Origin of the sequence: Kitasatospora sp. NPDC058406 (genome assembly GCF_042722765.1) — a bacterium.
In the GTDB taxonomy this organism is placed as follows: domain Bacteria; phylum Actinomycetota; class Actinomycetes; order Streptomycetales; family Streptomycetaceae; genus Kitasatospora.
This window is the reverse complement of sequence record NZ_JBHXKE010000005.1, coordinates 1-56,475: the sequence shown is the minus strand read 5'-3', so window position 1 is coordinate 56,475 and position 56,475 is coordinate 1. Positions and strand designations below refer to the sequence as shown.

The 56,475-nt window shown below is 74.0% G+C and carries 51 protein-coding genes (1 of these 51 only partly in view); 33 read left to right on the top strand and 18 right to left on the bottom strand.

What is annotated here, in order from left to right; all coding sequences use genetic code 11:
• From ccrA to ACFWOG_RS02240, 3 genes are all read right to left on the bottom strand, one after another.
• Positions 1–1,110 carry the 5' portion of a crotonyl-CoA carboxylase/reductase gene (gene ccrA, locus ACFWOG_RS02250; protein WP_380353869.1) on the bottom strand. Its footprint begins 228 nt before the window's first position, so only the first 1,110 of its 1,338 coding nucleotides appear in the window; its start codon is at positions 1,108–1,110; its stop codon lies off the left edge, out of view.
• A gap of 376 nt (positions 1,111–1,486) precedes the next feature.
• On the bottom strand, positions 1,487–2,395 hold the full coding sequence (locus ACFWOG_RS02245) for a TetR family transcriptional regulator (RefSeq protein WP_329949573.1): 909 nt from the start codon (positions 2,393–2,395) through the stop codon (positions 1,487–1,489).
• Positions 2,396–2,580: 185 nt separating this feature from the next.
• The gene (locus tag ACFWOG_RS02240) at positions 2,581–4,356 is read right to left on the bottom strand and encodes a 3-hydroxyacyl-CoA dehydrogenase family protein (RefSeq protein ID WP_380353866.1); all 1,776 of its coding nucleotides are present in this window, start codon (positions 4,354–4,356) and stop codon (positions 2,581–2,583) included.
• Positions 4,357–4,863: 507 nt separating this feature from the next.
• Between ACFWOG_RS02240 and ACFWOG_RS02235 the strand changes: the two genes are divergently transcribed.
• The 3 genes from ACFWOG_RS02235 to ACFWOG_RS02225 all read left to right on the top strand — a co-directional run bounded on the left by ACFWOG_RS02235 (position 4,864) and on the right by ACFWOG_RS02225 (position 9,341).
• Entirely contained in the window at positions 4,864–6,327 is a 1,464-nt protein-coding gene (locus tag ACFWOG_RS02235; RefSeq protein ID WP_380353863.1) for a glutamine synthetase, read from the top strand.
• 2 nt (positions 6,328–6,329) lie between these two features.
• Positions 6,330–7,448 (top strand): amidohydrolase family protein, encoded by a 1,119-nt coding sequence (locus ACFWOG_RS02230; RefSeq protein ID WP_380353860.1) that lies wholly within the window; start codon positions 6,330–6,332, stop codon positions 7,446–7,448.
• Positions 7,449–7,853: 405 nt separating this feature from the next.
• Positions 7,854–9,341, top strand: a complete 1,488-nt coding sequence (locus ACFWOG_RS02225) for a S8 family serine peptidase (RefSeq protein WP_329883409.1) — start codon at positions 7,854–7,856, stop codon at positions 9,339–9,341.
• 147 nt (positions 9,342–9,488) lie between these two features.
• Here ACFWOG_RS02225 and ACFWOG_RS02220 read toward each other — a convergent pair whose 3' ends face one another.
• Positions 9,489–10,382: a HipA family kinase gene (locus ACFWOG_RS02220; RefSeq protein WP_380353856.1), complete on the bottom strand. Its 894-nt coding sequence runs from the start codon at positions 10,380–10,382 to the stop codon at positions 9,489–9,491.
• Positions 10,383–10,564: 182 nt separating this feature from the next.
• On the opposite strand from ACFWOG_RS02220, the gene ACFWOG_RS02215 reads away from it, so the two are divergent.
• From ACFWOG_RS02215 to ACFWOG_RS02175, 9 genes are all read left to right on the top strand, one after another.
• Positions 10,565–11,005: an SRPBCC family protein gene (locus ACFWOG_RS02215; protein WP_329883411.1), complete on the top strand. Its 441-nt coding sequence runs from the start codon at positions 10,565–10,567 to the stop codon at positions 11,003–11,005.
• Between the two features lie 236 nt (positions 11,006–11,241).
• Complete coding sequence (locus tag ACFWOG_RS02210) at positions 11,242–12,396, top strand: glycosyltransferase (protein WP_380353853.1); 1,155 nt, start codon at positions 11,242–11,244, stop codon at positions 12,394–12,396.
• 333 nt (positions 12,397–12,729) lie between these two features.
• Positions 12,730–14,253, top strand: coding sequence for a sugar transferase (locus ACFWOG_RS02205; protein WP_329949578.1), 1,524 nt, complete (start codon positions 12,730–12,732; stop codon positions 14,251–14,253).
• A gap of 63 nt (positions 14,254–14,316) precedes the next feature.
• On the top strand, positions 14,317–15,642 hold the full coding sequence (locus tag ACFWOG_RS02200) for an O-antigen ligase family protein (protein WP_380353851.1): 1,326 nt from the start codon (positions 14,317–14,319) through the stop codon (positions 15,640–15,642).
• On the top strand, positions 15,639–17,372 hold the full coding sequence (gene murJ, locus ACFWOG_RS02195; RefSeq protein WP_329883415.1) for a lipid II flippase MurJ: 1,734 nt from the start codon (positions 15,639–15,641) through the stop codon (positions 17,370–17,372). The genes ACFWOG_RS02200 and murJ overlap by 4 nt, the downstream gene beginning before the upstream one ends.
• Positions 17,362–18,552, top strand: a complete 1,191-nt coding sequence (locus tag ACFWOG_RS02190) for a polysaccharide deacetylase family protein (RefSeq protein WP_380353848.1) — start codon at positions 17,362–17,364, stop codon at positions 18,550–18,552. Before murJ ends, ACFWOG_RS02190 begins: the two co-directional genes overlap by 11 nt.
• Positions 18,549–19,664 (top strand): glycosyltransferase, encoded by a 1,116-nt coding sequence (locus ACFWOG_RS02185; RefSeq protein ID WP_329883417.1) that lies wholly within the window; start codon positions 18,549–18,551, stop codon positions 19,662–19,664. Before ACFWOG_RS02190 ends, ACFWOG_RS02185 begins: the two co-directional genes overlap by 4 nt.
• A 61-nt stretch (positions 19,665–19,725) precedes the next feature.
• Complete coding sequence (locus ACFWOG_RS02180) at positions 19,726–20,544, top strand: hypothetical protein (protein WP_380353845.1); 819 nt, start codon at positions 19,726–19,728, stop codon at positions 20,542–20,544.
• Positions 20,541–21,707: a GNAT family N-acetyltransferase gene (locus ACFWOG_RS02175; protein WP_380353842.1), complete on the top strand. Its 1,167-nt coding sequence runs from the start codon at positions 20,541–20,543 to the stop codon at positions 21,705–21,707. Before ACFWOG_RS02180 ends, ACFWOG_RS02175 begins: the two co-directional genes overlap by 4 nt.
• Positions 21,708–21,740: 33 nt before the next feature.
• On the opposite strand, the gene ACFWOG_RS02170 is transcribed toward ACFWOG_RS02175, so the two are convergent.
• Positions 21,741–23,027, bottom strand: a complete 1,287-nt coding sequence (locus tag ACFWOG_RS02170) for a glycoside hydrolase family 26 protein (protein WP_380353839.1) — start codon at positions 23,025–23,027, stop codon at positions 21,741–21,743.
• A gap of 360 nt (positions 23,028–23,387) precedes the next feature.
• Here ACFWOG_RS02170 and ACFWOG_RS02165 point away from each other — a divergent pair, with 360 nt between their 5' ends.
• The 9 genes from ACFWOG_RS02165 to ACFWOG_RS02125 all read left to right on the top strand — a co-directional run bounded on the left by ACFWOG_RS02165 (position 23,388) and on the right by ACFWOG_RS02125 (position 30,426).
• Positions 23,388–24,317: a hypothetical protein gene (locus tag ACFWOG_RS02165; protein WP_329883421.1), complete on the top strand. Its 930-nt coding sequence runs from the start codon at positions 23,388–23,390 to the stop codon at positions 24,315–24,317.
• Between the two features lie 211 nt (positions 24,318–24,528).
• Complete coding sequence (gene abc-f, locus ACFWOG_RS02160; RefSeq protein WP_380353836.1) at positions 24,529–26,127, top strand: ribosomal protection-like ABC-F family protein; 1,599 nt, start codon at positions 24,529–24,531, stop codon at positions 26,125–26,127.
• 391 nt (positions 26,128–26,518) lie between these two features.
• The gene (locus ACFWOG_RS02155) at positions 26,519–26,752 is read left to right on the top strand and encodes a helix-turn-helix domain-containing protein (protein ID WP_030059940.1); all 234 of its coding nucleotides are present in this window, start codon (positions 26,519–26,521) and stop codon (positions 26,750–26,752) included.
• A gap of 222 nt (positions 26,753–26,974) precedes the next feature.
• Positions 26,975–27,781 carry an enoyl-CoA hydratase/isomerase family protein gene (locus ACFWOG_RS02150; protein ID WP_329949585.1) on the top strand — a complete coding sequence of 269 codons (807 nt, stop codon included), beginning with the start codon at positions 26,975–26,977 and terminating at the stop codon, positions 27,779–27,781.
• A gap of 100 nt (positions 27,782–27,881) precedes the next feature.
• Positions 27,882–28,391, top strand: a complete 510-nt coding sequence (locus tag ACFWOG_RS02145; RefSeq protein ID WP_329949586.1) for an Asp23/Gls24 family envelope stress response protein — start codon at positions 27,882–27,884, stop codon at positions 28,389–28,391.
• Positions 28,392–28,446: 55 nt separating this feature from the next.
• Positions 28,447–28,638, top strand: a complete 192-nt coding sequence (locus ACFWOG_RS02140; RefSeq protein ID WP_329883425.1) for a hypothetical protein — start codon at positions 28,447–28,449, stop codon at positions 28,636–28,638.
• Entirely contained in the window at positions 28,638–28,997 is a 360-nt protein-coding gene (locus tag ACFWOG_RS02135) for a hypothetical protein (RefSeq protein WP_329883426.1), read from the top strand. The genes ACFWOG_RS02140 and ACFWOG_RS02135 overlap by 1 nt, the downstream gene beginning before the upstream one ends.
• Before the next feature lie 254 nt (positions 28,998–29,251).
• Complete coding sequence (locus tag ACFWOG_RS02130) at positions 29,252–29,785, top strand: DUF6286 domain-containing protein (protein WP_329949587.1); 534 nt, start codon at positions 29,252–29,254, stop codon at positions 29,783–29,785.
• Positions 29,782–30,426: an alkaline shock response membrane anchor protein AmaP gene (locus ACFWOG_RS02125; RefSeq protein WP_355401666.1), complete on the top strand. Its 645-nt coding sequence runs from the start codon at positions 29,782–29,784 to the stop codon at positions 30,424–30,426. Before ACFWOG_RS02130 ends, ACFWOG_RS02125 begins: the two co-directional genes overlap by 4 nt.
• 66 nt (positions 30,427–30,492) lie before the next feature.
• Here ACFWOG_RS02125 and ACFWOG_RS02120 read toward each other — a convergent pair whose 3' ends face one another.
• Positions 30,493–31,266, bottom strand: coding sequence for an SDR family oxidoreductase (locus ACFWOG_RS02120; protein WP_329949588.1), 774 nt, complete (start codon positions 31,264–31,266; stop codon positions 30,493–30,495).
• A 165-nt stretch (positions 31,267–31,431) separates the two neighbouring features.
• Between ACFWOG_RS02120 and ACFWOG_RS02115 the strand changes: the two genes are divergently transcribed.
• A complete protein-coding gene (locus ACFWOG_RS02115) occupies positions 31,432–31,869 on the top strand; it encodes a MerR family transcriptional regulator (RefSeq protein WP_329883430.1) in 438 nt (145 codons plus the stop codon).
• Between the two features lie 3 nt (positions 31,870–31,872).
• Entirely contained in the window at positions 31,873–32,205 is a 333-nt protein-coding gene (trxA, locus tag ACFWOG_RS02110; protein WP_329949590.1) for a thioredoxin, read from the top strand.
• Positions 32,206–32,220: 15 nt separating this feature from the next.
• Here trxA and ACFWOG_RS02105 read toward each other — a convergent pair whose 3' ends face one another.
• Together ACFWOG_RS02105 and ACFWOG_RS02100 are read right to left on the bottom strand one after the other, a co-directional pair.
• Positions 32,221–33,018, bottom strand: coding sequence for an SURF1 family protein (locus ACFWOG_RS02105; protein ID WP_329883432.1), 798 nt, complete (start codon positions 33,016–33,018; stop codon positions 32,221–32,223).
• A 31-nt stretch (positions 33,019–33,049) separates the two neighbouring features.
• Positions 33,050–34,048 carry a DEDDh family exonuclease gene (locus ACFWOG_RS02100; protein ID WP_329949591.1) on the bottom strand — a complete coding sequence of 333 codons (999 nt, stop codon included), beginning with the start codon at positions 34,046–34,048 and terminating at the stop codon, positions 33,050–33,052.
• 182 nt (positions 34,049–34,230) lie between these two features.
• On the opposite strand from ACFWOG_RS02100, the gene ACFWOG_RS02095 reads away from it, so the two are divergent.
• From ACFWOG_RS02095 to moaA, 4 genes are all read left to right on the top strand, one after another.
• Positions 34,231–35,274: a zinc-dependent alcohol dehydrogenase family protein gene (locus ACFWOG_RS02095; RefSeq protein ID WP_329883434.1), complete on the top strand. Its 1,044-nt coding sequence runs from the start codon at positions 34,231–34,233 to the stop codon at positions 35,272–35,274.
• Between the two features lie 249 nt (positions 35,275–35,523).
• The gene (locus ACFWOG_RS02090) at positions 35,524–35,880 is read left to right on the top strand and encodes a DUF485 domain-containing protein (RefSeq protein WP_329883435.1); all 357 of its coding nucleotides are present in this window, start codon (positions 35,524–35,526) and stop codon (positions 35,878–35,880) included.
• Positions 35,877–37,535: a cation acetate symporter gene (locus ACFWOG_RS02085; RefSeq protein WP_355401678.1), complete on the top strand. Its 1,659-nt coding sequence runs from the start codon at positions 35,877–35,879 to the stop codon at positions 37,533–37,535. Before ACFWOG_RS02090 ends, ACFWOG_RS02085 begins: the two co-directional genes overlap by 4 nt.
• Before the next feature lie 92 nt (positions 37,536–37,627).
• Positions 37,628–38,617 (top strand): GTP 3',8-cyclase MoaA, encoded by a 990-nt coding sequence (gene moaA / locus ACFWOG_RS02080; RefSeq protein ID WP_380353828.1) that lies wholly within the window; start codon positions 37,628–37,630, stop codon positions 38,615–38,617.
• A 42-nt stretch (positions 38,618–38,659) separates the two neighbouring features.
• Here moaA and ACFWOG_RS02075 read toward each other — a convergent pair whose 3' ends face one another.
• The 6 genes from ACFWOG_RS02075 to ACFWOG_RS02050 all read right to left on the bottom strand — a co-directional run bounded on the left by ACFWOG_RS02075 (position 38,660) and on the right by ACFWOG_RS02050 (position 44,521).
• Positions 38,660–38,920 (bottom strand): hypothetical protein, encoded by a 261-nt coding sequence (locus ACFWOG_RS02075; protein WP_380353825.1) that lies wholly within the window; start codon positions 38,918–38,920, stop codon positions 38,660–38,662.
• A gap of 297 nt (positions 38,921–39,217) precedes the next feature.
• On the bottom strand, positions 39,218–39,601 hold the full coding sequence (locus ACFWOG_RS02070) for a DUF3099 domain-containing protein (RefSeq protein WP_329883439.1): 384 nt from the start codon (positions 39,599–39,601) through the stop codon (positions 39,218–39,220).
• A gap of 105 nt (positions 39,602–39,706) precedes the next feature.
• Positions 39,707–40,252, bottom strand: a complete 546-nt coding sequence (locus tag ACFWOG_RS02065) for an RNA 2'-phosphotransferase (protein WP_329883440.1) — start codon at positions 40,250–40,252, stop codon at positions 39,707–39,709.
• Between the two features lie 31 nt (positions 40,253–40,283).
• Entirely contained in the window at positions 40,284–41,687 is a 1,404-nt protein-coding gene (locus tag ACFWOG_RS02060) for a metallopeptidase TldD-related protein (protein WP_329883441.1), read from the bottom strand.
• Entirely contained in the window at positions 41,687–43,234 is a 1,548-nt protein-coding gene (locus tag ACFWOG_RS02055; protein WP_329949603.1) for a TldD/PmbA family protein, read from the bottom strand. Before ACFWOG_RS02055 ends, ACFWOG_RS02060 begins: the two co-directional genes overlap by 1 nt.
• A gap of 141 nt (positions 43,235–43,375) precedes the next feature.
• Positions 43,376–44,521, bottom strand: coding sequence for an MBL fold metallo-hydrolase (locus tag ACFWOG_RS02050; protein ID WP_329949594.1), 1,146 nt, complete (start codon positions 44,519–44,521; stop codon positions 43,376–43,378).
• A 333-nt stretch (positions 44,522–44,854) separates the two neighbouring features.
• Here ACFWOG_RS02050 and fabG point away from each other — a divergent pair, with 333 nt between their 5' ends.
• Together fabG and fabI are read left to right on the top strand one after the other, a co-directional pair.
• A complete protein-coding gene (gene fabG / locus ACFWOG_RS02045) occupies positions 44,855–45,574 on the top strand; it encodes a 3-oxoacyl-[acyl-carrier-protein] reductase (RefSeq protein WP_329883443.1) in 720 nt (239 codons plus the stop codon).
• 1 nt (position 45,575) lies between these two features.
• Positions 45,576–46,343, top strand: coding sequence for an enoyl-ACP reductase FabI (gene fabI, locus ACFWOG_RS02040; protein ID WP_329883444.1), 768 nt, complete (start codon positions 45,576–45,578; stop codon positions 46,341–46,343).
• A 175-nt stretch (positions 46,344–46,518) separates the two neighbouring features.
• Here fabI and ACFWOG_RS02035 read toward each other — a convergent pair whose 3' ends face one another.
• The 3 genes from ACFWOG_RS02035 to ACFWOG_RS02025 all read right to left on the bottom strand — a co-directional run bounded on the left by ACFWOG_RS02035 (position 46,519) and on the right by ACFWOG_RS02025 (position 49,857).
• A complete protein-coding gene (locus ACFWOG_RS02035) occupies positions 46,519–48,684 on the bottom strand; it encodes a hypothetical protein (protein ID WP_380353819.1) in 2,166 nt (721 codons plus the stop codon).
• The gene (locus ACFWOG_RS02030; protein ID WP_329883446.1) at positions 48,681–49,028 is read right to left on the bottom strand and encodes a hypothetical protein; all 348 of its coding nucleotides are present in this window, start codon (positions 49,026–49,028) and stop codon (positions 48,681–48,683) included. The genes ACFWOG_RS02035 and ACFWOG_RS02030 overlap by 4 nt, the downstream gene beginning before the upstream one ends.
• A gap of 154 nt (positions 49,029–49,182) precedes the next feature.
• Positions 49,183–49,857 (bottom strand): FadR/GntR family transcriptional regulator, encoded by a 675-nt coding sequence (locus ACFWOG_RS02025; protein WP_329883447.1) that lies wholly within the window; start codon positions 49,855–49,857, stop codon positions 49,183–49,185.
• A gap of 86 nt (positions 49,858–49,943) precedes the next feature.
• Here ACFWOG_RS02025 and ACFWOG_RS02020 point away from each other — a divergent pair, with 86 nt between their 5' ends.
• From ACFWOG_RS02020 to ACFWOG_RS02010, 3 genes are all read left to right on the top strand, one after another.
• Positions 49,944–51,260: a CynX/NimT family MFS transporter gene (locus ACFWOG_RS02020; protein ID WP_380353816.1), complete on the top strand. Its 1,317-nt coding sequence runs from the start codon at positions 49,944–49,946 to the stop codon at positions 51,258–51,260.
• Between the two features lie 118 nt (positions 51,261–51,378).
• Positions 51,379–51,501 (top strand): SGM_5486 family transporter-associated protein, encoded by a 123-nt coding sequence (locus tag ACFWOG_RS02015; protein ID WP_329883449.1) that lies wholly within the window; start codon positions 51,379–51,381, stop codon positions 51,499–51,501.
• A 111-nt stretch (positions 51,502–51,612) separates the two neighbouring features.
• Positions 51,613–52,140: a histidine phosphatase family protein gene (locus ACFWOG_RS02010; protein ID WP_329883450.1), complete on the top strand. Its 528-nt coding sequence runs from the start codon at positions 51,613–51,615 to the stop codon at positions 52,138–52,140.
• A gap of 150 nt (positions 52,141–52,290) precedes the next feature.
• On the opposite strand, the gene serB is transcribed toward ACFWOG_RS02010, so the two are convergent.
• Positions 52,291–53,547, bottom strand: a complete 1,257-nt coding sequence (gene serB, locus ACFWOG_RS02005) for a phosphoserine phosphatase SerB (RefSeq protein ID WP_329883451.1) — start codon at positions 53,545–53,547, stop codon at positions 52,291–52,293.
• Between the two features lie 315 nt (positions 53,548–53,862).
• On the opposite strand from serB, the gene ACFWOG_RS02000 reads away from it, so the two are divergent.
• On the top strand, positions 53,863–56,466 hold the full coding sequence (locus tag ACFWOG_RS02000; protein WP_329949597.1) for an FHA domain-containing protein: 2,604 nt from the start codon (positions 53,863–53,865) through the stop codon (positions 56,464–56,466).
• The last annotated feature ends 9 nt before the right edge of the window (positions 56,467–56,475 follow it).

Sequence of the window (56,475 nt, the reverse complement as noted above, 5' to 3'; positions counted from 1 at the left end):
CCGGTAGTTGGCGAAGTGCGAGCCGACGATCCGCTTGAGCGACATCCACAGGTAGCGGTTGTCGTACTGGTGCATGAAGCCGGAGGTGGAGGCGCAGGTGACGATGGTGCCGCCCTTGCGGGTGACGTACACCGAGGCGCCGAAGGTCTCGCGGCCCGGGTGCTCGAAGACGATGTCGACGTCCTCGCCGCCGGTAAGCTCGCGGATCCGCCCGCCCAGGCGCTTCCACTCGCGCGGGTCCTGGGTCTGCTCGTCCTTCCAGAACCGGTAGCCCTCGGCGGAGCGGTCGATGATCGCCTCGGCGCCCATCGCCCGGCAGATCTCGGCCTTCTGGTCGCTGGAGACCACGCAGATCGGGGTGGCGCCGCCGGCCAGGGCGTACTGGGTGGCGTACGAGCCGAGGCCGCCGCTGGCGCCCCAGATCAGCACGTTGTCGCCCTGCTTCATGCCCGCGCCGTTCCGCGAGACCAGCTGGCGGTAGGCGGTGGAGTTGACCAGGCCGGGGGAGGCGGCCTCCTCCCAGGTCAGGTGGGCCGGCTTGGGCATCAGCTGGTTGGTCTTCACCAGCGCCAGCTGGGCCAGGCCGCCGAAGTTGGTCTCGAAGCCCCAGATCCGCTGCTCCGGGTCCATCATCGTGTCGTTGTGGCCGTCGGAGGACTCCAGCTCGACCGAGAGGCAGTGCGCGACGACCTCGTCGCCGGGCTTCCAGGCGTTGACCCCGGCGCCGGTGCGCAGCACCACCCCGGCGAGGTCCGAACCGAGCACGTGGTACGGCAGGTCGTGGCGCTTGGTGAGCGGCGAGAGCCGGCCGTAGCGCTCCAGGAAGCCGAAGGTGGAGACCGGCTCGAAGATCGAGCTCCACACCGTGTTGTAGTTCACGGCGCTCGCCATGACGGCGACCAGGGCCTCGCCCGGGCCCAGCTCGGGCAGCGCGACGTCGTCGAGGTGGAGTGACGTGCGAGGGTCCTTGTCGCGGCTGTCGAGGCCCGCGAACATCTGCTCCTCGTCCTTGTGGAGCGTCACCGCTCGGTAGGACTCCGGCAGCGCCAGGGCGGCGAAGTCCGCCGGGGTGCTGTCGGGGCTGAGGATCGCGTCGAGGATTTCCTTCATGGCTGCCTCCGAAGGCGTACCTGTGTGAGGGCACAGGGCGTCTGGGGGAGCCGGGCGCGGACACCGGCTTCGCTGGGTTGGGTGGTGGGTGGAACGTGGCTGGCGGGCCGGCCTGCGGGCCTGGCCTTCAGGGCGTCGTTCCCGGGGTGTGGGAACGCCGGTACGACGGCGCGCCGAGGTGGGGAGCCGCGGCGCCGCGACTGGTTGGTAACAAGGTAGTGGCACCCTGTGCCACGCGTAAAGACACCGGGTGTCACGAATTTCCGGCGCGCCGCACCGGCGTTCACGTGTCACTCGGCGGGCATGGGGGAGGGCCCGTACCGACGTGTCGGTACGGGCCCTCAATTACCTCGTTGACCTGCGAAAACTATCGGCCTCAGGCCCGCCGGGCGCCTTCCAGGGCGGCTCTGATCGAGTCCACCACCACTTCCAGCGGGGCGTCGGTGCGGGCCACTGTGATGAGGACCTCACCGCCGGGGCTGGCACTCAGTGCGCTGGCGACAGCCGCCTCCGACCCCACCCCGCTGGCACCGGGTGCCACCAGGGCCCCGCGCCGGCGCGCGCCCGGCGCGTTGGACGCCCAGAAGGTCCGCCGGGTCACCTCGAACGAGTGGTCCAGCTGCGCCTCCACGTCGCCCCGGCCGCCGGCCCTCAGCCAGCGCCGCAACACGTGGTTGTGGGCCGCGACGACGGCCGCCGCCGACACCTCGGCCAGCATCGAGTCGTCCTCGCCGCCGCGCTGCCAGCCCGCCGGGATCTCCTCGCCGGGGTCGAACCGACCCAGCAGGTACCGGGTGAACAGCCGCTCGTACCGCGCCACCACCGCGATCTCCCGCTCGCGCAGCGCGGGCACCTGACGGATCAACTGGTACCGGGCCACCGAGACCGCGGGGGTGGAGGCGTACATCCGCAGCACCTCCTTGATGCCCCGGCAGACCACGTCCAGCGGGTGCTCCTCGGGCTCGGCGCTGGCCAGCAGGTCGGCCACCCGGACCAGGGTGTCGTCGTGGTCCGGGAAGATCGCCTCCTCCTTGGACCGGAAGTAGCGGAAGAAGGTCCGCCGGGCCACCCCGGCCGCCGCCGCGATCTGGTCGACGGTGGTCTCCTCGTAGCCCTGCGAGGCGAACAGCTCCATGGCGGCGGTGGCCAGGTCCTGGCGCATCTGCTGCCGCTGCGCCGCCGCCCGGCGGCTGCCCGGGCCCCCTTCCTGCCCCACCGGGCCGGCCGCCCGGGCGTCGCGCGGGAGGACGGACTGCTGCGGGGAGACTGCCTGAACCCGATCCATGGCCGGAACGCTACACGTCCCGGGGGCCGGGGCAGGGGGCCTTCCCCGGCGCACGGGGGCGACCGGGCCGGTCACGGCCGGTCTGGGCCAGCGGCCGGAGACGGCCCCCTGCCCCCAGGCGGACCGGTCCGGTCCGGGCGGCGGGTGCCCGGGCTGTCCGGGCTGCCCGTAGGACGGTTGTGCGGTCACCGGCGTGCGTGGTCGCGGAAGCCGCGGCCGGTCTTGCGGCCCAGACAGCCGGCCGCCACCAGGTGCTCCAGCAGCGGAGCCGCCGCCAGGCCCGGCTCGCGGAACTCCTGGTGCAGGACCTGCTCGATGGTCAGCGAGACGTCCAGGCCGACCACGTCCAGCAGCTCGAACGGGCCCATCGGGTAGCCGCAGCCCAGCTTCATCGCGGTGTCGATGTCGTCCACCGTCGCGTAGTGCTCCTGCAGCATCCGCACCGCGTCGTTCAGGTAGGGGAAGAGCAGCGCGTTCACGATGAACCCGGCCCGGTCCCCGCACTCCACCGGGTGCTTGCGCACCTCGGCGCACAGCTCCAGCACGGTCGCGGTGACGTCCGGCGCGGTCAGCACCGTGGACACCACCTCGACCAGCTTCATGGCCGGCGCCGGGTTGAAGAAGTGCATCCCGATCACGTCCTGCGGCCGGGAGGTGGCCGAGGCGCAGCTGATCACCGGCAGCGAGGAGGTGGTGGTGGCGAGCACCGCACCCGGCTTGACGATCTTGTCCAGGGTGGCGAACAGCTCGCGCTTGACCGCCAGGTCCTCGGCCACCGCCTCGACCACCAGGTCCACCTCGGCCAGCTCGCCGTACTGCCCGACCGGCGTGACCAGCGCGAGCGCCGCGTCCCGCTGCTCCGCGCTCAGCCGGCCCCGGGTCACCGAACGCTCCAGCGACCGCGCCAGCTGCGCCTTGGCCTGGTCCGCCTTCTCCTGGCTGCGGGCGGCCAGCAGCACCGGGCGGCCCGCCTTGGCGAACACCTCGGCGATGCCGGTGGCCATCGTCCCCGAACCGCAGACGCCGACCGTGCGGACCGTCCGGCCCGGCACCTTCGGCAGCGCCGGACCGTCGGCCGCGTCGACCGGCCTGGAGGAGCCGGGCGCCGCGTAGGTGTAGAAGCCGCGGCCGCTCTTGCGGCCCAGCAGGCCCGCCGAGACCAGCTGGCCGAGGATCGGCGCGGGGGCGTGCAGCCGGTCCCGGGACTGCTCGTACATGGCCTCCAGGACGGTCCGGGCGGTGTCCACGCCGATCAGGTCGAGCAGCGCCAGCGGGCCCATCGGCAGGCCGCAGCCGAGCCGCATCGCGGCGTCGATGTCCTCCCGGGTGGCGTACTTGGACTCGTACATCGCGGCGGCCTGGTTCAGGTACGCGAAGAGCAGGCCGTTGACCACGAAGCCGGCCCGGTCGCCGGCGGCCACCGGCTCCTTGCCGAGGTCCCGGGCGAACCCGGCGGCGTCCTCGGCCACCTGCGGGGAGGTGAGCACGGTGCGGACCACCTCGACCAGCTTCATGGTGTGCACCGGGTTGAAGAAGTGCAGGCCGAGCACCCGCTCCGGGCGGGCCGTGGCGGCGGCGATCCGGGTCACCGAGAGCGCGGTGGTCCCGGTGGCCAGCACCGTCCCCGGCGGGCAGATCCGGTCCAGCTCGGCGAAGAGCTCCCGCTTCAGCTCCAGTTGCTCGGGCACCTCCTCGACGACCAGGTCGGCGTCGGCGGCGGCCTCCAGCGCGTGGCCCACCGAGATCAGGTCGAGCAGCGCGGTGCGCTCCTCGGGGGTGAGCCGCTCGCGGGTCACCGCGTACGCCGTGGCCTCCTGGATCCGGGCCAGTGCCCGGGCGGCCTGCTCCTCGTCGGCTTCGATGCCGATCACCCGGCGGCCGCTCCTGGCGACGGCGACCGCGACGCCGGCACCCATCGTGCCGAGGCCGACCACGGCGACCGTGGGAAAGGGACGCTCCATCTGTCCTGACTCCTTGTCATGGGAAGCCCGCGCGCGCTCCGGCGGACGCGCCGACGGAGGGGGGTCCGCGCGCGGGGGCTGGGGAGATGACGGTTGCGGCCACCGCGCAGCCGCCGGTCCGCTCCGGCGGTGCTGCGGGTGTGCCGTGGTACTCAGGCGCTCGGCGTGAAGGAAGCGACTCTGAAGCAGAGAAGAGAAAAGGAGGGAAACCCCGGCCTTCGTCCGCGATCCGCGAAAACGGCCGGTGGGTGAACACACCGTTCCGGTGCCGTCCGGTCCGCGCGGTCCCGCGCGCCGGTCGACGCCCCCGCCGGTGCGGCTCCCGAAGCCCGGCGGTGATGCGTGCCGACACTGTAGCCGAGCTACTCGCCGGTAGGAAGGGGGTGGGAGCCGGTATTTCGCCGCCGGGACCGCGTCGCCGGAACGGGTGACGGAGGGGACGGACGTCCGTTCGGACCACCCGATAGGGGAATTACGTGAGGTGGTGCGGCCGGGCAGCATGGGGGCATGAGCACCGGAACCGTGACCGCGGGTCGTGGCGAGCCCGCCGCCGAGCAGGAGCCCGCCGCCGAGGACGCCGGCCGGCCGGCCGGCGTCGCGCTGCCGCCGAGGGCCGACCGGGCGGAGCGCGGGGAGCGCGCCCGGGCCGCGGTCGAGCGGCTGCGGGCCGCCGAGGTCGACGCGGTGGCCGTCACCTGGGTGGACAACGCCGGCATCGCGCGGGTCAAGGCCGTGCCGTTGACCGGCCTGGTGCACGCCGCGCAGTGGGGCGTCGGCACGGCGCCCTGCTTCGACGTCTTCCTGGCCGACGACACCATCGTCTCCAGCCCGCTGACCGGCGGCCCCACCGGTGACCTGCGGCTCTACCCCGACGTCGACCGGCTCGTCCCGCTCGCCGCCCAGCCCGGCTGGGCCTGGGCACCGGGTGACCGGTACACCCAGGGCGGCGCCCCGCACCCGGGCTGTCAGCGGCTCTTCGCCCGCCGGGCGGTCGCGGCGGCGGCCGAGCGCGGCCTGGGCCTGAAGGCCGGGATCGAGATCGAGTGGGTCGTCGCGCTGGCCGGCCCGCCGGAGGAGGAGCCCCGGTACCCGACGGCCGGCGCCGCGTACGGCCTGCAGCGGCTCACCGACCTCTCCGGGTACCTGCGCGAGCTGCTCCGCGCCCTCGCCGAGCAGGGGCTGACCGTGCTCCAGATCCACCCCGAGTACGCGGCCGGCCAGTTCGAGGTCTCGGTCGCCCCCGAGGGCCCGGTCGAGGCCGCCGACACCTCGGTCCTGGTCCGGCAGACCGTCCGCGCCGTCTCGGCCCGGCACGGACTGCGGGTCTCCTTCGCCCCGGTGGTCGAGGCCGGCTCGGTCGGCAACGGCGGCCACCTCCACCTCAGCCTCTGGCGGGACGGCCGCAACCTCGCCCGCGGCGGGTCCGGCCCGCACGGGTTGACCGCCGAGGCCGAGGGCTTCCTCGCCGGGGTGCTCGGCGCGCTGCCCGAGCTGCTGGTGCTCGGCTCCTCCAGCCCGGCCGGCTACCTGCGGCTGGTCCCCTCGCACTGGGCCGGTGCCTACCGGTGCTGGGGCCTGGAGAACCGGGAGGCGGCGCTCCGGCTGGTGACCGGTTCCACCGGCGAGCGCTCCACCGCGGCCAACGCCGAGATCAAGTGCTTCGACGCCACCGCCAACCCCTACCTGGCGCTCGGCGGGGTGCTCGCCGCGGGCCTCGCCGGCCTCGACCGGGGGCTCACGCTGCCGCCGGAGGTCACCGGTGACCCGGCGCAGGCCGAGCCCGGCACGGTCCCCAGGCTCCCCGCCGGACCGGCCGAGGCGCTCGCCGCCTACCGGCGGTCGGCGGTGCTCCGGGAGGCGCTCGGCGAGCCGCTGTACGAGGCGGTGCTGGCGGTCCGTCTGGCCGAGAGCGAGCAGTACGCGGGCGCCACCCCCGAGCAGCTGGTGGCGGCGACCCGCTGGCGGTACTGACGGTGCCCCCGCCGGACGTCCCCGCGCTGGTCGACCACCACTGCCACGGCGTGCTGACGGCCGAGCTCGCCGACGAGGACCTGGCGGGGCTGCTCACCGAGTCCGACCGCCCGCCCGCGCCCGGCACCTCGCCGTTCGACAGCGCGCTCGGCCTCGCCCTCCGCCGCTGGTGTCCGCCCGCGCTCGGGCTGCCCGCGCACGCCCCGGCCGAGGAGTACCTGGCCCGCCGGCGGGAGCTGGGCGCGCCGGAGGCGACACGCCGGCTGCTGGCGGCGGCCGGGCTGGAGACCTGCCTGGTCGACACCGGGCTGACCGCCGCCGCAGGCCGTCCCCTGCTGCCGCTCGACGCGTTCGCCGAGGCGGCCGGCGTCCGGGTCCGTGAGGTGGTCCGGCTGGAGCGGATCGCCGAGGCCGTCGCGGGCCCGGCGGGTGGCTGGGCGCGGGCGGTGCGCGAGGCGCTGGCCGCGGCGGCGTCCGGCGCGGTCGCCGTGAAGTCCGTGCTGGCCTACCGGGCCGGCCTGGAGGTGCCCGCCGAACGCCCCGGTCCGGCCGAGGTGGCGGCGGCCGCGGGGGAGTGGCTGCGGGCCGGGGGCGGCCGGCTGACCGACCGGGTGCTGCTGCACCACCTGCTCTGGACGGCGGTGGACGTCTGCGCCGACCTCGGCCTGCCGCTCCAGCTCCACACCGGCTTCGGTGATCCGGACCTCACCCTGCACCGGGCCGACCCGTCGCTGCTGGCGGGCTTCGTCCGGGCCGCCGAGCCGACGGGTGTCCCGCTGGTCCTGCTGCACGGCTACCCGTACCACCGGCAGGCCGCGTGGCTGGCGCACGTCTTCCCGCTCGTCCACACCGACCTCGGGCTGACCGCCTCCTACGTCGGCCCCCGGGTGGCGACGGTGCTCGGGGAGATGCTGGAGCTGGCGCCGTTCGGCAAGCTGCTGTTCTCCACCGACGCCTACGGCCTGCCGGAGCTGTACCTGGTCGGCGCGGCCCAGTTCCGGCACGGCCTGGGCACCCTGCTGGACGGCTGGCGGGCCGACGGCGCCTGCACCGCGGCCGACGCCGAGCGCCTCACCCGCCGGGTGGCCGCCGGCAACGCCCGACGGCTGTACGCGCTCTGAACGGCCGGCGGGGCGTGAGGTCCGTCGCGCCGGTCCCGGACGGGCGGAGCCCGGGGCAGGGGTGACCGCGCCCGCCGCCCGGGGGGTCGACGGACATGGCTGTGCCGAGCTCTCCCGTGGTGTCGATCAGGACCCGATGGATCATGCCAGTCCGCGGCGGCCCATGACGGTTGTTCGAACAGAATCCTTCGTCACACGGATCCGGTGCGGGCACGAAGGCCGGTTATTCACCGTATGGATTGACGAGGTGTCGCTCGCCCCGGAGCCGCAACCTTCGCAAGTGACCGAACGGTGTCGATTAGATGACTACCCCTTGCGGATTACGACACATGTTCACTAGCGTCCCGATCATTCCAGTGCACCTGCCAACCGCAGTTGCATGACGACTCGGGAGGGCCAACCCCTATGAGTGTTCCTCGGATCAGCCGGACCCGGTTCGCGGCGGTGGGCGTCGTCCTCGCCACCGCCGGCGCCCTCGCGCTGCCGGCCGGCACCGCCTTCGCCGCCGGTGCGGAGTCGACGACCGGTCCGCTGCTCAGCTACGTCGTCAACACCAAGGCCAACCACGGCCAGGTGCAGAAGGTCGAGACCGCGGTCAAGACCCTCGGCGGCTCCGTCGTGTACTCCTACGAGCAGATCGGCGTGGTGATCGCCCGCTCGACCGACACCCAGTTCGCCGCGAAGCTGCGCAAGGCCAAGGGCGTCGAGTCGGTCGGTGCCAGCCGCACCAAGGGCATCACGGCCTCCGAGGACCGGACCGCGGAGGTCGCCGCCGCGCCGACCGCCGCTCCCGCCGCCGGCGAGGAGCCCTACTGGGCCAACCAGTGGGACATGCGTCAGATCGGTGTCGACAAGGCCCACAAGCTGTCCCTGGGCAGCCGCAACGTCACCGTCGGCGTCCTGGACTCCGGCATCGACGGCACCCACGAGGACCTCGCCGCGAACGTCGACGCCTCGAAGTCGGTCTCCTGCATCGACGGCGGCAAGCCGAACACCGCCTGGGACGCCTGGCAGCCCGGCGTGGACGGCGCCCACGGCACCCACGTGGCCGGCACCATCGCCGCCGCCAAGAACGGCAAGGGCATCGAGGGCATCGCCCCGAACGTCAAGCTGGCCGCGGTCAAGGTCGTCGACGACGGCGGCTTCATCTACCCGGAGTACGCCATCTGCGGCTTCGTCTGGGCCGGTGAGCACAAGTTCGAGGTCACGAACAACAGCTACTTCGTCGACCCGTGGATGTTCAACTGCCAGGAGGACGCGGACCAGGCGGCGATCACCACCGCCGTCCGCCGCGCCGTCGAGTTCTCGCAGCGCAAGGGCGTCCTCAACGTCGCCGCGGCGGGCAACGAGAACATCGACCTCGCCCACAAGACCAAGGACGTCGCGAGCCCGGACGACACCACGCCGGCCGAGCGCCCGATCAACCAGAACTGCCTCAACCTGCCGACCGAGCTGGACGGCGTCGTGACGGTCTCCTCGGTGGGCGTCAAGGGCGACAAGTCGTACTACTCCAGCTACGGCAAGAACAAGGTCACCGTCGCCGCCCCCGGTGGCGACCGGATCTACCAGATTCCGGACACCCCGGACAAGAACGGCCGCGTGCTGTCCACCATCCCGGGTGGCGGCTACGGCTACATGCAGGGCACCTCGATGGCCTCGCCGCACGCCGCCGGTGTGCTCGCCCTGCTGGCGAGCACCTTCCCGTGGGCCAGCCCGGAGGAGCTCACCGAGCTGATCACCAACCAGGCCGAGTCGCACGCCTGCCCGTCGGGCCCGTACAACCCGGGCGGCACCGGCGTCTGGGCCGCCACCTGTGAGGGCGGCGTGGACGACAACGGCTTCTACGGCGCCGGCATCATCAACGCCGAGAAGGCGGTCCAGTGGTGGCGCTGAGCAGCTGACCCGCTGATCGGCCGCTGAACCCCCGACGGGGGCGGGACACCAGTCCCGCCCCCGTTCCGCGTGTCCGCCCCCGTTCCGCCCCCGCTCCGCGCCCGGGCGGCGTGCCGAGCCGTCCGGCCCGGCGCGCCAACGGGCCGCTCACTCGACGTGCTGCTCCCAGGCGGTCTCCACCGAGGGCTTGCCGTGCAGGTCCGGGACGTCCTGGAGCCAGGCGGGCCGGCCGGCCCTGGTCCGGGCGGCCCGCCGCTGCTCGGTCTCGCGCAGCTGGTCGGGCGTGGCGAACCCCTCCGGCAGCCACTGCGCGGAGCGCGCGGCCCGGGCGGCCAGGTGCGCGACGTAGGCGCCGCGCAGCTCCGCCACCGAGTCGAAGCCGGGCTCGCCGGCCAGCCACTCGTCCGGGACGAGCGCCAGCACCTCCGCCAGCAGTCCGGCGGTGACCAGCGGCCCGAGCTCCTCGTCGGCGAGCCGGACGTCCGGCCGGTACCCGCCGAGGGCGTGCGCGCTCAGGTCGTACCGCTTGCCGACGGCGGACGCGGCGGCGGACCAGCGGTGGTGGAAGATCAGCGCGGCGCCGTTGTCGATCAACCAGAGGGCGCCGTGCCAGACCATCAGGTTGGGGTTGTGCACGGTCCGGTCGACGTTGCCGGTCAGCGCGTCCAGCCAGACGACCCGCCCGGCCAGGACCGGGTCGACGTCGATCGTGCCGGGCCTGAAGTCGCGGGCGCCGGGCAGCAGGTCCATGCCGAGGTTGATCCCGCGACTGGACCGCAGGATGTCCTGGATCTCGGCGTCCGGTTCGCCGTCGGCGACCGCCGGGTCGAAGTCGACGAGTCGCAGCTCGGGCACCGGCAGGCCGAGCCGCCGGGCCAGCTCGCCGACGATCACCTCGGCCACCAGCGCCTTGCGGCCCTGCGCGGCCCCGGAGAACTTGACCACGTAGGTGCCCAGGTCGTCGGTCTCCACGACACCGGGGACGGAACCGCCGGCCCGCAGGGGGTCGACATAGCGCACTGCTGTCACCTGATCGAGCACACCTGCCACCCTAATGCCCGCCCCCGGAGACCAGGGCGGCGGCCGGTGCGGCGGGGCTCCTGTGATTGGCTTGCCGGTGGCCCGGACGATCGCGCGCCACCGGGGACCACACGGACCGGACGGCCGCGGCACGCGCCGGGCGACTCCACCACACCGGACGACCTGACGAGGAGAGCACGACCATGGGACAGGTGCAGGCCACCACCGAGCGGGTCTACGACGCGGCCCCCGAGCGGGTGTACGAGGCGCTGGCCGACTACCAGGTGACCCGCCCCAAGCTGCTGCCCGAGCAGTACAGCGAGTACGAGGTCCGGGTCGGCGGCACGGGCGCGGGCACCCAGGTGCACTGGAAGCTGCAGGCCACCGAGAAGCGGATCCGCGACTGCCTGTTCACCGTCTCGGCGCCGCAGCCGGACCAGCTGGTGGAGCGGGACGCGAACTCCACCATGGTGATCACCTGGACCGTCTCGGCGGTCGGCGAGGGCCGGTCGAAGGTCACCGTCACGGCGTCCTGGCGGGGCGCGACCGGCATCGGCGGCTTCTTCGAGCGGACCTTCGCCCCGAAGGGCCTGAACCGGATCCACGACCAGGTGCTGGCCAACCTGGCCGCCGAGGTCCGCTGACGCCGACCCGACCCCTCACGACCGGTCCCGGGCCGGCCCGTCACGATCCGCCCCGGGCCGTGACGGCCCCGGGCGCGACGGCCCGGGCCTGCTGAAACCGTCCTTCGGCTCGCTCGGGATTTCGACCGGTCCGTCCACCCGTACGAGCGGGAAGCCGTACGGGTGGACGCCCGCCACGTGCGGGTGACGGCGGCCCCGCGGCACGGTGCGCCCACCCTAGGCTCGCCGCCGTGCATATGACGATCCTTCACATTTCGCAGCCCGTCGACGGCGGGGTCGCCCGCGTCGTCGTCGACCTCGTCCGGGGCCAGCGCGAGGCCGGTCACCGGGTGCTGGTCGCCTGTCCGCGCGGCGGCCGGCTGGCCGAGGAGGCCGGCGCGGTCGGCGCGCTGGTCCTGGACTGGCCGGCCCGGCGCTCGCCCGGCCCGGCCGTCGCCGCCGAGGCGTGGCGGCTGCGCCGGATCGTCCGGGCGGCCGCGCCCGACATGGTCCACCTGCACAGCGCCAAGGCCGGGCTGGCCGGCCGGCTCGCGGTCCGGGGCGCCGCGCCGACCGTCTTCCAGCCGCACGCCTGGTCGTTCGCCGCCGTGGACGGCGCGCTGGCCGCCGCGACCCTGCGCTGGGAGCGGTACGCGACCCGCTGGGCGCACCGGCTGCTCTGCGTCTCGGTCCAGGAGCGGGCCGACGGTGTCGCGGCGGGCCTGCACGCCGACTGGGCGGTGGTGCCGAACGGTGTCGACGTCCGCCACTACGCACCGGCCGAGCGCCGGGCCGCCCGGGTCATGCTCGGCCTGGAGCTGGACGCCCCGCTCGCGGTCTGCGTGGGCCGGCTCTGTCGCCAGAAGGGGCAGGACGTGCTGCTCGACGCCTGGCCGGAGGTGCAGCGCCGGGTGCCGTCGGCCCGGCTGGCGCTGGTCGGCGGCGGGCCGGAGGAGGCCCGGCTGGCCGCGGTCGTCCGGGAGTCGGCCGAGCCGGCCCGGGTCCGGCTGGTCGGGGACGTCGCGGATCCGCGGCCGTGGCTCGCCGCGGCCGACCTGGTGGTGCTGCCCTCGCGCTGGGAGGGCATGGCGCTCGCCCCGCTGGAGGCGATGGCCTCCGGCCGTGCGGTGCTGCTGACCGACGTTCCGGGGGCCCGTGAATGCCTGCCGCCGGTCGAACGGAAGTCCGCCGTGGTACCGCCGGAGGACGCCGCCGCGCTCGCCACCCGAATGGCCGAAGCATTGTCCGATCCGATCGAGTGCGAGCGACGCGGCGCACGCCTGCGTGAGCACGCGGCGGCTCGCCATGATGTTCGCTCGGTGGTCGAACAGGTGGACGCGCTCTACCGGGATCTCCTGGGGGCCGGTCCTGCGGCCGGGCGCCGCCGCTCCCGTGTCCCGCAGCGGATCTGATCGTTTCACATGCCGTGAATGCCCGCCGGTCCGGCGCTGTCGTATTCGCACCCTCAGCCGGTTGTGGGTGAGGCGTGAAATCAGAAATACCTATTAATGGGCGGCTGGAATGAAATGGCAAGTCGACTTCCAGCATTCCGGTCGGCGTTCGGTATTGTCTGATTTTGCCTGCTTCATTTCGATTTCACGCCGGGAATTCGCGAGAAATCCGAAAGCCGCCAGCGGTGGCAGGTGCAGTCAGGACCGCGCCCACCGGGTCGGGACGGCCGCCCCGGGCCAACCGGTGCCGGACCGCCGTCACCCCGGGCACACAGCAGGGGAGTTCGTGCGCTGATGACCATTGACCACGACAGCGTGCCACGGCCCGGCCGGCCCCTGTCCGGCCAGCGCAGGCCCGCCACCGGGCTGCTCGACCGCCCGGCAGGGACCGCCCAGACCCGCAGCGCCCCGGCGGCCAGGCGCCGCCGCCGCCCGGTCCGCTCCCGGATCGCCCTGCCCGTCGCCCTGGTCGTCGTCGACGCCTTCGCCCTGTGCACCGCCACCGGGATCGCCAACCGCGCCCTCGACCCCGCCGTCCGGGTCGCGCCGCTGCTCGGCGTGGCCGCCCTGCTGCCGCTGCTGTTGCTCCTCAACCTGGCCGGCGGCCTGTACCGCAGCCGGCTCACCCTCTCCGTCCTCGACGAGCTGCCCGCGCTGACCGTCCGGGCCGTCGTCGCCACCGCCTTCGCCGTCACCCTGGCCGGCTGCCTCGAAGGCCACTGGCCCGACTCCGGTCCCGCCACCCCGGCCCGGCTGACCGTCCTGCTGGGTACCCAGCTGCTGCTCGCCGTCTGCGTCCGCGCGGTGCTCTACCACCTGGTCCGCCGGATCCGCCGCAGCCGCCCCAGCCCCGTGCTGGTGCTCGGCGCCGGCCGGCTCGGCCGGCGGGTCGCCGCCGCCCTCAGCGAGCGCGGCGAGTACGGGATGCGCCCGGTCGGCTTCCTCGACGCCGACCCGGCGCTGCTCGCCGGCGACACCGACCTGCCCGTCCTCGGCGGTCGTGAGGTCCTGGAGCGCGAGATCCGGCGCCACCGCGTCCACCACGTGGTCGCCACCGCCGGCGCCGCCGACGAGGCCGAGACCGCCGCCGCCCTGCGCGACGCCGCCCGGCTCGGCTGCCAGGTCTGGCTGGTCCCCGCCCTGCGCGAGTACGGATCGCTCGGCGCCGGACGGCTCGCCGGCGCCGACCACCTCTGGGGCTTCCCCTGTCTGCGCGTCGGGCGCGCGGCGATGCGCCGCCCCGGCTGGACCGCCAAGCGCACCCTGGACGTCACCGCCGCCGGGCTCGGCCTGCTGCTGCTCGCCCCCGTCCTCGTCCTCTGCGCGCTCGCGGTCCGCTTCGACACCGGCCCCGGCGTGCTCTTCCGCCAGCAGCGCACCGGCCTCGACGGACGGGTCTTCACCGTCCTCAAGTTCCGCACCCTGCGGCCCAGCAACGAGCACGAGTCCGCCACCCGCTGGAACATCTCCCAGGACCACCGGATGGGCGCCGTCGGCCGGCTGATGCGCCGCAGCTCCCTGGACGAGCTCCCGCAGCTCTGGAACGTCCTGCGCGGCGACATGAGCCTGGTCGGCCCGCGCCCCGAGCGCCCCTACTTCGTCATGCGGTTCAGCCAGGCCTACCCCGAGTACGCGGACCGCCACCGCGTCCCGGTCGGCCTCACCGGCCTCGCCCAGGTCAACGGCCTGCGCGGGGACACCTCGATCGAGGACCGGGCCCGCTTCGACAACCGCTACATCGAGAGCTGGAGCCTCTGGCAGGACGTCAAGATCCTGTGCCGCACCGCGGTCCTGATGCTCCACCCGGACGGGAGCTGACCCAGCGTGGCCCTGACCCTTGCCACACCTCCCCGCCCCGCACACCTCTTACGGCGTGCGGGGGTGCTCCTCCAGGACCGCCCCGCCCTGCTCGCCGCCGCCACCGTGCTGCTGGTCTGCGTCCCCACCGGGGAGAAGGACGTGGCCGCCGCCGTCCACGTCACCGCCGCGGACCTCGCCTCGCTCGCGCTGGTCGCCCTCACCGCCGTCAACCTGCTGCGCGGCCGGACGCCCGCGATCGGCCGCGCCGACGCCGTCCGGTTCGGCGCCGTGGTCGCCGCCGCGGCCGTCGCCACCGTGGGCTCGATCGACCCGGCCACCAGCCTCACCGGCTTCGTCCGGCTCACCCAGGTCTTCGTGCTCGTCCCCGCCGCCGTGCTCTGCTCCCTGCGCGACCGCACCGACCAGCGCCTCGTCCTCGGCTCCTTCGTGGTCGCCGCGCTGGTCCAGGGCGTCGTCGGCGTCCACCAGTTCCTCACCGGGACGGGCGCCTCCTACACGGGCCGGCCGATCCGCGCCGTTGGCACCTTCGGCGCGCTGGACATCATGGCGATGTCCACCGTGGTCGCCTACGGCCTGCTCGCCGCCCTCGCCCTCGCCCTGGGTGAACGCGGCCCGGCCGGCGACCCCCGGCTCCGGCGGGCGCTGTTCACGGCCGCCGCCTTCCTGACCTTCCCGCTCGCCGTCTCCTTCAGCCGCGGCAGCTGGATCGCCACCGCCGCGGCCGCCGCCGTCCTGCTGCTGCGCGCCGACGCCCGGCTCGCCGTGCGCAGCGCCGTCCTCGGCCTGGCCGCCGCCGTCGTCCTGGTCGGCGGCCTCGGCCTCGGCGGCTCCGGTGTCACCGCCCGGATCAGCTCGATCGGCTCCGTCTCGGAGGCCCCCGACCAGTCGGTCTCCGACCGCTACGACCTGTGGGCCACCGCAGGGCGGATCTGGCAGGACCACCCGTTCTCCGGCGCCGGACCCAAGGCCTTCCAGCAACTGCGCGACAGCCACGCCCCGTTGCGGCTCTCCTCCGGCAGCGACGCCGCGGACGCCACCATCGGGTTCCAGCGCGAACCGCTGCTCTCCCCGCACAACATGTACTTCCTGGTGCTCAGCGAGCAGGGGCTGACCGGCATCGTCGCCTACGGTGTGCTCTTCCTCGGCCTGCTCCTCGGTTGCCTCCGGCACGCCCGCGGCCCGGGTCTGGCGGCGCTCGCCCTGCTCACCTGGGTCCTGGTCGACTTCCTCTACGCCGACATCGGCGGCACCACCACCGTGCTGACCTCCGTGGTCCTCGGCCTCGCCGCCCGAGCCGCCAGAGCCCCCCGCGGCGCCGGAGCCCCCCGAGCCGCCAGAGTCGCCGGAGGCCCCCGCGGCGCGGGCCCGGAGGCGGCGGCCCGATGAGCACCGACCAGCCCACCGCGCTCACCCCGGCCCTGCCGGCCCCCCGGTCCGCGCCCGCCGACCCCGCCGTCGCCGACCCCGCAGCCGCCCCCCGGCGCGGCTTCCTCGCCAAGGCCTTCGGCGTCACCGCCGTCCTCAGCGCCGCCGGTTCCGCCCTCGGCCTGCTCCGCGACCTCCTGCTGGCCCGCTACTTCGGCGCCAACCAGGGCACCGACGCCTTCCTGGTCGCCTGGACCGTCCCCGAGACCGCCGCACCGCTGCTGATCGAGGACGCCATGTCCTTCCTCATGGTGCCCGCCTTCGCCCTCGCGCTGGTGCTCCGCGAGGAGAACCCCGACGGCCCCGACCCGGTCCGCCAACTGGTCCGCGCCACCCTGCCCTGGCTGCTGCTCGCGCTCTCCACGCTCTCCCTCGGCGCGGCCCTCGGCGCCCCCTGGTTCGTCGACGTGCTGGCCCCGGGCCTGGCCAACCCCGGACTCGCCGTCACCTGCACCCGGATCACCGCGATCACCGTGCTGCCCTTCGGCGTGGCCGGCTACCTCGCCGCGGCCCTGCGCGCCCACCACCGCTTCACCGCCCCGGCCGGGATCTACGTCGCCTACAACGTCGGCATCCTCGGCGTCCTGCTCAGCTGCCACGCGATCTGGGGCGTCCGCTCCGCCGCCCTCGGCGTAGCCCTCGGCAGCCTGCTGATGGCGGGCCTGCTGATCGTCCCCTTCCTGTACGGGCTGCGCACCGGACCGGGCGCCCGCCCCGCCCGCGGGCGCCGCCCCCGCAGCAAGGCCCTCGTGCTGATCCCGCTCGCCCTGCTGCCGGTCGCCGCCTTCACCCTGACCCGCCAGTCCCAGGTCTTCATCGAGCGGTTCCTCGGCTCCGAGCTGCCGGCCGGCACCATCTCGCACCTCAACTACGCCGCCAAGGTCTCCCAGCTCGCCATGACCGCCGGCATCCTGATCTGCACCGTCACCTTCCCCCTGGTCGCCCGGGCGCTCGCCGCCGGCGACCTCACCGCCGCCCGCGACCGCGTCGAGAAGGACCTGGGCCAGGCCGCCGCCGTCGTCCTGCTCGGCACCGCCTTCCTGCTCGCCTGCGCGCCGTCGGTGGTCGCGCTGCTCTTCGAACGCGGCGCCTTCGGCCCCCGGGACACCTCCGCCACCGCCGCCGTCATCCGCGTCTACAGCTTCGGCCTGCCCGCGCAGGCGCTGATCGGCGTGATGATCCGCCCCTACTTCTCGCTCCGCCCGGTGGTCCGCCGGGCCGGCGACCCCAGCCCCGACGACGGCGGACGCCGGCTGCTCGACTGGTACCCGGCCGCCGCGATGGCGTTCGGCCTGGTCGTCACCGTCGTCGGCGGTCTGCTCGCCACCCCCCGGTTCGGTGCCCCGGGCCTGGCGGCCGGGAACGCGGTCGGCATCACCGCCACCGCGGCGCTCCTGCTGCACGGCCTGGTCCTGCGCGGCATCCCGCTGCGCCTGCGCCTCGTCCTCGGCGGCCACGCCCGGCTGCTGGCCTCCGCCGCCGGCGCCGTCGCGCTCGGCACCCCCGTCGCCGGCCTCACCGCCGACCCCCTGCTCTCGACCCTGTGCGGGGGCCTCACCGTGGCGCTGGTCTTCGCCGCCCTGGGCACCGTCCTCGGCGCCCGCGAGGTGCGCGGACCGGTCCGCGCCGCAGCCCGGGCCCTGGGCCCGTCACCTGTCGCCGATGAAGGGAAGCCTCCCCATGGACGCTGAACGGGGATTCGTCCGGCCGGTCCTGTCGGGCGTCCGCCGCCCCGCCGCACCCGGTGCGCCGGCCGCGGTCGGCCCGCACACCGACGCGCCGCGCCCCGACGCACCACGGCCGGGCACCCGCCGACCACCGGCACAGCTGCCGAGGAGCCGCCGCCCGATCGCCGAGGCGCCCGCACCGGAGCCCTCCTCGCCGTGGATCCTGATGTACCACTCGGTGGCCGTCGAGGACGAGGACCCCTACCAGCTGACCGTCAGCCCCGAACGGTTCGCCGAACAGATCGCCTGGCTGCACCGGTGCGGCCGGCGCGGCGTCTCGGTCCGCGAGCTGATGCGGGCCAGGGCCGCCGGCCGGGACGACAAGCTGGTCGGCCTCACCTTCGACGACGGCTACGCCGACTTCGGCCGCTACGCCGTGCCGATCCTTCAGGCCTACGGCTTCACCGCCACCGCCTACGTGGTCGCCGACCTGCTGGGCCGGGCCAACGACTGGGACACCGAGGGCCCGCGCAAGAAGCTGCTCACCGTCCAGGAGGTCACCGACCTCGCCGCGGCCGGCTGGGAGATCGGTTCGCACGGCCTCGGCCACCGGGCGCTGTCCGGCCTGCCCGCCGACGTGCTCGCCGACCAGACCCGGGAGAGCCGCCGGGCCCTGGAGGAGATGGTCGGCGGTCCGGTCACCGGCTTCTGCTACCCGTACGGCGCCGTCGACCTGGCCGCCACCCACGCCGTCCGGGACGCCGGCTACGACTACGCCTGCGCGATCGCGCACTCCCCGCTCACCGGCAGGTACGCGTTGCCGCGCTGCTACGTCGGCGACCGCGACGGCGCCTGGCGGCTGCGCGCCAAGCGCGGCCGGCACCGCCTCCGCGACACCGTCACCGAACTGCGCCGTACCCGTCTCGCCGCCCGCACCCGCCCCGAGCGCCCCGAGCGTCCGGACCAGGCCGAGCGCCCGGTCCGGGCCGACCGTACGGACCGTGCGGACCGCCCAGAGCCGAAGGTCCGCGCCGCCGAGGGCGACCAGCGGCCCGGGAACGACCCGGGCGCACCCGTCCGGCGGTCCGGCGAACCCGGCGGGGCCCGGACGCACCTCCCGCCCGCCGGATCCGCGGACGGTGCCGCCCGCGGGTCCGAGCGCCCCGGCGGAGAGCGGGCGGGCCACGGCAGGGCTGCCCGATGAAGGTGCTGCACATCGTCACCGGCCTCGCCTCGGGCGGCGCCGAACGCCAGCTCCAGCTGGTGCTCCGGTACCTGCCCGCGCACCAGCACTGCGAGGTCCTGGCGCTGACCAACCCCGGCACGGTCGCCGCCGCCCTGCGCGCCGAGGGCGTCACCGTGCACCACCTCGGCATGCGCGGCAACCGGGACGTCGGCGCGCTGCCCCGGTTGGCCCGCCTGATCCGGGCCGGCCGCTACGACGTGGTGCACACCCACCTCTACCGGGCCGGACTGTACGGCCGGCTGGCCGCCAGGCTGGCCGGGGTCCGGGCCGTGGTGGCCACCGAACACTCGCTGCACGCCGGGGTGATCGAGGGCCGGCCGGTCACCCGCGGCGTCAAGGGCCTCTACCTGGCCGCCGAACGGCTCGGCACCACCACCGTCGCGGTCTCCCGGCAGGTCGCCCAGACCCTGCACGGCTGGGGCGTCCCGCCGGGCCGGGTGGAGCTGATCCCCAACGGCATCGACGCCGACCGCTACCGCCGGCAGGATGCGGACCGGGCTGCCACCCGCGCCCGGCTGCGCGCCGAACTCGGCCTGCCGCCCGGGAGTTGGGTGGTCGGCGGAGTCGGCCGCCTGGTCCCCGGCAAGCGCTTCCCGGTGCTGCTGGAGGCGCTCGCCGAACTCGACGGCGCGGCCCGCCTGGTGCTGGTCGGCGAGGGTCCGGAACGCGCCGCGCTGGAGCGCCGGGCCGCCGAACTCGGCGTCCGCGACCGGCTGGTGCTCACCGGCGAGCGTGACGACGTCCCCGACCTGCTCACCGCGCTGGACGTGCTCGCCGCGCCCTCCACCGAGGAGACCTTCGGACTCGGCGTCCTGGAGGGGCTGGCGGCCGGCCTCCCGGTCCGACACAGCGCCTGTCCGGCCCTGGACGAACTGCCGCCCAGCGCCGCCCCGCAGGCCCGCCGGATCCCGTCGGACGCCGCCGCGTACGCCACCGCGCTGGGCGAGCTGCGCCACCTCAACGACCACAGCACCGACCCGCTGCCCCGGCCCCCCGCGGTCGGCCACTACGACATCGTCCGGGTGGCCGCCGACCTCGGCGCCCTCTACGACCGCCTGGTCCCCGCCTGAGCCGGCAGCTCCCCAGTCGCCGGGCCGCCGGCCGGGCGGCCCCCGTATCCAAGGAGTCCCGATGACCGAACCGCGCCGAAGCGCCCGTCTCCTGGTCCGCCGCTGGTGGCCGCTGGCCCTCGCGGTGCCCCTGGGTGCCGCCGCCGGCGCCGGGTACGCCGTCGTCGCCCACCCCTCGTACGCCGCCGACTCCTACGTGATCGTGGTGTCGGAGAACCCGGGGGAGAGCGCCACGGCCGTCAACTTCGCCCAGGCGTACGGCCGGCTGGCCGGCCGGCCGCAGGTGCTCGCGGCAGCCGCCGCGGAGACCGGGCACAGCCGGTCCGAGCTGGAGGCCCTGGTGCACGGCACCACCTCGCCGGACGCCCCGATGATCGAGATCACCGGCACCGGGGCGGACCCGCAGGAGGCCGTCCTGACGGCCGACGCGGTGGCCCGCTCCCTGGTCGCCTTCGCCAACGGCAGCACCAAGGAGACCGGCGTCCGGCTGGTCCCGCTCGCGGCCGCCGCCGAGCCCGAGCGGCCCACCACCCCCTCCGGGCGGCTGGACGTGGCGGTCGGCGGTGCGGCGGGCGTGCTGATCGGCGCGCTGGTGATGATGACCCGCCGCCGGAGCGACAGCGCCGCCGGCCCCGCGGCCGGGGCGGCGCCCGTCCCGACCGCTCCGCGCCCGCGCACCGCCGAGCCCGGGGCGGAACCCGTGGCCGACCCCGGCCCGGAGCCCCGGCCCGCAGCCGGGACCGAGGTCACGGCCGAGGTCACGGCCGCGTCCGGGACCGGCGACACGGCGGCCCGGGCCGGAAAGGCCGGGCCCGCCGCGGACGCGGCTCCGGCCGAGTCGGAGAACAGGACCAAGACCGTGGCCGGGAGCGGACGATGAGCACCGAGGCAGCCGCCCCGACCACGGGACTCCCCGCCCAGGCGTGCGCACCGCGCTGGACCACCGAGCTGCGCCGCGAGGACGACGCGCTCGACACCCTCGCCGAGGAGTGGGACGACCTCGTCACCCGCTGCCGGACCGCCACCTTCTTCCAGGCCGCCGTCTGGCAGCGTTCCTGGTGGCGCCACTACGGACGCCCCGGCGCCCTGCTGGTGGTCCTGGTCCGCCGTGACGGCCGGCTGGTCGGCGCGGGCGCGTTCCAGCGCCGCGGCGGCCCGCTGGGCGGCCTGGCCGGCCTCGGTGACGGGCTGATCGACTTCACGGACATCCTGCTCGACGACTCCTGCGCCGACCGCGCCGCCGCCGAGTTCGCCGCCGCGCTCCCGCTCACCCGCCCCTGGCACAGTCTGGACCTGCGCGAGGTCCACCCGGAGGCCGCCGTCCAGCGGGTCTTCGCGCACTGGCGCGGCCGGCGCCGGCGGTTCACCGACTCGCTCTGCCAGTACCTGCCGGCCGTCCCGATGGAGCAGCTGCTCAAGCGGGTGCCGGGCAAGACCGCCCAGCGCAGCCGGGTCAAGCTGCGCAAGATCGCCGAATCGGGCGTGGAGGTGCGCTCGACGCCCCCGGCGGAGGTGCCGGAGGCCCTGGCCGGGCTGCTGCGGCTGCACTTCCTCCAGTGGGCCGACCGCGGGGTCACCCCGGAGCACCGCACCGAGCGGTTCGCCCGTCACCTGGACGAGTCGACCACCGGCCTGGTGGCCACCGGCCGGGCCGCCGTCCACCAGTACTGGCTGGACGGCGAGCTGGTCGCGGTCAACCTGCTGCTGCTCTGCCCGTCCTTCGGCGGCCTCTACATGTACGGCGCGCACCCGAGGCTGCGCGAGCGGCTGGACATCGCGGGCCTGCTGTTCGGCGCCGCGCTGGACGAGACGGTCGGCGCGGGCATCCCGGTGCTGGGCCTGCTGCGCGGCCAGGAGCCGTACAAGCAGCGCTGGCGGCCGGACCGGCTGCCGAACCAGCGGCTGCTGTTCGGCCCGCGCGGCCCGGCCCCGGCCGCCGCGGTCCGGTGCGGCGCCGTCCGCTCCCGGCAGGCCGCGGTGCGCGTGCTCAGCAGCCGGCTGCCGAAGCTGAAGGAGTCCCTGCTCGCCCGCCGCCGGAGCTGAACGGGCACTCCGGGGGCGTCTGCCGGACACGTCCTAGCGCCGCGCGGGGGCGGCGGTCGGCGAGGCGCTCGGCGAGGGACCGGCCGACGGGCTCGGTGAGGGGCTGGCCGACGGGCTCGCCGTGGCGGACGGCGGCGCGGAGGCCGCCGCCGAGGCCGAGGCCGGGGCCGGGGTGATGGGCGAGGCCGGGGGACCGGTCGGTGCGCCGGCCGGCGCCGGCGGTGCGGACGGCATCGTGGGCGCCGCCGGTGCCGGGGGCGCCGTCGGCGCGGCCGCGGCCGGTGCCCCCGGGGAGCCGCCCATCAGCTGCCGGAACCGGGCGCTGGACCGCGGGTTGCGGTCGCACTGCCAGAAGCCGTGCGGGCAGTAGTCGGTGACCGTCTGGTAGGCGGTGTCGTGGGTGCGGATCCACTCCACCATCCGCTGCACGAACTCCGGGTTGTCGCCGTTCCGGAACAGCCCCCACTCCGGGTACGAGACCGGCTTGCCGCGCTTGGCGGCGAACTCCACCTGGTCCAGCAGCCCGTACGGCTCGTGCACGTAGTCGTCGAAGGTCGCGCCGGCCGGCTGGTCGTAGCTGTCCATGCCGATGATGTCCACCACGTCGTCGCCCGGGTAGCACTTGGTCCACGGGATCGCGTCCAGCCCGCGGTTGGGCGTGAAGTCGAAACGGAACCGCTGCCCGGGCACCGACCGCATCACGGTGACGATCCGTCGCCAGTACGTCTTCCAGGCCGCGGGGTCGGGCTTGCAGCGGTGGGTGTAGGTGACCCCGTTCATCTCCCAGCCGAGGGTGAGGACGGTGTCCGCGCCGCCGAGCGCCACCAGTCGGCGGGCCAGCTTGAGGAAGTGCCGGTCGAAGTCCCCCCGCGCGCCCTGGGCGAGCAGCTTCGCGACCTCGCCGTCCGGCACGTTCGCCTCGTTGGGGACGAGCATCGGCACGCCGAGGACGAGCGTCCGGGACGGGTCCGCCTGGCGCCACTGCGACCACATGCCGAGCACCATCGCCTCGCCCTCGACGTCGGCCCAGCCGTTGCCCGCCAGATAGGTGTGGCCGACCTGGAGGTTGGCGTTGTTGAGCCACTGCGCGTAGCGGCCGATCTGCGGGATGTACCGGTCCCAGGAGCCGACGAACGCCCCGAACGGGGGCTCGTGCTTGGGCCGCTGGACGACCGGGCGCGGTGCGGCGCCGCGCGGCGAGATGGCGTCGGAGGAGAGCGTGTGCCGTTCGGTCTGGCTCAGCGGGGTGCCGGCGGGGACGCTGGCGGTCGTGAGCAGCAGCAGGGCGGCGGCGGCCAGCGCCAGGCGGCCGAATCGCATGGTCTCTCCTCGGGCGGGGGCCTCGGTGGGGCAGGGCGGAGGGCGACGCAACGTGACGCCCCGATTGCCGACAGTAGGCCCGCCGGGCGGAGGAAAAGCCGAATGTCACCCTAAAGTGGGCGCTATTCGAACGCCGTCCGGCGGTGTGCCGTGTATCACCTCTGTAACAGTCCCGGAGGCCCGGGGAGCCCTACCCGCGCCCCGGGCCCGGGCGGGGCCCGGGGCGCCGCCGGGCCCGACGGCGCAGGTCGGTGGGCGGCGTCGGCCGGCCCGTGCGAAACCGGCCGGCGAGGTTCCGCCGTCCGGCCGTACGGAGAGGTCCGGCTGACTCGCGCGGGCGGTGAAAGGTACGCTCCGCCCGTGTCCTGGAAGTCGCGCGCCCTCAGCCCCCGATCGATCCTGCCTGCCCTGGCGGTGCTGCTGGTCCTTGTGGCGGGCGCGGCCGCGCACGCCAACAAGCCGGTTCCGTTCGGTGACCGGGTGGCCGCACCGGGCGCCTCGGACGCGAGCCCGGACGCCGTGAAGTCCCTGGACGCGGCCGACCTCGACCTGAGGGTCGGACCGGGCCTGGAGGCGTACCACAAGGCCACCGGGGAGCACGCCTGGTCGTACCAGCGGGAGGGCGCCACCGCGCTCTACCTGTCGATGGCGGGCGAGAACGCCGTGGTGGTCTGGGACGACGGCCTGGTCACCTCCGTGCGGCCCGGCGACCACGAGGTGCGCTGGCACCGCGCGGTGCCCGGCCTGGCCGACTGGCTGCGCGCCGACGGCGAGCCCGGCGCCGACAAGCGCACCGAGGAGCAGCGCAAGCAGCTCGCGACCGAGCGGGCGGCGGCCTCGCTGCGGACGGTCCAGCAGTCCGCGCCCTGGGTGGCGGTGGTCACACCCAATCTGACGATGGGCTTCCGCGACGCCGACGGGGACCTGCGCTACAACTCCAAGCCGGCCGGCAACTGCGTCTACGACCCGACCCGTACGGTGGCCAGCGACTTCGCGGTGCTGGTTCCGCGCAGCTGCTCCAACAGCAGCGGCCAGTCGGTCTCCGGCGGGATCTCCGGCTACCGGCTGGACAGCAGCGGCTGGCAGCTCAACGCCGGCCCGGGCGTCTCGATGAAGGCGCTGGACGGCCGCCGGGTGCTGATCTCGGACGGCCCGATCGTCGCTCCCAAGGTCTTCGACACCCGCGCGGCCGCGCCCGAGGCCGCCTGCGGCAGCCCGGCCGAGCCGTTCGCCGCCGTCCGCCCGGAGGGCAGCTGCGCGGCGCCGGCGGACGGGCAGCAGCCGCGGTAGCCGGCCCTCCGGGTACCCCCGGCCGGTAATCCCTCGGGGTTCGCTCGCGCGGCCCGGTAGACTTGCCGTCATGGCTGTTCTCTCCGTGCACTAGCGGGCGAGCGGCGCCGCGCCGTGCGGTCCGCCGAGCCTCCGCCGACGCCCTTCACCCGCCGTCCCGGCCCGTGCCCCGTCCGGGCGCCCGCCCACGCCCCAGGAGTAGTCCCCAGCCATGATTTCCGCCAACGCCCTTGAGCTGCGTGCCGGTGCCCGGATCCTGATCGAGTCGGCGAGCTTCAAGGTCGCCCCCGGCGACCGGATCGGCCTGGTCGGTCGCAACGGCGCCGGCAAGACCACGCTCACCAAGGTGCTGGCCGGCGAGGGCATCCCCGCCTCCGGCACGGTGACCCGCTCGGGCGAGGTCGGCTACCTGCCGCAGGACCCCCGCACCGGCGACCTCGACGTCCTCGCCAAGGACCGCATCCTCTCCGCCCGCGGCCTCGACACCGTGCTGAAGAAGATGCGCGAGAACGAGGACCGGATGGCGAACGGCAAGGGCGCCACCCAGGAGAACGCGATGAAGAAGTACGCGCGCCTGGAGACGGAGTTCCTGACCAAGGGCGGGTACGCGGCCGAGGCCGAGGCCGCCACCATCGCCGCCGCGCTGGGCCTGCCGGACCGCATCCTCAACCAGGAGCTGCACACGCTCTCCGGCGGTCAGCGCCGCCGCGTCGAGCTGGCCCGGATCCTGTTCTCCGACTCCGACGTGCTGCTGCTCGACGAGCCCACCAACCACCTCGACGCGGACTCGATCGTCTGGCTGCGGGACTTCCTGAAGACCTACAAGGGCGGCTTCATCGTCATCTCGCACGATGTCGAGCTGGTCGAGACGGTCGTCAACAAGGTCTTCTACCTGGACGCCAACCGCTCCGCGATCGACGTCTACAACATGGGCTGGAAGCAGTACCAGCAGCAGCGCGAGGATGACGAGAAGCGCCGCAGGCGCGAGCGGACCAACGCCGAGAAGAAGGCCGCGACGCTGAACGCGCAGGCGGACAAGATGCGCGCCAAGGCGACCAAGACGGTGGCCGCGCAGAACATGGCCCGCCGCGCCGAGAAGCTGCTCTCCGGCCTGGACCAGGTCCGGCAGAGCGACAAGGTCGCCAAGCTGCGGTTCCCGGACCCGGCGCCCTGCGGCAAGACCCCGATGACGGCGCGCGACCTGTCGAAGTCCTACGGCTCGCTGGAGATCTTCGCCGGCGTGGACCTGGCCATCGACCGCGGTTCGCGCGTCGTGGTGCTCGGGCTCAACGGTGCGGGCAAGACCACGCTGCTGCGGATGCTGGCCGGGGTGGAGAAGCCGGACACCGGCGAGGTGATCCCGGGCCACGGCCTGAAGGTCGGTTACTACGCCCAGGAGCACGAGACCCTGGACCCGCAGCGGACGGTGCTGGAGAACATGCGCTCCTCCGCGCCCGACACCGACCTGGTGCAGATCCGGAAGATCCTCGGCTCGTTCCTCTTCTCCGGCGACGACGTCGACAAGCCGGCCGGGGTGCTCTCCGGCGGTGAGAAGACCCGTCTCGCGCTGGCCGCGCTGGTGGTCTCCAGTGCCAACGTGCTGCTGCTCGACGAGCCCACCAACAACCTGGACCCGGCCAGCCGCGAGGAGATCCTCGGCGCGCTGCGCGAGTTCAGCGGCGCGGTCGTGCTGGTCACCCACGACGAGGGCGCGGTCGACGCGCTCCAGCCGGAGCGGATCATCCTGCTGCCGGACGGCGTGGAGGACCTCTGGAGCCCCGCCTACAACGACCTGGTCACGCTGGCCTGATCCCGCCGACCTCCCGATGCCCGGTCGCCCGTACGGACGGCCGGGCATTCGGCTGTCCGTCTGGCCGGAACTAGACATTCCCTCCACATTTTGGACCAGAAAAACTAGTCCCTTCGGCGTGTCCGGGAATGAAGAGGTCCCGCATTCCGTTTAAGGAGCTTCCGTCGGCCCGCCACTCGATCGTGGCCGGGCCGACGCTGCTGATCAGCCCTTTCTCGCCGGACGGCGGTATTCGTCCGGGGGCGTGCACTCTGCGTGAGCGCCCTTGTGCGCTCGGATCACTACCGAAGGACCGCGCATTCCCGACATGGACCTTGTCGAATGGGTGGCCAGGACGCGGTGGATGGGTGATCATGGGAATCTGACCGAGCAACGCTACGAGGAGGCACGGGTGGCCGAGACTCTGAAAAAGGGCAGCCGGGTAACCGGTGCCGCGCGTGAGAAGCTCGCGGCCGATCTCAAGAAGAAGTACGACTCCGGGGCGAGCATTCGCGCTCTCGCGGAGGAGACCGGCCGCTCGTACGGCTTCGTGCACCGGATGCTGAGCGAGTCCGGAGTGATTCTCCGGGGCCGCGGCGGTGCCACGCGGGGCAAGAACAAAGCTACTGCCGGGGCAGGTTCCTGACGCTCCGTCGGTCAACGGGCGGATGACTCGGCGGCAGGGCGCCGGCCGGGGAGGCGACCGAGCGTCGTCCACTCCCCGGTCCGAGTGAACCGGCCGCCGATCGTCATATCCGCGACCGGCGCGCGGGCGGGCCGTCCGCAGCTCCGTGCTGCCCCCTGCCGTCGCCCCACCACTTTTGTTACTCTCCGGTAGCCAAGCATCCTCGCCACCGGAGGTCCCCTCATGACCGCTCCCGCCACCGATCCGCAGACCCAGAGCCGGGAGCGGGACGGCGTCCGCCTGGAGATCGACGGCGCACTCGCCGTCGTCACCCTCTGTCAGCCCGAGCGGCGCAACGCCCAGTCGCCCGCCCTGTGGCGCGCCCTGTCCGCCGTCGGCCGCGACCTGCCCGGCACCGTCCGGGTGGTGCTGCTCCGCGCCGAGGGCGTCTCCTTCTCGGCGGGCCTCGACCGTGCGATGTTCACCCCCGAGGGCATCCCCGGCGAGCCCAGCTTCCTCCGGCTCGCCGCCGCCGAGCCCGAGGAGCTCGACGGGATCATCGCCGGTTACCAGGAGGCCTTCAGCTGGTGGCGCCGCCCCGACCTGGTCACCATCGCCGTCGTCCAGGGCCACGCGGTCGGCGCCGGCTTCCAGCTCGCCCTCGGCTGTGACCTGCGGGTGGTCGCCGACGACGTGCAGTTCTCCATGAAGGAGACCTCGCTGGGCCTCGTCCCCGACCTCGCCGGCACCAAGCCGCTCACCGAACTCGTCGGTTACGCCCGGGCGCTGGAGATCTGCGCGACCGGACGCTGGGTCGGCGCCGAGGAGGCCGCGGCGATCGGCCTGGCCAACCTGGCCGTCCCCGCGGGCGAGCTGGACGCCGCCGCCCGCGACCTCGCCGCCGCTCTGCTGGCCGCACCGCGCAACGCCGTGATCGAGACCAAGGCCCTGCTCCAGGGCGCCGGTGGCCGCTCCTACGACGAGCAGCGCTCGGCCGAACGGGCGGCCCAGGCCCGCCGTCTGCGCGACCTGGCCGGCATCGGGGACTGACCGGCCTCCCCGGCCGGTTCCGGGGGCGGGATTCGTGGCGAAATGCCAGAGTTGGAGCGATTTGCGATATAGCTGGAGCCGTACGACGGGAGATGAGCCCATGCCTGACACTCCGACGCCCGCCACCCTGCACAAGAACCTCTCCACCGGTGCCTCCACCGGTGGCTCCTCGACCGCCGGCCTCGGCGGGGCCGCCGGTGAACGCGGTCGCACCGCGCTCGCCGTCGGCGTGGTCGAGAAGATCGCCGGGATGGCGGCCCGCGAGGTGACCGGCATCCACTCCCTCGGCTCCGGGCTCGCCCGCACCTTCGCCGCGATGCGCGACCGGGTCCCCGGCGGGCGCGGCAACATCGGGCGCGGCATCAAGGCGGAGGTGGGGGAGAAGCAGACCGCCATCGACATCGCGCTGGTCGTCGAGTACGGCGTCGTCATCCCCGAACTCGCCCGGCAGGTACGGGAGAACATCGTCGACGCGGTCGAGCGGATGACCGGGCTGGAAGTCGTCGAGGTCAACATCGCCGTCAACGACGTCCACCTGCCCGACGAGCCGGACATCGAGGAGGAGGAAGAGGAGCTCCCCTCCTCCGGCCAGCGGCCCAAGCTGAAGTAGTCCCTGTGCGGCAGCACGCCCGGAGCGGCGGGCGGCGGAAGACGAGGTGGAACGGATGAACCTGGCCCTCATCGGCCTGGTGGTGGGAATGGCCCTCGGCTTCGCCGGCTACTTCGGCGGGTTCGCGGCGTTCCTGCTGGTGGCGGCCCTCGGGGTGGTCGGCTTCGTGGTCGGCCGCCTGCTGGAGGGCGACCTCGAACTCGGTGACCTCGGCGACCTCCTGCGCGGCCGCGACCGGCGCCGCTGATGGCGGCCCTCGTCCCGGCGCCCGCCACCCGCGAACCCGGCGCGCGCGGCCGGCTGCGCATCGCCGACCGCGTCTACGCGCGGATCGCCGCCCGGGCGGCCGGTGAGGCGCTCGCCGAGGTCCGGCCGGGCCGGAGCGGACCGGGCGGGCCGCCGAAGGTCTCCGTCACCGGCCCCGCTTCGCCCTCCGCCGCCGTCACCGTCAGGGTCGCCGTCGACCTGCCGTTCCCCGCCGACCTCGCCGCCCTCGCCCGGGCCGTCCGCGACCGGGTGGCCGCCCAGGTCGGTGCGCTGACCGGGACCCGGGTGGCCGAGGTGGTGGTCGTGGTGGAACGGCTCGTCACCGAGGGCACGGGATGACCGGGCCGGCGGAGGGGGAGCCGGGGACGCCGCCCGTGGAGCCCGCCGTACCGGCGGAGGCTGCCGGGGCGGCGGAGTCCGGAGCGCATGCGGAGTCCGGAGCGCATGAGGGGCTTGGGGGTCCTGAGGGGCCTGCGGGGCCCGCCCTGCCGGCGGAGGCCGGTGCGGTCGGTGCGGCCGGGGAACCGGCTCCGGAGCCCGGGCCCGCCGCGGTCCGGGTGCCGCGGCTGCGGGCACCGCGGACCACGGCCGCCGTGGTGGTCGCGACGGTGGTCCTGGTGGCCGCGGTGGCGCTGCTCTACGACGTGGTCGCCGTCCGCACCGGGCACGCCGCCCGCCGCTGGCGTGCCGAGATCGCCGACGAACTGGCCACCCGGCACCTCGACGACACCTGGGTGCTGCTCGGAGCGGGCGCGGCCACCCTGCTCGGCGGCTGGCTGCTCTGGCTCGCCCTCGCCCCCGGCCTGAGCCGCTGGCTCCCGCTCCGCCCGGTCGGCGGCACCTCCGCGGCCATCGACCGGTCCGGCGTGACCGCGCTGCTGGTCCACCGGGCCGCCGACCTGCCGGGCGTCGAGCACCTGCGCGTGCGGACCGGCCGCCGCCGGGTCCGGATCACCCTCACCGGCCCGGCCGATCCGGCCTCGGTGCAGCGGCAGCTGCGGGACGAGCTGGCGGTCGTCGGGTTGGCGAGACCGCTGCGGCTGGACGTCAGGACCCGGCGCGGGCGCCGGCGCGGGTCCGGCGGGGGAGTGCAGGGCGCCGTCGTGGAGGGTGGTGGGAGCGGGTGAGCCGGAGCACCGTCAACCGGGTGCTGGTGGGTGCGGTCGGGGTGGTCCTGCTGGTGGCCGGGCTGCTGGTCCTGGCCGGGGGCCTCGACCTGTACCGGAGGCTGGGCGTGGATCTGCCGGACCGGTGGCCGCAGGCCTCGCCGGACCGGCCGGTGATCGGTGCGCGGGCGCGGACCCGCTGGGTGGCCGAGGCCTGGTGGTGGCCTGCGGTGATCGCCGGGCTGGCCGTGGTGGTCGTCGGGACCGCCTGGTGGCTGCTCGCCCAGCTGCGGCGGAGCGGGCCGGCGACCGTACCGGTGCCGACCCCCGGCACACCGGGGCTGCGGCTGCGGCTGCGCACCGGGGCACTGGAGGACGCTCTGGAGACCGGCACCGTGGCGCTCCCCGAGGTCGAGCGGGTGGGTGTCCGGCTGCTGCGCGGAGCCCGGCACCCCCGGTTGCGGGCGGCCGTCCGGATGACGTCCGGCGGCGATCCGGCGGCGCTCGCCGAGCACTTCGAGACCGGCCCGCGCACCGACGCGCTGGTCAGTCTCGGGCTGTCGGACCTTCCGGCCGACCTGCGGATCCGGGTGGTGCCGGCGAGGCACGAGACCGCCGCGCGGCGCGGCGGACGGCGCGACAAGCACCCGCGCGTGCTCTGACCGCCCGGCGCATCCGCCTGCCGCGCGCCGGGCGGATGCCTCCACGCGCGGCCGGCGAACGCCGTCCTACAGTCCGGGCAGTGCGCCGCCGTCGACCGGGATCATCACACCGGTGAGGTAGGACGCGGCGGGGGAGAGCAGGAACGCGGCGACCTTCCCGAACTCCTCCGGGGTGCCGTAGCGGCCGAGCGGGATGGCGGCGCTGTGGTGGACGCGGGAGGCCTCCGCGTCGCCGCCGAGCGCGTCGAGCTCGCGCACCCGGTCGGTGTCGATCCGGGCCGGGAGCAGGCCGACCACCCGGATGCCGCGCGGACCGAGCTCGGCGGCCAGCGACTTGGCGGCCATCGCCAGGCCGGGGCGCAGACCGTTCGAGATGCCGAGACCCGGGATGGGCTGGCGGACCGAGCCGGAGAGCACGAACCCGATCACCCCGCCCTCGCCGAGCGTCCCCGCGGCGGTCCGGGCGATCCGCAGCGCGCCGAGGAACACCGACTCGAACGCGTCGCGCCAGGCCTCCTCGGGGACGGTGCCCACCGGGCCCGCCTGCGGACCGCCGACGCTGATCAGCACGCCGTCCAGCCGGCCGAACCGCTCGACGGCCTCGCGGACCAGCCGCTCGGCGGTCTCCGGGGCGGCGTTGTCGGCCACCAGCCCGTGCACCGCGTCCGCTCCGCCGCCGAGTCCGGCGAGTTCGGCGACCGCCGCGTCCACCGACTCCCGGCTCCGGCCGCTCACCAGCACCCGCGCACCGTCGGCGGCCAGCTCGCGGGCGGTCGCGAGGCCCAGGCCCCGGGTGGCGCCGGTGACCACGTACACCTTGTCCTGCAGTCCAAGATCCATGGGGCCATCCTGCCGGGTGAGGGCGGGCGGAAGGTAGTGCGGACGCGGCGGGGCCCGGGCCCGCGCCGCCCCTGGCGTTGACGTCGGCGTCAAGGTCTACCGTCGTTCCCGGCGGCCTTCGGACAGCGACCTTCGGACAGCGGCCGGAAGGGCGAGGATGCGGTCATGCGGATCGGTGAACTGGCGAGGCGGGCGGGGACGACCACCCGGGCACTGCGGTACTACGAGCAGCTCGGGCTGCTCCCGGCCCGGCGGGCCGGCAACGGCTACCGCGCGTACGGCGAGGAGGACCTGCGGCTGCTCCGGCAGATCCGCACGCTGCAGGACTTCGGGTTCGGCCTGGAGGAGACCAGGCCGTTCGTGGAGTGCCTGCAGGCCGGTCACCCGCACGGGGACTCCTGCCCGGCCTCGCTGGAGGTCTACCGGAGGAAGCTGGCCGAACTGGACGAGTGCATCGACCGGCTCCAGGAGGTCCGTACCCAGGTGGCCGGGCAGTTCGCCCGGGCCGAGCGGGAGCGGGACGAGCTGGCGGTCGGCACCGCCGGAGAGCCGCCGCAGTGCGAATGGGCCGCGCAGCCGGCAGTCGAGTGGGAGGAGAAGTAGACCATGGTGCAGATCGCAGGGGTCGCGGAGGTCACGGACGAGACCTTCGCCGCGGAGGTCCTGGCGGCCGAGGGGCCGGTGCTGGTGGACTTCACGGCGGACTGGTGCCCGCCCTGCCGGCAGATGGTGCCGGTGCTGGCGGACATCGCGAGGGAGGAGGCGCACCGGCTGACCGTGGTCAGCCTGGACGTCGACCGCAATCCGGAGACCCAGGCCGCGTACGGGGTGCTCTCGATGCCGACGCTCATGGTGTTCAGGGGCGGGGAGCCGGTGAAGTCGGTGGTCGGTGCCCGGGCCAAGGCCCGGCTGCTCCGCGACCTCGCGGACGTCCTGTAACGGGAGCGGGCGGGCTCAGGCGGGGACGGCGACCGGGGCGACCTCGGCCTCGCCGGCCTCCTTGCGCCGGTCCTTGGCCTCGCGCCGCGCCATCACCCAGAACCCGACCGGGATCATCGCGGTGAACAGCCACCACTGGATCGCGTACGCCATGTGCGGGCCGATGTCGGAGTGGTTGGGCTCGGGCAGCAGCTCGGGCTCGTCGGCCGGTGCCGGCACGGTCGCGGTGAGCTCCAGGTAGCCGCCGAGGAGGGCGGCACCGGTCTCCCTGGCCTGCTGGGTGGAGCTGATCAGGTTGAACTGCCGGTCCGGCAGGCCGGCGCGGTCCTTGAGGCCGTTGCCGGCGGCCTCGTCGGCGCGCAGCCGTCCGGTCAGGGTGACCTGGCCGGACGGCGCGGCCGGGACGTCCGGGTAGGTGACGGCGGAGGTGCCGGAGGCCACCCAGCCGCGGTTGACCAGGACGGTGCCCCTGCCGCCGTCGAGCACCAGCGGGGTGATCACGAAGTAGCCGATCTTGTCACCGCTGGAGTCGGTCCGCTTGCGGACCACGAACTCGTGCTCCGGGTCGTACTGCCCGGTGGTGGTCACCGCGCGCCAGGTGAGCCCCTTGGGGACGGCGAAGCCGGGTTCCGCCGAAAGGGTCTCGTACGGGACGGGCCGGTCGGTGAGGGCCCGGGCGATCAGCTCGTTGCGGTCCACCCGCGCCTCGTGGCGGTGCAGTTGCCAGAACCCCAGCCGGATGGTGGTGGGGATCAGCAGCACGGCGACCAACAGGGTGATCAGCCAGCGCCGGGAGAGCAGAAAACGGTACACATGGGCACGGTACGCCCACCTCACAACCGGCTCACGCACCGGGGTGCGGGGCGACCTCGCGCAGCAGCTGGAGGAAGGCGTCCTCGCCGATCACCGGGGTGCCGACCTCGCGGGCCTTGCGGGCCTTGCCGCTCCAGCTGCCCGGTTCGTTGGTGACCAGCAGGCTGGTGAGCCGGCTCACCGACGAGGCGATGTGCAGGCCCGCCTCGACGGCGCGGTCCTCCAACAGCTCGCGGTCGGTGGAGGTGTCGCCGGTGAACGCCACGCGCATGCCCTGGACCAGCGGCTCGCCGTCCTCCCAGCGCCCGGGGTTCGGGTACGGGCAGGCGGGGCGCTTGCGGGCCTGGCGGTAGGCGGCACCGGTCCAGTTGCCCCGGGCGGGCGAGGCCGGCTGGTCGTCGCCGAGGTCGGTGACGGCCACGCAGGTCTGCAGCGGCAGCGGGACGCCCCCCTGGCGGGCCAGGTGCAGGCTGGGCCGGAACGCCTCGGCGAGCACCCGGGCGTCGTCCAGCGCGTTGTGCGCCTGCTGCTGGTGGACGCCGAAGTGCCGGGCGAGCGACGAGAGCTTGCCGTTGGGCAGCGGCAGCCGGAGGTCGCGGGCCAGCACCATGGTGCAGATCCGCTGGTCGACCGGGGCGCGCAGGCCGGCCCGGGAGAACTCGCGGGAGATCATGTTCCAGTCGAAGAGCGCGTTGTGGGCGACCATCACCCGGCCGCGCAGCCGCTCGGCGAACTCGCCGGCGATCTCCGGGAAGGTGGGCGCGCCCACCAGCAGGTCGCTGGTGAGGCCGTGGATCCAGACCGGTCCGGGGTCGCGCTCGGGGTTCACCAGCGTGTACCAGTGGTCGGTGACGGTGCCGTCCTCGTCCAGTTGGTAGACGCCCGCCGAGATGACGCGGTCCGAGCGGCCGAGGCCGGTGGTCTCGACGTCCACCACCGCGAAGCCCTCGGCGGGGGCGGCGGAGCGCTGGGCCGGGACGGGAGCCGTCCGCGGTACCGCGCCGGGCGTCTCGGGCTGGATCGCGTACATGGTCCAACAGAATAAGGCCCGCGGGCGGTGCGCCGCCGCGATACGGGTGGGACCGGTGCCGCTCGGAATGTTGGACGGGGCGGGCCGGAATAGAGTGGGCGGAGTATTCGTCGTACACCTGGTCGAATATCTGCCGGCCGCCCGCCGCACCCCGCGGGCGCCTCTCCGAAGGACGAACCCTCATGCGCGCCACCGTGATCCACGGCCCCAGTGACATCCGGATCGAGCAGGTGCCGGACCCGGTCGTGCAGCAGCCGACCGACGCGGTGGTGCGGGTGGTGAACGCCTGCATCTGCGGCAGCGACCTGTGGGCGTACCGCGGTGTCGCGGCCCGGGTCGCCGGGCAACGGATCGGGCACGAATTTCTCGGTGTGATCGAGGAGACGGGCGCCGAGGTGCGTGACTTCGAGGTCGGCGATCTGGTGGTCGCGCCGTTCGTCTGGTCGGACGGCAGGTGTGACTTCTGTCGCGAGGGGCTGCAGACCTCCTGCCCGCACGGCGGCTTCTGGGGTCAGGTCGGCTCGGACGGCGGGCAGGGCGAGGCGGTGCGCGTCCCGTGGGCGGACGGCACGCTGGTGAAGCTGCCCAAGGAGGCCCAGGGCGACGAGAAGCTGCTGCCGGGCCTGCTGGCGCTCTCGGACGTGATGGCGACCGGGCACCACGCCGCGGTCTCCGCGCGGGTCCGGCCGGGATCCACCGTGGCGGTGGTCGGTGACGGCGCGGTGGGCCTGTGCGGCGTGCTGGCCGCGCACCGGCTCGGCGCCGGGCGGATCATCGCGCTCGGCCGGCACACCGCCCGGACCGACCTGGCCCGGCGGTTCGGGGCCACCGACGTGGTCGCGGAGCGCGGCGACGCGGCGATCGAGGCGGTCCGGGAGCTGACCGGCGGCCAGGGCGCGCACTCCGTGCTGGAGGCGGTCGGCACCGAGGAGTCGATGCGCACCGCCGTCTCGATCGCCCGGGACGGCGGCGCGGTCGGTTACGTCGGGGTGCCGCACGGCGGCAGCGCCGGCGTCGACATCGGGCAGATGTTCGGCCGAAACGTTTCGCTGAACGGCGGGGTCGCGCCGGCCCGCGCCTACATCCCCGAGCTGCTGCCGGACGTCCTCTCCGGGGCCATCGAGCCGGGCCTCGTGTTCGACCGCACGGTGGACCTGGAGGGCGTGCCGGACGGCTACCGGGCGATGGACGACCGCTCGGCGCTGAAGGTGCGGATCACGTTCTGACGCCTCCAAGTTGACGCTTTTCGAAGGGCGGCACCGCAGTCCGGTGCCGCCCTTCGGCATGTCCGGATACGTCTGTTTTCGGCCAATCGGCTAGTGCAACGGAGTGAACGTCTGGCTGATCACGGTCAACCTCTTTCGGCCCGCGCGCCACCCTCCTAGCATTGCGCGGCGCGCATCCGGACTGTGACGCCGCTCACGTCCGATCGTTCCACTGGTGCGACCACTACGCCGAAGGAGTGAGGAGTCAGAGTGGAATCGCCGCCGATCACCACCACCGCCAAGGAAACCCAACTCATCGAGGAGGGCGCGGAGTTCCGCGCCCTCCGGCGCTCGTTCCGGAACTTCGCGTTCCCGGTCACCATCGGCTTCGTCCTCTGGTACCTGCTCTACGTGCTGCTCTCCAGTTACGCCCCCGGCCTGATGGGCACCAAGGTCGTCGGGCACATCAACATCGCCCTGGTCCTCGGACTGCTGCAGTTCGTCACCACTTTCGCCATCGCGGCCTGGTACGCGCGCTACGCGGACCGGAGGCTCGACCCACCTGCCGCCGCCATCCGCGAGGCGCGCGGCGCGGTGGTCCACGCCCCCCGGGAGGCCGCCGAATGACCCTGCTCGCCAGCCATACCGCGAGCGCCGTCGCGCTCGCCGACCCCCTCACCCTCGCCGCGGGCGCCACCGAGCACCGCGGTCTGACGATGACCCTGTTCGGCCTCTTCGTGCTCGCCACCCTCGGCATCACCGTCTGGGCCGGGCGGCAGACCAAGGACGCCGCCGACTTCTACGCCGGCGGCCGCAGCTTCTCCGGCTTCCAGAACGGTCTGGCCATCTCCGGCGACTACATGTCGGCCGCGTCCTTCCTCGGTATCGCCGGAGCCATCGCGCTCTTCGGCTACGACGGCTTCCTCTACTCGATCGGCTTCCTGGTCGCCTGGCTGGTCGCGCTGCTGCTGGTCGCCGAGCCGCTGCGCAACGCCGGCCGCTACACCATGGCCGACGTGCTGGCCTTCCGGATGCGCCAGCGGCCCGTCCGCACCGCCGCGGGCATCTCCACCATCGTGGTGTCGATCTTCTACCTGCTCGCCCAGATGGTCGGCGCGGGCACCCTGGTCGCCCTGCTGCTCGGCGTCAGCGGGGACAGCGCCAAGCGGTGGACGATCGTCGCCGTCGGCGCCCTGATGGTCGTCTACGTCGCCATAGGGGGCATGAAGGGCACCACCTGGGTGCAGATCGTCAAGGCCGTGCTGCTGATCGCCGGCACCGCCCTGATGACCGTCCTGGTGCTGGCCAAGTACAACTTCAACATCTCCGCACTGCTCGGCGCCGCCGCCGACGCCAGCGGCAAGGCCAACGCCTTCCTCGAACCCGGGCTGAAGTACGGCGCCACCGGGACCAGCAAACTCGACTTCATCAGCCTCGGCCTGGCGCTCGTGCTGGGCACCGCGGGCCTGCCGCACATCCTGGTCCGCTTCTACACCGTGCCCACCGCCAAGGCGGCCCGGAAGTCGGTGCTCTGGGCCATCGGGATCATCGGCGGCTTCTACCTGATGACCCTGGCGCTCGGCTTCGGCGCGGCGGCCCTGGTCGGACCCAAGGCGATCAAGGCGGCCAACGCGGCCGGCAACACCGCGGCCCCGCAGCTCGCCGAGACGCTCGGCGGCGGCTCGGGCACCACCGGCGGGGCCGTCCTGCTGGCGGTGATCTCCGCGGTCGCCTTCGCCACCATCCTCGCCGTGGTGGCCGGCCTCACCCTGGCCTCCTCGGCCTCCTTCGCGCACGACCTCTACGCCAACGTCATCCGGCGGGGCAAGGTCACCGAGCGGGAGGAGGTCAACGCGGCCAAGTGGGCCGCCGCCGCGATCGGCGCGGTGGCGATCGTGCTGAGCCTCTTCGCGGACAAGCTCAACACCGCCGCCCTGGTCGCACTGGCCTTCGCGGTGGCCGCCTCGGCCAACCTGCCCACGCTGCTCTTCTCGCTGTTCTGGAAGCGCTTCAACACCGCGGGCGCGGTCAGCTCGGTCTACGCCGGTCTGATCAGCTCGGTGGTGCTGGTGGCGTTCTCCCCGGTGGTCTCGGGTGGCAAGAACTCGCTCTTCCCGCACTCCGACTTCCAGTGGTTCCCCCTGGAGAACCCCGGCCTGGTCTCCATCCCGGTCGGCTTCCTGGCGGGCTGGATCGGCACCGTGCTCTCGCGCGAGCCGGCCGACCCGGCGAAGTACGCTGAACTGGAGGTCCGCTCGCTGACCGGACTGGGCGCCCACTGACGAACGGCCGATGGCTAAGCTGGCCCGGCCCGCCGCGACGGCGGGCCGGGCCGGTCGCTGTCCAGGGCCGCCACTCTCGGGAAGGGATCGCCGTGCTGCTCGACACCTTCGGCCGCCGCGCCGTCGACCTGCGGGTCTCCCTCACCGACCGGTGCAACCTGCGCTGCACCTACTGCATGCCGGAGGAGGGCCTGCAGTGGTTGGCCAAGCCGGAGCTGCTCACCGACGAGGAGATCGTCCGGCTGGTGACCGTCGCCGTCCGCGACCTCGGCGTCCAGGAGGTCCGCTTCACCGGCGGGGAGCCGCTGCTGCGGCCCGGCCTGGTGGCCGTCGTCGCCGCCTGCGCCGAGCTGACGCCGCGCCCCGAGCTCTCGCTCACCACCAACGGCATCGGCCTGGCGCGGACCGCGGGGGCGCTGCGCGCCGCCGGCCTCGACCGGGTCAACGTCTCGCTCGACACGCTGGACCCGGACACCTTCCACACCCTCACCCGGCGCCGCCGCCACCAGGACGTGCTGGACGGACTGGCCGCCGCCGAGGACGCCGGGCTGACGCCGGTCAAGCTCAACGCGGTGCTGATGCGCGGGGTCAACGACCACGAGGCGCCCGAGCTGCTCGCCTGGTGCCTGGAGCGCGGCTACGAGCTGCGGTTCATCGAGCAGATGCCGCTGGACGCCCAGCACGGCTGGGACCGCTCGGCCATGGTCACCGCGGAGGAGATCCTGGACCGGCTGACCACCAGGTTCACGCTCACCCCCGAGTCGTCCGCCGGCCGGGGCGCCGCTCCCGCGGAGCGCTGGGTCGTGGACGGGGGTCCGGCCCGGGTCGGGGTGATCGCCTCGGTGACCCGCCCGTTCTGCCGCGCCTGCGACCGGACCCGGCTGACCGCCGACGGGCAGGTGCGCAACTGCCTCTTCGCGAGTGGCGAGACCGACCTGCGGACGGCGCTGCGCTCGGGGGCCGACGACGCCGAGCTGGGGGCGCTCTGGCGCCAGGCGATGTGGGGCAAGAAGGCCGGTGCCGGGATCGACGACCCGGAGTTCCACCAGCCCGACCGCCCGATGTCGGCGATCGGCGGCTAGGGTCCGGCCCTGGTCGCCGGCCGGACCGTGCCGGGCCCGGGCTCAGCCCTCTGCGGGGGTGCCGTCCGTGGGGGCGCCCTCTTCGGCGCTCCGGTCGGTGAAGGCGACGACCTCCTTGAGGAAGCCGCGCACGCCCAGGAACTCGGAGAGGTGCTCGCGGTGCTCCGGGCAGGCGAGCCAGGTCTTGCGGCGGTCCGGGGTGTGCAGCTTGGGGTTGTTCCAGACCAGGACCCACGCGGCGTCGGACCGGCAGCCCTTGGCGGAGCAGATCGGGGTCTGCGGCTGGGTGTCCGGGAACAGCATGGCGTCGTCCTCAGGCGGTCGGCGGGTGGGTCGTCACCGCCAGTCTGTCACGCGCCCGGAGGGGTCCGTCCGCCGTCCGGCGGGCCTGCGGCCCCGCGGTGCGCGCGGGCATGGCGACGCCGGGCAGCCACGGGGGGAGCCGCCCGGCGTCGGTCCGTCGCTCCGACGGGGGATGCGGAGCGCGTACGCAGTATGTCACGGTCCGACCCGGGCATGGGGAGGTCTTGCATGATTAATCTGAGCTTCTTCTGAGCTTTCTGTGGAATGCAACGGCGGAAAACAGCTCAAAACGGGCAGTCAGTTCGACGTCTGTGAAGAATCGGTGGGCATGCGCTCGGCCACATCGGTACCGTGCGTCACACCGGACCCGCCCCTCCCGCCGGGGCCGAGCATCAGCGGAGTGGTCGGCGGCACGTCGAAGGTGGAGGGCAGACCCGGCGCCCGTTCCCGGCCCGCGTTGGCGATCAGCACCGCGAAGTACGGCAGCAGCACCCCGCCCGCCAGCGCCGCGACCGCCACCCAGCGCTGGACGTCCCACAGCACCACCGCGAGCAGCACGCAGACCGTGCGCAGCAGCATCGAGGCCACGTAGCGGCGCTGCCGCCCGCGGACGTCCTCGGTCAGGCTGCTGCGGGCCCCCGTGATCCGGAAGACCTCGTCGTCGCCGGCGCTCTTTCCCATGTCCAACCGCCCTCGTCCGCGCACCCGCGCGCCTCGCCGCGCGGCCTTCCCACGGTACGCCGCAGGGCGACCGGCGACGAGACCGGGGCGGACGGACACGCGCCCCTACGGCTGGGAGAGGTACTCCGGCGGCACCGCGTCGGTCAGCCAGACGCCGTTGGCGCTGATCCGGAACTCGTGGCCGGCCGCCGCCATCGCGGCGGCGTCGACCTCCAGCACCACCGGACGGCCGTGCCGGGCGCCCACCCGGGTGGCCGTCCCGGTGTCGGCGGACAGGTGGACGTCCTGCCGGGCCATCGGCCGCAGGCCCTCGCGGAATATCGCGTCCAGGCTCCGGGCGGCGGTGCCGTGGAACAGCACCGCCGGGGGCGCGGCGGCGGCCAGACCGAGGTCGACCGCCACCGTGTGCCCCTGGCTGGCCCGGATCGAGAGGCCGTCCTCCGAGTAGGCGAAGCGGCGTTTGTTGTTGGTCGCCACCACGTGGTCCAGCTCGACCCGGGTGAGCCGGGTGCCCCGGGCCGCCAGGGCGGCCAGCAGGACGTCCACCCGGACCCAGCCGGCCCCGTCCAGCGTCACCCCCACCCGCTCGGGCTCGTGCCGCAGGATGCGGGACAGCATCTTGCTGGTCCTGACCGTGCGCTTCTCGTCCACGTTCCTCGTTCCCTCCCCCCGGCCGGCCCGGCTACGACGCCTGGCTGACCGAACTCATGTTGAAGCCCTCGACCCGCACCGGCGGCATCGCGGTCCGGGTGAACCAGTCGCTCCACTCGCGCGGCAGGCAGCGCTCGGTGCGGCCCACCTCGGTGATCCGGCCGAGCAGCTCCACCGGCGACTCGTTGAACCGGAAGTTGTTCACCGCACCGACCACCCGGCCGTTCTCCACCAGGTAGACGCCGTCCCGGGTCAGACCGGTGAGCAGCAGCGTCGCCGGGTCCACCTCGCGGATGTACCAGAGGCAGGTGAGCAGCAGCCCCCGCTCGGTCCGGGCGATCATCTCCTCCAGGGTCGGCGCCGCCGCCTGGTCGGCCGTCTCCAGGACCAGGTTGTCGACCGCCGGGCGCAGGGCGAGCGACGTCAGGCCGGCCGAGTGGCGGCTGGTGACCAGCCCGGCCAGCTCGCCGTCCCGGATCCAGTCGGTCCTCGACAGCGGCAGGCCGTTGTCGAAGACCGAGGCGTCGCCCTCGGTGGCGTGCGCCAGCACGAACGGCGCCGCCTCCAGGCCGGGCTCGTCCGGGTCGGAGCGCAGCGTCAGCGGCAGCCCGCTGAGCTTGTCGCCGATCCGGGTGCCGCCGCCGGGCCGGGAGAAGACCGTCCGGCCCTCGAAGGCGTCCCGGCCGCCGGCGGACCAGTTCAGGTAGACCATGAGGTCGGCGACGGCGGAGGGCGGCAGCAGCGTCTCGTACCGGCCGGCCGGCAGGTCGATCCGCCGGGAGCCCCAGCCGAGCCGGGTGGTCAGCCCGGCGTGCAGGGCGGTGACGTCCACGTCGGAGAAGTCCCGGGTGGCGGCGCCGGCCCAGGCCGAGCCGGACAGGTCGGCGGTCTTGGCGTTCAGCTCGACCGTGCCGGTCGGCTGGTCGTGGCGCAGCCGCAGGCCGGTGGAGGTGCCCAGGTAGCTGGAGACCAGCTCGTGCCGGGCGAAGCCGTACAGCAGTTCGCCCTGGGCGGCGGCCCGGGCGAAGGCGGTGCCGAGGGCCGGCGCGAACTCCTCGAAGACCGCGACCGACGTCTCCGCCGGGGGCTCGGTGAAGTGCGGAGAGGCCGGCTGGTCGGCGACCGTGACCAGGGGCTGGGCGTCCTCGGCCGGCCCGGCCGCGCGGGCGGCCTCCTCGGCGGCCCGGACCAGGTCCGCCACGTCGTCGGACGTGACGGCCTCGCGGGAGACCACGCCGGAGGCGGTGCCCTCGGCGCCGGCCACCGTGGCGATCACGGTGAGCCGGCGGCCCCGGGTGACGCCGTTGGTGGTCAGCGCGTTGCCCGCCCAGCGGAGGTTGGCGGTCGACTCCTCGTCGGCGATCACCACGCAGCCGTCGGCGCGGGAGAGGCCGAGTGCCAGCTCGACGAGTTCGTGGGGCTGCATCGCGGTCATCAGTGACCCGCCTCCTGCTGGGTGTTGAGCACGTTGACGTTGCGGAACAGCGCCGAGGGGCAGCCGTGGCTGACCGCCGCGACCTGGCCGGGCTGCGCCTTGCCGCAGTTGAAGGCGCCGCCCAGCACGTAGGTCTGCGGCCCGCCGACGGCCGTCATCGAGCCCCAGAAGTCGGTGGTGGTGGCCTGGTAGGCGAAGTCCTTGACCTGGCCGGCGAGTTCGCCGTTCCGGATGGCGTAGGCGCGCTGCCCGGTGAACTGGAAGTTGTACCGCTGCATGTCGATCGACCAGGAGCGGTCCCCGACGATGTACAGGCCGTTCTCGACGCCCTCGAACAGGCCCTCGGTGGACGGGCCGTCGGCGGCCGGCCGGAGCGAGACGTTGGCCATCCGCTGGACCGGGACGTGCGCCGGCGAGTCGGCGAAGGCGCAGCCGTTGGAACGCTCGAAACCCTTCAGCTTCGCCATGCCGCGGTCGAGCTGGTAACCGGTCAGGACGCCGTCCTTCACGAGGTCCCACGACCGGGTGGCGACACCCTCGTCGTCGAAGCCGATGGTGGACAGGCCGTGCTCGGCGGTGCGGTCGCCGGTGACGTGCATCAGCTCGGAGCCGTACTTCAGCGAGCCGAGCTTGTCGAAGGTGGCGAAGGACGTCCCGGCGTAGGCCGCCTCGTAGCCGAGCGCGCGGTCCAGTTCGGTGGCGTGGCCGATCGACTCGTGGATGGTCAGCCAGAGGTTGGACGGGTCGATGACCAGGTCGTAGCGGCCCGGCCGGACGCCCGGCGCCTTCATCTTCTCGGCCAGCAGGACCGGCAGCTCGGCCAGCTCGGCGTCCCAGTCCCAGCCGGTGCCCGTCAGGTACTCGAATCCGCGCCCGACCGGCGGGGCCAGCGTCCGCATCGAGTCGAAGGCGCCGGTGCGCTCGTCCACCGAGGTGGCCTCCAGCACCGGGTGCAGCCGGATCCGCTGCTGGGTGGTGACGGTGCCGGCGGTGTCCGCGTAGAACTTGTTCTCCTGGACGGTCAGCAGGGTGGCCTGGACGTGCGAGACGCCCCCGGCGGCCAGCAGCCGCGAGCTCCAGTCGGCCAGCAGCGCCGTCTTCTCGGCGTCCGGTACCTCGAACGGGTTCACGTCGTAGGCGGAGACCCAGGTGGCGTCCGGGTAGACCGGCTCGTCGGCCAGCTCCACCCGGTCGGTCGACCCGGCCGCACGGCTGATCCCGCCGGAGAGCCGGGCCACCGCGACGGCCTGCTCGGCGACGCCCGCCGCCGCCTCCGGGGTGAGGTCGACCCCGGCGGCGAAGCCCCAGGCGCCGTCCAGCAGCACCCGGACGGCGAAACCGAGCTGGAGGCTGTCGGAGGTGCCGGACGGCCGGGCGTCGCGCAGCCGCCACGAGGCGCTGCGGACCCGCTCCAGGCGGAAGTCGGCGTGCTCGGCGCCGAGCCGGCGCGCGCGGTCCAGGGCGGCGTCGGCGAGGGCGCGCAGCGGAAAGCCGAGGAAGAGCGGGTCGACGGCGCGCGGGGCGCCGGCGCTGCTGGTCGGGGGCAGCGGAGGCAATCGGGCTCCCTGGTCGGGCGGAATGGCGGTGCGGGCACCCGGGATGCAGGGGTACCCGCACGGCATCATTTCCCGTCAAAGGGCTTTGGGCCAGCGCATTTCCCCGGTGACACGCGCAGCTCCGCGGTTCCGCTACCCGACCGCCTCCCACCAGCCGTCCAGCTCCGGCGGGTTGTCGACGTCCACGCGCTCACCGGGGCGCGGCACCGCCAGCCGTACGCCCTGCTCCTTGGCCTCGACCAGCAGCCGCTCGACCGGCTCGGCCCACGGGTGCAGGCCGAGGTTGAAGGTGCACCAGTGGACCGGCACCAGCAGGTCCGCGCCCAGCTCGCGGTGGGCGAGCACGGCGTCCTCCGGCGTCATGTGGATGTCCGCCCAGGCCGGGTCGTAGGCGCCGACCTGGACCAGCGCGGCGTCGAACGGGCCGTGCTCGGCGCCGATCCGCCCGTAGCCCTCGAAGTAGCCGGAGTCGCCGGTGTAGAAGACCTTGCGGGTCGCCCCGGCGACCACCCACGAACCCCAGAGCGTCGTGTTGCGGGTCAGACCGCGGCCGGAGAAGTGGTGGGCGGCGGTCAGCGTGAGCGCCAGCTCGCCGAGCGTGCAGGTCTCGTCCCAGTCCAGCTCGATGATCCGGTGCTCCGGCACCCCCCAGCGGCGCAGGTGGGCGCCGATGCCGAGCGGCACCGCGAACGGTGCCGACTGGCTGCGCACCAGCCGGCGGACGGTCGCCATGTCCAGGTGGTCGTAGTGGTCGTGCGAGATCAGCACCGCGTCGACCTGCGGCAGCTCCTCCAGCTCCACCGGTACCGGGTGCAGCCGGCGCGGGCCGACCTGCGTGGCGGGGGAGCAGCGCTCGCTCCAGATCGGGTCGAGCAGCACGCGGGAGCCCTCGATCTCGACCAGCGCCGAGGCGTGCCCGTACCAGGTGATCGCGACACCCTCGGCGGCCGGGCCCGCCCCGCCGGCCGGCCGGACGGTCGGCACCGGGAGGCGCGGCGTCCGGCCCTCGCGCTGGAACAGCATCCGGCGCACCGTGTCCCCGTCGAAGGACGGAGCGCCGGCCGGCCGGGCCAGCTCGGAGGGCGCGTTGTGGAAGACGCCGTCGCGGTACTGCGGCGAGTTGCGCAGCCGCTCCTCCCGCTCCCCGTCCGGCCGCCGACCGAACGCCGCCGGCAGGTCGCGCAGCGCCCAGGCGACCGTTCCCGCACCGGCCGCCAGCGCGGCCAGGGCCAGCAGTCGTCCGCGCCGGTGGGTGGTCCCCGGCTGTGCCTCGCTCATCCGCGCTCTGCCTCCGCTCGTCGCCGGGGCCTGGTCCGGCGTTGCTGTGCGGCGGCCCCGACTCGTACCGCACCACGGGGGCAACGGGTGCACCCCGCCGCCGGGTTCCCGATCCGGCACGCAGCGGACACCACAACGCCGCGCCGGCGGTCCGGCGGATCGGGCGAAAATGGCATGGGCACGGATTGTCGGATACCGACAGTTCCTTTGGTGCGGCGCTGTGGGAGCTCGATTCGCCGCCGCGCCGGGCCGACCGATAGCGTCACACCGCGTACATGATTGCGACGTACGCGGACATCACGGCGTACGCACACTACGGAGAGAGGTGGATCGTTGAGCCGCTCGGTTCTCGTCACCGGAGGTAACCGGGGCATCGGCCTCGCGATCGCCCTGGCCTTCGCCGAGGCGGGCGACAAGGTCGCCATCACCAGCCGGTCGGGCGAGGTGCCCGAGCAGCTGGCCAAGTACGACGTGCTCGCGGTTCGCTGCGACATCACCGACAGCGCCCAGGTCGACGCGGCACTGACCGAGGTCGAGGGCGCGCACGGCGCGGTCGAGGTGCTGGTCGCCAACGCCGGGATCACCCACGACACGCTGCTGCTGCGCATGTCGGAGGAGGACTTCACCTCCGTCCTGGACACCAACCTCACCGGTACGTTCCGCGTCATCAAGCGCGCCTCCCGGCTGATGATGCGCGCCCGCAAGGGCCGCATCGTGCTGATCTCCTCGGTGGTCGGCCTCTCCGGTTCGCCGGGCCAGTCCAACTACGCCGCCTCCAAGGCCGGTCTGGTCGGCTTCGCCCGCTCGCTGGCGCGCGAGCTCGGCCCGCGCAACATCACCGTCAACGTGGTCGCCCCCGGCTTCGTGGACACCGACATGACCGCGGTGCTCAGTGACGAGCGCCGCGCGGAGATCGTCGCCGGCGTGCCCCTGGGCCGCTACGCGGCGCCCGCCGAGGTCGCTTCCACCGTGCGGTTCCTCGGTTCGGACGAGGCCGCGTACATCACCGGAGCCGTCATTCCCGTCGACGGCGGATTGGGCATGGGTCACTGACATGAGCGGAATCCTTGAGGGCAAGCGGATCCTCGTCACCGGTGTGCTGATGGAGTCCTCCATCGCGTTCCACACGGCCCGGCTGGCCCAGGAGCAGGGCGCGGAGATCATCCTCACCGCCTTCCCGCGGCCGAGCCTCACCGAGCGCATCGCCAAGAAGCTGCCCCACCCGGTGAAGGTCCTCGAACTGGACGTCTCCAGCGAGGAGCAGCTGGCCGGCATCGCCGACCAGGTCCGCGAGCACCTGCCGAGCCTGGACGGCATCGTCCACTCGATCGGGTTCGCCCCGCAGGACGCCCTCGGCGGGAACTTCCTCAACACCCCGTGGGAGTCCGTGGCGACCGCCATGCAGGTCTCGGCGTTCTCGCTGAAGTCGCTGACCATGGCGCTGCTGCCGCTGATGCAGGACGGCGGCTCGGTCGTCGGTCTGACCTTCGACGCCCAGTTCGCCTGGCCGAAGTACGACTGGATGGGCCCGGCCAAGGCCGCGCTGGAGGCCACCTCCCGCTACCTGGCCCGTGACCTCGGCCCGCGCGACATCCGCGTCAACCTGGTCTCGGCCGGTCCGATCGGCTCGATGGCCGCCAAGTCCATCCCGGGCTTCGGCGACCTGGCCGCCACCTGGGACAACCGCTCGCCGCTGAAGTGGGACGTGAGCGACCCGGAGCCGGCCGGCCGCGGCGTCGTCGCCCTGCTCTCGGACTGGTTCCCGAAGACCACCGGCGAGATCGTCCACGTGGACGGCGGCCTGCACGCCATCGGCGCCTGACCACCCGCGTCCCGCGCCACCGCCCGGCTCTCCTTCCGTCGAGGAAGGGGCCGGGCGGTGTGCTGTCCGCGGCACGGCACGACTGCGGGGCGGTCGGTTCGCTCCCGCGCCGGGCGGCCGCGGCGCAGGCCCGGGAGGGGGCCGGCGCGGACCGTCCGGGTGCGTCGGGGCAGCCTCACTGCTGGACGTTCCGTCCGAGGGCGATCAGCGCGTTGGTGTTGCCGCTCGTGTGGCCGGTCCCCAGCTCGGTCGAGATCAGCTCGGTCTCGTCCTCGTTCAGGTGGTTGGCCCTGCCCCAGGCGCCGGCCATCTCCTGGCTCTCGGTCAGCGAGGCGAAGTGAGCCCGGGAGTTCGCGGTGTTGCCCGCGTCCTGGGCGTCCTTCCTGACGTCCTCCACCCAGCCGCTGATCCCCGCGTCGACGAAGGCGCCGGCGACGCCCCCGACCTCGGGGACGAACCCGGTCACGGTGCCGCTCACCGAGGAGGCGAACCCGCCGGCCTTCTCGGCCCACTCCATCCGGTCGTCCTTCTCGTCCAGGACGATGTCCGACCGGATGGCGTCGAACGCCCCGAGCGCCGTCCCGATGTTGCGTGCCGGCCCCTGCCGCTCCGCCGGTCCGGCCTGCGGATCGGGCGGGACGGCGGCCAGGGCCACGGCGGCCTCGGCCCGTTCGGCGTTGTAGAGCGTGGCGTACGCCTCCGGCTCCTCGGAGGCACCGCGCATGACCCGGACGAGGTGGTCGGCGCTGCCGCCGAGGTGGCCCTCGCCGTCCTGTTCCCACGCGCCGGTGCGGTGCGCGCCGGCGTGGTGCTGACCGAGGACCGGGTGGGTGTCGGCCACGTAGTCGGACAGGGCGTTGGCCAGCGGCACGCGAAGGTCCTCGTGGACCTCGGCGCCCCTGCCGTCCGCGTCCAGCGCGTCGACGACGCCCTGCATGACCCGTGCCTGCGCCGGGGTGTGCGGGCCTCCGCGGTGGCTGCCCCCGCCGGGGACGTCGCCGGTGGCGGCGGCCTCCAGGGCGGCGGCGAGGCCGGCCTGGTGGGTGCCCCTGTCCTGGATCGGCGGGCCGACGAGGGCGGCGGTGCAGGAGGTGGGCCAGTCGCGCTCGCGCAGCAGGTACCTGAGGCGGTCCTCGGCCCCGGGCGCCCTCGGGTCGAGGAACCGGGTGGCGGCCTCGGGGCTCCGGCCCATCAGCCCGAGCACGCCGTCCACCGGGTCGTGCACCAGGTCGGGGCGGGGGCCGTTGAACTGGTGGACCCTCCAGTGGTTGCCTCTGCGGTCGGCCGCGAGGACGTCGGTGCCGAGGTCGTCGAGGAACTGCGCGCCGTACCCGGCGGTGCCGTTCCGGAGCAGGGTGACGAGAGCCTGGTAGCCGTGGACCGGCGCCGGACCGCCGCCGAGGTGGCGGTCGTCGATGTTCCTGACGCCCGCTTCCCGCAGGCCCTCGCGGAACTCCCGGTAGAACGTGGACCCGGTGTCGCGGGTGGCGCCGGCGACGGTGTCGGCCAGGTTGGCCCGCAACCCGCCGTACTCGCCCTTGAGCCTGCCGCTCCGGTCGTTGATCCGCACGTCCAGCTCGTCGGCGAGCAGCAGGGTGCCCTCGGCGCCGAGCGCGCCGAGCAGGGTCCGGCCGTACACGGGGTTGCCGGAGCCGGCCTTCATCAGGTTGTCGAGCTCGGCGAGCTCCTCCGGGCCGAGGGTCCTGCCGTCCTTGAGCTTCCGGGCGAGCGAGGCGGCACGCCGGCCGTCGGCCTCGTCCCCGCCGCCGACCGCCCGGCCGTTGAACTCGTTCACCAGGTCGCCGACCTTGGCGGCGCGCCGGAGTCCGCGGGCGGCCCGGGAGTCGGCGGCCGTCGCCTCCTCCAGGTAGGTCCTGATCTTCTGCGCCCAGGCGGCGGCCGCTCGGTCACGCTCGCGCCGGTAGTCGGGCTCGTGGCGGTAGGCGGACCTGCCCCCCTCGTCGAGCGTGGTGACGTCGAACACGACGGCGCCGGTGCCGGTCACCTTCATGCCGTCGGCCTGGGCGTCCGCGACGGTCCGCCTGAGTTTCTGCTGCGCCGACCCGAAGTCGTCGTGCGCGTCGCCGATGATCGAGGCGACGGCCTCGGCCTCGGTCTGCGCGTCGAGGGTCTGCTGCCGGGTGTGGCCGACGTGCCGGTGGGCGGTGAGCGCGGTGTAGCCGAGCCAGAGGCCCTGGTTGCCGGTGACGGAGAGCACCTCGTTCTCCAGCCGGTGCTGGACGAGCCGGTACCTGCGGGCCATCTCGGTCCAGTCGGCGGCGGCCTTGGCCATGGCGGAGAGGTCCGCCTCCACGACGTCCTCGAAGCCGAGCACGGTCAAGCCTTTCCGGTGAACGAGGTGGCGATGCCGTGCTCGACGTCCAGGTAGTTGGTGTGGGTCTGGCGCATCATCCCGGCCTCCTGGTTGAGCCGGCCGTTCAGCTGGGACACCTGCTCGTGCCACTCCCGGAGTGCTCCGCGCAACGCGGCGGCGGTGTCCCATCCGCTCAGCCCCGCCGCGGCCGCTCCGGTCGCCTCGTCGGCGGTCCTCCCGGCCGCGGTGCTGTCGCCGGCGATGCCGTCGAGCGCGGTGGCCGCCCGGTCGATCGCCGCCGTGGACACCTTCGTCGGCGTTCCGCCGCCCGGGCCCTGGCCCTGGCCCGACTTCAGGTCCGGATCCGCCATCGCTGCTCCCCGTCGTGCCCGCACCCGGGTCGCAACCCGGCCGTCTACGAAGTGTGACGGGACGTTAGCACGCCGAAACCCCCCTCCCGCCGGGTTAGCGGGCCGTTCCGGGGGCGTTCCGGCCGGGGTCCGGACCGGCCGGGGTCCGTTCGGGTCAGGGCCGGCCGTCGGTGCAGGTGCCGATGGCGCGGCCGGCCTCGTGGGAGGCGCGCCGGGGGTCGCGGGCGCGGATGGCGTCGACGATCTTGTCGTGGCCGAGGTAGCGCTCGGCGATGAGCTCGGGGCCGACGTCGTGGCGCAGGTGGGCGCGGGTGACCTCGCCGAGGTCGGCGTAGACGGCGGCGAGGACGTCGTTGTGCGCGGCGGCGACGACGGCCTGGTGGAAGGCGGCGTCGGCCTGGATGAAGTCCTCGGCGTCGCCGGAGCGCCAGGCGTCCTCGCGGCGCGCCAGGGCGGCGTCGAGGAGGGCGAGGTCGCGGTCGGTGCGGCGGTCGGCGGCGAGGCCGGCGGCGGAGGTCTCCAGGGTGACGCGCAGTTCCGCGACGTGGGCCTGGTCGGCGTCGGCGAAGCGGCGGTGCATGACGCCGGCCAGTTCGCTGGTGGCGAGGACGTAGGTGCCGGAGCCCTGGCGGATGTCGAGCAACCCGTTGTGGGCGAGGGCGCGGACGGCCTCGCGGACGGTGTTCCGCGCCACACCCAGCTGCTCGACGAGGGCGGCCTCCGTGGGGATGCGGGAGCCGACGGGCCACTCGCCGGAGGTGATCTGGGCGCGCAGCTGGGCGATCACCTGGTCGGACAGCGGGGTGCGCCTCGGCGAGGACAGCGCCACGGGGGACTCCTTGGGGTCGAGTGGGTCGGGCCATCATGCCAACTCAAGGATGCGCTAATTCATCCCATCATTCTATGATGGCCGGCATGTCGTCCGCAGCAGACACCGCAGCCTCGCCCGATACCGATACCGATACCGACAGTGGTGCCGGTACCGGGACCCGACCGCAGACCGAGCGGCCCGCCCCGCCCCGCCGCAGCCACCTCGGCTGGCTGTTCGCCGTCGCGATCGCCGCCGCGGCCTTCAACCTCCGCCCGGTGGTCACCAGCCTCGGGCCGCTGCTCGACCAGGTCCGGGCCGACCTCGGGATGAACCCCACCGTGGCCGGGCTGCTCACCGCCGTGCCCTCGCTCTGCTTCGCCCTCTTCGGTTTCGCCGCGCCCGGCCTCGCGCGCCGGCTCGGCCCGATCGCGGTGGTCACGGCCGGGCTCGGGGCGATCACCGCGGGCGTGCTGGCCCGTTCCTTCGCCGGTGGCACGGCCGTCTTCCTGCTGCTCACCGCGCTGGCGCTGGCCGGTGTCGCGGTCGCCAACGTGCTGATCCCGGTGGTGATCAAGCGGTACTTCCCGGAGAAGGTCGGGCCGATGATCGGCCTGTACTCAATGGCACTGTCGGCCGGCACCGCGCTCGCCGCCGCCGTCACCGTGCCGCTGACCGGCGCGCTCGGCGGGGACTGGCGGTTCGGCCTGGGTGTCTGGGCCGCGCTCGGTGCGGTCGCCCTGCTGCTCTGGCTGCCCGTCCTGCTGCCCCGGCGGCGCGAGAGCGGTGGGCAGGCCAACGGCCGGGGGGCCGGGAAGCTGCCGATCACCCGCAGCCGGACCGCGTGGGCGCTGGCCTGCTTCTTCGGCTTCCAGGCCACCGGCGCGTACGTGGTGATGGGCTGGCTGCCGAAGATCTTCCAGGACGCCGGCGTCTCCGAGGGCACGTCGGGCGTGCTGCTGGCGCTGACCATGGTGATCGGCGTGCCGGTCTCCTTCGTCCTGCCCAACCTGGCCGCCCGCCGGGGCGACCAGCGGCTCTTCGTGGTGGTCCTGGCCTCCTGCGGCATCGCCGGGTACTCCGGGCTCGCACTGGCCCCGTCCACCGCGCCGTGGGCGTGGGCGATCCTGGTGGGCCTCTCCAACTGCGCGTTCCCGCTGGTGCTGACCATGATCGGCCTGCGCGCCCGGACGGCCGGCGGCGTGGCCCAGCTCTCGGCCTTCGCCCAGGGCGTCGGCTACCTGATCTCGATCCCGGGGCCGATCCTGATCGGCCGCCTCTACGAGGCCACCGGCGAGTGGTACCTGCCGCTGGGCTTCCTGGCGGTGCTGCTGGTGCCGCAGATGCTGTTCGGCCTGCGGGCGGCGCGGGCCCGGTACATCGAGGACGAGGCGGTCCTGCCGGTGGCGGCGGCGGGGGCCTGAGGCCGCGCCGCGCGGCCGGGACGGGACGGGCGCGGGCCCCGGTCCGATCCCGGTCCGGCCCCGTCACCGGCCCGGGGCCGGTGACGGGCGGGGACGACCGGGGTGGGAGAATCCGGTCATGCCCGTACTCGACCCGAACCCCACCGACGGCCACAAGAAGCTGGGCCAGCTCGCCGCCGCGATCGGCGGCATCGTCGTGCTCCTGGTGATCGTGGCGATCATCGCCCGGAACCTGGGCTGAACCCCGCACCCACGTCCGGGTGAACACGCAGGACGGCGCTCCCACTCCGGAGAGTGGTGGCATCGGGCAGCACCGCGCTCCCGGGCGGCTTTTCTGCCAAGCTTGCTGGGTATGAGCGCCGACACGCCCCGCAGGATCATCGTTCTCCGCCACGCCAAGGCCGACTGGCCGAACGGCGTCGACGACCACGAGCGGCCGCTGGCCGATCGGGGCCGACACCAGGCACCGGAGGCCGGACGCTGGCTCGCCGACTCCGCCCTCAACCCCGACTACGTGCTCTGCTCCACCGCCCTGCGCACCCGTGAGACGTGGAAGCTCGCCGCCCACGAGCTGCCCAAGCGCTCCCGCAAGACGGTGTACGAGGACCGGGTGTACGAGGCCAGCCCCGGCGAGATCATCGCCGTCCTCCAGGAGACCCCGGACGACCACGCCGACCTCGTCCTGGTCGGCCACAACCCGGGTGTGCTCGGCCTGACCCAGGTCCTGGCCGGCGACGAGGGGGACCGCGAAGCGCTGGAGCGGCTGCGGCTCGGGGGCTTCCCCACCGCGGGCGTCGCGGTGCTCAGCTTCAGCGGCTCGTGGAAGAACGTCGAGCCGGGCGTCGCCGCACTGGTCTCGTACTTCACGCCGCAGGAGTGAGCCGGGACGCCGGTGCGGACGCGCGGCGGACACGCGGCGGACGCGCACGGCGGACGAACAGCTGATGCGTCGCTGACGTACGGCCGACGCACAAGGGGGCGCGCGGATCTGGTCCGCGCGCCCCTCGTCGTCTTCCGTACCGGGTACGGGCTACTCGGCCGGCTGGCCGTCCAGCACGTCGGCCGCCTCGACCTCCTCGCGGGTGATCCCGAGCAGGTACAGCACGGTGTCCAGGAACGGCACGTTCACCGCGGTGTCCGCGGCCTCCCGCACCACCGGCTTGGCGTTGAACGCCACGCCCAGCCCGGCCGCGTTCAGCATGTCCAGGTCGTTGGCGCCGTCGCCGATCGCCACCGTCTGCTCCAGCGGCACCTTGGCCTGCTCGGCGAACCGGGCCAGCCAGCGCGCCTTGCCCGCCCGGTCGACGATGTCGCCCACCACCCGGCCGGTGAACTTGCCGTCCTTCTCCTCCAGGGTGTTGGCCGCCGCGTAGTCCAGCCCCAGCTGCTCCACCAGGTGGTCGGTGACCTGGGTGAACCCGCCGGAGACCACCGCGACCTGGTAGCCCAGCCGCTGAAGCGTCCGGATCAGCGTGCGCGCTCCCGGCGTGAACCGGACCTCCGCGCGCACCTTCTCCGTCACCCCGGCGTCCAGGCCGGCCAGGAGCGCCACGCGGGCGCGCAGCGACTCCGCGAAGTCCAGCTCGCCGCGCATCGCCGCCGCGGTCACCTCGGCGACCTCCTGCTCGCAGCCCGCGTGGGCGGCGAACAGCTCGATCACCTCGTCCTGGATCAGGGTCGAGTCGACGTCCATGACCACCAGCCGCTTGGCCCGCCGCTCCAGCCCGGACGCCACCACCGCGACGTCCACCCGCTGGGTGGCCGCCTCCTGCGCCAGCTCGGCGCGCAGCCGGTCGGTGGCCACGCCCGAGACGGTCAGCTCGACGGCGGTCACCGGGTACTTGGCGAGCCGGAAGACACGGTCGATGTTGCCGTCGGCGGCGGTGATCCGGGAGGTGAGCGCGGCGACGGCGGAGGCGGTCAGCGGGTGGCCGAGGACGGTGACGTGCGAGCGGCCCTCGCGGCGCGGCCGGTTGTCGCCGATGCCGGACAGGATCTCGGCCTGGAGCTTCTGCTCCTCGGCCCAGCGGTGCACGACGGACCGCAGCCCGCCCTCGGCGCCGGGTGCGCCGGGAGGAGTGACCAGGGCGCAGAGCGTTATCCGGCCACGGGTCACCACCTGCTCGATGTCGATGACGTCGACGCCGAACCCGGCCAGGGTGGCGAAGAGACCGGCGGTGATGCCGGGGCGGTCCTTGCCGAACACCTTGACGAGCAGGGTGCGCTCGTCCTCGGTCCGGGGCTGCGGGGCGGGGAACGGCTCTGCGGCCAAGGGCGATGCGTTCATGGTGCCTCCCACGCTACCCGCCGCCCGACGGGGCCACGGCACCCGTCCGCGTCGTGGACGCACCGGGACGCACCGGGCGACGCCGGGCGCGCGCCCGTGGACATGCGGTGGACGTGCCGCGTGCGCGCCGCGTACGCGCCGTGGACGCACGGTTCGGGGGCCGTCCGCGAATCGTTGCCGCCTGGTCACAGTCACCGGGGGTGACTTTCACGGACGACCGGGGGGCTGGAATGATTCCCCCGTCAGATTGACGATCATTTCGCCCCGGGACGGGGCGCACCATCGGGGGAACCGAGAGAGCGGGGCAGGCGAGCAGTGCCGCAACTCGTCATCGAGATCAACGGACAGCAGCGGACTCTGGAGCCCGGGCGGTCCTACACCATCGGTCGCAACCCGCAGTCGGACTTCCCGTTCGACGACGCGCGGGTGTCGTGGCACCACGCCACCATCTCCTTCAACGGGGCCGGCTGGCAGCTGGACGACCACGGGAGCACCAACGGGACCTACACCGCCGGCGCCCGCACCATGCAGGCCCAGCTCTTCCCGGGAGCCGTGGTCAACCTCGGCAACGCCGAGAACGGCCCCCGGCTCTCCTTCTCCGCGCCGGCGCAGGCCGCCGCCCAGGCCCCGGCCTGGCACGAGGCCGCCACCAGCCGCAGCGCCGCACCGGAGGCCCACGCCGCCCAGCAGCAGGCGCAGCAGCCGTGGGCCCAGCAGCCCCCGGCGGCCCAGCAGCCGTACCCGCAGCAGGCCCAGCAGGCCCAGCCCCAGTGGCCGGGTCAGCAGCAGCCGTTCCCGCAGCAGCAGGCGCAGCAGCCGTACCCGCCGCAGCAGGGCTTCCCGCACCAGCAGGGGTTCCCGCAGCAGGGCGCCGCGCCGCACGAGGGCCCCGGCGGCCCGCAGCCGACGGTCATCCGCAACCTGACCGCCGGCATGAACACCATCCGGATCGGCCGCGCGCTCGACAACGACATCGTCGTCTCCGACCTCCAGGTCTCCCGCCACCACGCCGAACTGCGCCAGCTGCCCGACGGCCGGTACGAGATCGTCGACCTCGGCAGCCACAACGGCATCTTCCTCAACGGCCAGCGGGTCGAGCGCCAGCTCATCGGCCCGCAGGACCGCCTGACCGTCGGCCACTCCAGCTTCGTCCTGGTCGGGGACCAGCTCCAGGAGTTCGTCGACACCGGCGCGGTCTCCTTCTCCGCCCGCCACCTGACCGTCGAGGTCGACTTCAAGGGCGGCAAGAAGGTCCTGCTCAACGACGTCAGCTTCGGCGTCCCGGAGAAGTCCCTGGTCGCCGTCATCGGCCCGTCCGGCTCCGGCAAGTCGACCCTGCTGCGCGCCCTCACCGGCTACCGCCCGGCCGACCGCGGCGACGTCCTCTACGACGGCCGCAACCTCTACAAGCAGTTCGCCGAGCTGCGTTCGCGCATCGGCCTGGTGCCGCAGTCGGAGATCCTGCACAAGGAACTGACCGTCCGCAACGGCCTCAAGTACGCGGCCCGGCTGCGCTTCCCCGGTGACACCGAGGCGCGCGAGCGCGAGGCGCGGATCGACGAGGTGCTCTACGAGCTGCGCCTGGACAAGCGCGCGGACAACCGGATCACGGCGCTCTCCGGCGGTCAGCAGAAGCGCGTCTCGGTCGCCCTGGAGCTGCTCACCAAGCCGTCGCTGATCTTCCTGGACGAGCCCACCTCGGGCCTCGACCCGGGCATGGACCGCGAGGTCATGCAGATGCTGCGCGGCCTCGCCGACGACGGCCGCACCATCCTGGTCGTCACCCACTCGGTGGCCGAACTCGCGCTCTGCGACCGGCTGCTGGTGATGGCACCGGGTGGTTCGGTGGCCTACTTCGGCCCGCCGGACGAGGCGCTGCACTTCTTCGGGTACGAGACCTGGGCCGACGTCTTCCAGGCCTTCGAGAACTACCCGGACCACGACTGGGCCGGCCGCTACCGCGGTTCGGTGCACTACCAGCAGTACTCGGCCGACGTGGAATCCGGTGCCGTGCAGTCCGCCCAGATCGTGCAGGAGGCGGTCCGCCCGCCGAAGCCGCAGAGCTGGGGCTCGCAGCTGTGGACGCTGATCCGCCGCTACGCCTCGGTGCTCGCCTCCGACCGCGGCTTCCTGGCCCTGTCGGTGCTGCTGCCCGCGGTGCTCGGCGCGGTCAGCGTGCTGATCCCGAACGAACCCGGCCTCGCCCCGAACCCGAAGTCGCAGCTCGGCCTCAACAGCGGCGCGGCGACGATCATGCTGATCCTGGCGATCGGGGCGTGCTTCTCCGGGGCGGCCAACTCGGTCCGCGAGCTGATCAAGGAACGGGCGATCTACGAACGGGAACGGGCCACCGGGCTCTCCCGCTCGGCGTACATGATGTCCAAGATCATCGTGCTGGGGTTCTTCAGCGTGATCCAGGGCGCGATCATCTCCGCCGTCGGCTTCCTGCCGCGCAAGCTGCCCGCGCACGGCCTGGTCTTCAAGGACCTGCCCATCATCGAGATGAGCTTCGGCCTCATCCTGCTGAGCTTCGCCTCGATGATGTTCGGCCTGGCGATCTCGGCCCTGGTCAAGACCGCCGAGAAGACCATGCCGCTGCTGGTCATGTTCGCGATCATCCAGGTCGTCTTCACCGGCTGCCTCTTCCAGATCTTCTCCAAGCCCGGCCTGGAGCAGTTCGCCTGGCTGATGCCCGCCCGCTGGGGCACCGGCATGGTCGCCACCACGCTCGACCTCTCGCACCTGCTCGGCCCCTGGAACAAGGACTTCCAGAACCCCGAGTACGACGCGCTCTGGGGCCACAACTCGGGCCAGTTCTGGTTCGACGCCGGCGTGCTGATCGCGATGTCGGTCGTCATCGGCGTCATCGTGACCCGCCTCCAGCGCCGGCACGAGCCCGAGGTCATGCAGAAGGGCTGACCCCTTCAC

Coding starts and splice junctions, on each gene's coding strand:
- serB (WP_329883451.1), bottom strand. CDS start 53,547: ATGAACGCATCGCCCTTGGCCGCAGAGCCGTTCCCCGCCCCGCAGCCC.
- ACFWOG_RS02140 (WP_329883425.1), top strand. CDS start 28,447: ATGAACCTGGCCCTCATCGGCCTGGTGGTGGGAATGGCCCTCGGCTTC.
- ACFWOG_RS02120 (WP_329949588.1), bottom strand. CDS start 31,266: ATGGATCTTGGACTGCAGGACAAGGTGTACGTGGTCACCGGCGCCACC.
- ACFWOG_RS02100 (WP_329949591.1), bottom strand. CDS start 34,048: ATGTACGCGATCCAGCCCGAGACGCCCGGCGCGGTACCGCGGACGGCT.
- ACFWOG_RS02050 (WP_329949594.1), bottom strand. CDS start 44,521: ATGAGCGAGGCACAGCCGGGGACCACCCACCGGCGCGGACGACTGCTG.
- ACFWOG_RS02245 (WP_329949573.1), bottom strand. CDS start 2,395: ATGGATCGGGTTCAGGCAGTCTCCCCGCAGCAGTCCGTCCTCCCGCGC.
- ACFWOG_RS02225 (WP_329883409.1), top strand. CDS start 7,854: ATGAGTGTTCCTCGGATCAGCCGGACCCGGTTCGCGGCGGTGGGCGTC.
- fabI (WP_329883444.1), top strand. CDS start 45,576: ATGAGCGGAATCCTTGAGGGCAAGCGGATCCTCGTCACCGGTGTGCTG.
- ACFWOG_RS02115 (WP_329883430.1), top strand. CDS start 31,432: ATGCGGATCGGTGAACTGGCGAGGCGGGCGGGGACGACCACCCGGGCA.
- abc-f (WP_380353836.1), top strand. CDS start 24,529: ATGATTTCCGCCAACGCCCTTGAGCTGCGTGCCGGTGCCCGGATCCTG.
- ACFWOG_RS02185 (WP_329883417.1), top strand. CDS start 18,549: ATGAAGGTGCTGCACATCGTCACCGGCCTCGCCTCGGGCGGCGCCGAA.
- ACFWOG_RS02020 (WP_380353816.1), top strand. CDS start 49,944: ATGTCGTCCGCAGCAGACACCGCAGCCTCGCCCGATACCGATACCGAT.
- ACFWOG_RS02180 (WP_380353845.1), top strand. CDS start 19,726: ATGACCGAACCGCGCCGAAGCGCCCGTCTCCTGGTCCGCCGCTGGTGG.
- ACFWOG_RS02215 (WP_329883411.1), top strand. CDS start 10,565: ATGGGACAGGTGCAGGCCACCACCGAGCGGGTCTACGACGCGGCCCCC.
- ACFWOG_RS02095 (WP_329883434.1), top strand. CDS start 34,231: ATGCGCGCCACCGTGATCCACGGCCCCAGTGACATCCGGATCGAGCAG.
- murJ (WP_329883415.1), top strand. CDS start 15,639: ATGAGCACCGACCAGCCCACCGCGCTCACCCCGGCCCTGCCGGCCCCC.
- ACFWOG_RS02235 (WP_380353863.1), top strand. CDS start 4,864: ATGAGCACCGGAACCGTGACCGCGGGTCGTGGCGAGCCCGCCGCCGAG.
- ACFWOG_RS02240 (WP_380353866.1), bottom strand. CDS start 4,356: ATGGAGCGTCCCTTTCCCACGGTCGCCGTGGTCGGCCTCGGCACGATG.
- ACFWOG_RS02015 (WP_329883449.1), top strand. CDS start 51,379: ATGCCCGTACTCGACCCGAACCCCACCGACGGCCACAAGAAGCTGGGC.
- ACFWOG_RS02010 (WP_329883450.1), top strand. CDS start 51,613: ATGAGCGCCGACACGCCCCGCAGGATCATCGTTCTCCGCCACGCCAAG.
- ACFWOG_RS02075 (WP_380353825.1), bottom strand. CDS start 38,920: ATGCTGTTCCCGGACACCCAGCCGCAGACCCCGATCTGCTCCGCCAAG.
- ACFWOG_RS02030 (WP_329883446.1), bottom strand. CDS start 49,028: ATGGCGGATCCGGACCTGAAGTCGGGCCAGGGCCAGGGCCCGGGCGGC.
- ACFWOG_RS02085 (WP_355401678.1), top strand. CDS start 35,877: ATGACCCTGCTCGCCAGCCATACCGCGAGCGCCGTCGCGCTCGCCGAC.
- ACFWOG_RS02175 (WP_380353842.1), top strand. CDS start 20,541: ATGAGCACCGAGGCAGCCGCCCCGACCACGGGACTCCCCGCCCAGGCG.
- ACFWOG_RS02190 (WP_380353848.1), top strand. CDS start 17,362: ATGGACGCTGAACGGGGATTCGTCCGGCCGGTCCTGTCGGGCGTCCGC.
- ACFWOG_RS02135 (WP_329883426.1), top strand. CDS start 28,638: ATGGCGGCCCTCGTCCCGGCGCCCGCCACCCGCGAACCCGGCGCGCGC.
- ACFWOG_RS02210 (WP_380353853.1), top strand. CDS start 11,242: ATGACGATCCTTCACATTTCGCAGCCCGTCGACGGCGGGGTCGCCCGC.
- ACFWOG_RS02060 (WP_329883441.1), bottom strand. CDS start 41,687: ATGACCGCGATGCAGCCCCACGAACTCGTCGAGCTGGCACTCGGCCTC.
- ACFWOG_RS02070 (WP_329883439.1), bottom strand. CDS start 39,601: ATGGGAAAGAGCGCCGGCGACGACGAGGTCTTCCGGATCACGGGGGCC.
- ACFWOG_RS02145 (WP_329949586.1), top strand. CDS start 27,882: ATGCCTGACACTCCGACGCCCGCCACCCTGCACAAGAACCTCTCCACC.
- ACFWOG_RS02150 (WP_329949585.1), top strand. CDS start 26,975: ATGACCGCTCCCGCCACCGATCCGCAGACCCAGAGCCGGGAGCGGGAC.
- ACFWOG_RS02170 (WP_380353839.1), bottom strand. CDS start 23,027: ATGCGATTCGGCCGCCTGGCGCTGGCCGCCGCCGCCCTGCTGCTGCTC.
- trxA (WP_329949590.1), top strand. CDS start 31,873: ATGGTGCAGATCGCAGGGGTCGCGGAGGTCACGGACGAGACCTTCGCC.
- ACFWOG_RS02205 (WP_329949578.1), top strand. CDS start 12,730: ATGACCATTGACCACGACAGCGTGCCACGGCCCGGCCGGCCCCTGTCC.